Here is a 56,126-nt window from a genome sequence, read left to right on the forward strand (position 1 = left end):
ATAGGAAAGCTGAGGTAGCTCCCCTCTCGCCGGGCCTCCGCGAGCCGCAGCGCGCCGTCCTGCCAGACGGCCACGCACACCTCCCCCTTGGCGTCCGGGACCCGGACACGGACGGTATAACCGCCTTGGGGCTCCGCCTGCCCCCTGTCCTCCACCGAGAAGGTATATCCGGCCGCCAACCGATATCCCTCCAGAAGTTTGCCCGCTCCCGGCGTCCAGTCCTCCGCCTCCAGCCTGGCTCCGGGGGCAAACGCTCCCTCCAGCAGCAGCACGGGCTGTTCCTCTCCGGTGGAAATCGTGGTGATCCAATCGCTGTACACCGCCTCCACCGTCCGGCTGCGAGTGATATTCTCCTGGGAGAAATCCTCCCAGGCCCCATAGACGCCCTCCCTCCGCGGGACCTCCGGAATGGACTCCGGGTCCAGATCTCCACCGTAGGGGACCGCCAAGGTCTTGATGGCCGCTCCATCCACCAGAAACGTAATGCGGAAGCCCAGGAATTCCTCCGGCATACCGGGCACTGCGGCAAAGTCCTCATAGTCCATGGGTTCCGCCTTTCCCGCATAGTCCACGCCATCGATGCCCGCCAGGGATTCCCGAACAAAATAGTTTCGTTCCACCTCGCCGTCCGCCATGCCCGCCACGGCCCCGAACCGTTCTCCACCGCCGACGACAGACACCATGGTATAGCACTCCCGGATATCATGCCCCTCTCCGGCCACGCCGCCCACCTTGTCGTTTCCCGTAAGGGAACACAGGGCATAGCTCCGGCGGATGACCGTGCGGGAGAGTCCGGCCACTCCGCCGCACTGGCCTCCCGAGGTGGTCTCCACATCCCCGGTGTTCCGACAGTCCAGCACGGCGCCCACCTCGCCCCGGCCGATGATCCCTCCGGCGCAGTCGTTTTTCGCTGTGACCGCGCCGGCGTTGCGGCAGTCCCGTACCGTAGCTTTGATATAGGCAGTGGTGTCCGAGAGGAGCTTGTCGTTCTGGATGTCCAGGTCCTCTTCCGGGTCCAGGCCCAGCTCAGTGGCCAGAATACCGGCTACACCGCCCACGTTGGCGTCGCCGGTCACTTCACCGTGGTTAGCACAGGAGATGACCCTGCCCTGCTCCCCCTCCTGCTCCACGCTGTCGGACACATCATCCACCGTCTTTTCCGGCGTGGAACCCAGATCGGTGATGGCAGAGCGGACACTGTCCAGTTGGCTGAGGATATCCCCGGTGGTATCGTGGAGGTCCCGGTTGGCGGAGGCCGCGCCGTCGGTGAGCCGGTCCACCCGGTCTCCAATCAATTGGAGCTGCTCGTCGATCTGATCGGCCGCATTTCCACCCTTTCCGCTCAGCGCCCCCAGCCACTGCCGAAGCATATCCTCAATGGCATCCACGGCGCTGTTGACGGTGCGCAGCTCTCCAATGGCGGCGTCGCTGAACCCTTTGCAGGCGCTTTGGAGCCCGTCCGCCGCCCCCGACACCCGATCCAGGGCCGCGTCGGCCTCCTCCCACGTGTCGTCCGCCGCGTCGCCGAAGTCGTCCAGGGCGTCCCCCAGATTTTCCCGCAGTGCGGTCACATCCCCGCTGATCTCCCGGAGCGATGTCCCAATGGAGGTCAGCGCACGCTCCACATCGTGGCGCTTCAACTCCTCCACAGCGTCCTCCAGCGCCTCCAGTGTGCCGCCGTTCAGCAGACTTCCCGCGGCCCGCACCACCCCATCCAGGGCGTCAAAGTAGGCGCCGATCTCCTCGATGGCCGCGCTGATGCATCCGGCCTGAACTTCCATATCCCTGACCTGGGCATCCAGTGTGAGCCGCGCCTCATAGGCCGCGCTGTCCATAGCGGTAAAGCCCTTGTCCAGGCAGTCACGGAGCGCGTCCATGGCGTCGCCCAGCTCGGTGAGATTCCGGTCCGCCGCCGCGGCGAAGGTCTCCGTCTGGTCCAGAAGTGTCCCCAGCGCCCCGTTGATGATCTGAGCCGAGTCGTAGATCGCCTCTCCAGCCGCCTGGGCGTCCTCCCTGCCGTCGGTCCCTGCGGTATGGGCGGTCTCCCGAATGGCGTCCATGGCGCCGCTGACGGCCTTCAGGTCGTCCACGGCGTCCCCGCTGTAGCCGCTGATCTGGTCGGTGAGGCGGGTCATGAGGCCGGAGAGCCGGGAGAGCTCGTCGTCCAGTCTCTGCATGGGGTCCTCCCCATAGGTCAGGACAGTATAGGGCTCGAACTGTCCCACGATACCGCCCACGTCCTTGCGCCCCCAAATGGAGCCGTAATTCTCACAGCCCACCACACTGCCGTTCTGCCGCCCGGCGATACCGCCCACATTGTAGCCGGTGTGAGGATAGCCGATCTCCCCGTGATTGACCGAGCCGGTGATGGTACCGGAAGAGCGGCCCGCAATGCCGCCTGTGTCCTGGGCATCGTCATTGGCGTCCGGATCAATCGCGCCCCGGTTGATGCAGGCTTCGATGGTCCCCTCATTGCGCCCTGCAATGCCGCCGGTGTGGGTCACACCGGTGATCTGAGCCTGATTTTCACACTGCCGCAGCACGCCGGTGGCCTCGTTGACCCCCACCAGACCGCCCACATCCTCCTCGCCGGAGACCGTACCGGAGACGGTCACTCCGGTCACCGTGCCCTCGTTCCGCCCGCACAGCAGGCCCAGCCCGCTCTTGGTGCCCTCCGGCAGGATCTCCCCTTCCAGCTCCAGATTCCGGACCACCGCCCCCTCTTTGAGGTAGCGGAACAGGCCCTGGTCGGACCCCTTGCCCGTGACCCGCAGGCCGCTGATGCGGTGTCCGTTCCCCTCAAAGACGCCGCAAAAGATGGGAATGGGCCGGAATGCGGCGTTTCCCAGGTCGATGTCCGCCGTGAGCTCTACGGTGAGCCCCTGGCTCCAGGTGTCCAGCGTGCAGCTTTCAGACAGTGCGATCAGCTCCCGCGCCGTACCTACGGAGACCGTCCGCCCCTCCGCGGCGGAGGCGGGGCACAGTCCCAACGTCAGGCAAAGCGCCGTCAGGAGGGAAATGATCCGTTTACTTTTCCGCATGCCTGCTCTCCTCCTCGTCTTCCAGCTCCAGCTCCTGATACTTGCTCTCGATCAGGGCGTCCACACTGCCCCGCAGGACGCCCTTGAACTCCCCGTCCACGAAGCCGGAGACATGTCCCCGGAGGTGTCCGTCCACCCGCATGACGCCGTTGTGGAATCGCTGCTTCCGGTTGCGGTTGAGGGTAATGGCGGTCTTTTCGATGATCACATCGCCCAGCATCAGCATCTGGGGCAGCACCGTCATGACCAGAATGATGGAGGTCACGGTGCCCCGGCCCAGAGCCAGCCCCACGGAGCCGATGGTGGCGTCGGTGGAGATCTCGGCAATGAGAAACCCCGCCACCGACATGACGCTGCCCGAGGTGAGAATGGTGGGAAAACTCTGGCTCAGCGCCTCTACAGCCGCCTGTTTTCGGTCCTTATAGTAATTTTTCAATTCCATATAACGATTTGTTATTACAATAGCGTAGTCAATGGTGGCGCCCATCTGGATGGAGGAGACCACAAGGTAACTCAGGAAGAACAGGTTGGTCCCTGTGAGATAGGGAAAGGAGAAGTTGATCCAGATAGAGCCCTGGATGGTGAGCACCAGCAGCACAGGGAGCCCAGCGGACTTGAAGGTGAACAGCAGGATCACCATGACGAAGAGGGCTGTGAGGACACTGATCTTCAAATTGTCCTGCCCGAAGGATTCCGACAGGTCCCGGGCGTTGGTGGAGTTGCCCACCAGCACCACATCATCTCCGTAGTAGCTGCCTGCGATGGCGCGGATCTGGTCCAGCAGGGCATAGGTCTCCTCCCCCTCCTCGGGCACATCGGCGGTAAAGACCAGCCGGGACCAGTGCTCGCCCCGGAGCTGCTCCAGGCCCTGGTCCAGGGTCTCCTGGAGATCGTCCACCTTCTCCTCCTGGTCGTCGGTGAGCTTTACCACGCCTTTGTCCTTCTGCTCACAGAGGAACTCAAATACATCCACCAGAGGCACGGCGTAGTCGTCCGGGTCCTGAAAGACGGCGCCGTACTCCTCGTTGGAAAGGCCATAAGCCTGGAAGAGGAGCCTGGAGAGCTCCACATCCACTCCGGCCAGTTCCGCGAACTGCCTGGGCGTCATCCTGTCCGTGAGATAGCGCCCGTCCTCCACCTCGATGTTGGCAAGGCCGGTGGCGGCGGTGACATTGTCCAGATCCTCCACCCTGCGGAGGACCTTCCCCTCCTTATCATAGTCTCCCCTGGGGACCAGCACGGCGATGGTGTTCTTGTCCCCAAAGGTATCATGGACCTTCTCGTCGGCGATCTGCCAATCCGGCTTGTTGTCAAAATCCGCGGAGTCGGCCGAACAGACATATTCACACCGGTTGGAAAAGAACACACAAGCGATCACCACCGCCAGAAAGACCGGCGGGAGTACATACCGGAGCTTCACCACCGCCCGGCCCCAGAAGTCGATCTTGGGCACCAGATTCCGGTGGCGGGTACGCTCAATGGGCCGGTTGAAGAGCATCAGCAGGCCAGGCATCAGGAGAAATACAGAGATCATGGAAAATATGATGCCCTTGGCCAGAACGATACCCATATCAAAGCCAATCCGCAGCTGCATGAGCATCAGGGCCACCAGTCCGGATATGGTGGTGAGGCTGGAGGAGGAGATCTCTACAATGGCCTTGGAGAGGGCGGTGATATCGGCTTCCCGCGCCTCCAGGCCGTTGTCCCGCTCCTCCATGTAGCGGTGACAGAAGATGATGGCATAGTCGATGGCCAGGGCCAGTTGGAGTACCACGGCGATGGCGTTTGTGATGAAGGAGATGGTGCCGAACCAGTAGTTGGTGCCCATGTTGAGGATGGCGGCCACCACAAAAACGATGAGGTAGACCGGTACCTCCATATAGCTCTTGGAGGTGAAGAGGAGGACCACCACAATGACTACGGCGGCGATCATGAGGATGATGCCCATCTCCCGCTGGAGATCGGCGGAGGTGTCCCGTCCCACCTCGGTGGAGAGGTAGGCGTCATAGTCCGCCAGTATCGTCCGGATCTTTTCGACGGCCTCCTCCGCCGCCGGATCGTCGGCCTCCCCGTCGAAGGTGACGGAGAAGAGGGCGGCCGCGCCCCGATAATGGTCGCTGGTATCGTCAAAAGCCACCTCGGAGACGCCCGGAATATCCGCCAGCTTCCCCGAGAGCGCCTCCGCCCGCTGGTATGTAATGTTGTCCACCATGACGTCGGCGCTTGCCAGCGTGATGAATTCCTGCTCCATCAGGTCAAGGCCCCGGCGGGTCTCGGTCTCGGCCGGAAGATAGGAGGTAATGTCGTCGTTTACCTCTACCTTGTCGATAGAGCCGACGCAGAACACCGACGCCACCAGGAACACCATGAAAAACGCTTTCCGCTTGTCGACGATGAAACGCGACAGCCTCGTCATCACATTTTCCGATCTCTTCTCTTGCATGGAACTCCCCCCTCTTCAGGCAAAAAACGCTCCAGGCACTCCGCCAGGCAGCTCTCATCCACTGGATCGTCCTGCACCGCCCACCAGCGCACCATGGACAGGATCCCACCGGCACAGAAGCGGGCGGAGAGCTCGTCCTGTACCGAGGCTCCCCTACTTCCCATCGTCCGCACCCGGCCGCACATCTTCTCCACCACCGCGTCCTCCAGCAATTGTAGCGCGGCTCCGCCCCCCGTGATGCCGGAGAGGTAGAGTTTCCGGTGGTCCCTGAGGAAGGTGAGCGCGTTGCGGAATACCGCCAGGAAGTAGTCCCGCTCGCCGGTACAGCGGCCCTCCTGCTCCTCCGTCATCTCAAATTCCTGCTGGAGCTCTCCGATGGCATAGCGCAGGAGGGCATACTTATCCTCAAAGTGGGCGTAAAAGGTCGTGCGGTGGACCATGGCCCGCTCACAGATATCCACCACCGACAGCTCCTGGAACGGCCGCTCCTCCATCAGCGCCAGCAGTGCGTGCACCAAAAACTGTTTGGTCCTCCGCTGCCGCAGGTCCTCCCGCTCCGCCGTCCGTTCCCTTTCCCGTTTCACACGCCCGCTCCCCTTCCCCGTTTGATAAGGGCATGATACACCTGTGCAGAACGTCTGTCAAGATAACAGACATATGTATATTATCTATTCCAGTATTGGCCCCATCACCTCTGTCTCCTTCTGTGCAGAACGCCCGCGACCCCCATGAGCGTCCCGCCGCCGCGGCCTGTCTGCTCCGCAGCCGCGCTCCGGGCGGCCCTATGTCGCTTTTTCGGCGGGTCTCCAGGCATCAGGGTATGGAAATCCGGCGCAGAATGTGGTATAAAAAAGAAAACCAAATCAGAAAAGGGGCAGGCATATGGGAGATTACCGCATAGAACGGGACAGCATGGGGGAGATGAAGGTGCCGGCAGACCGGTACTGGGGGGCCCAGACCCAGCGAAGCTACCAGAACTTCAAGATCGGGACGGAGCGGATGCCGCTGGAGATCATTCACGCCTTCGGTGTTTTGAAAAGGGCCGCCGCTATGGCCAATCACCGGCTGGGACGGCTGGATGACGCCAGATTTCAGGCTGTCTGCGCCGCCTGCGACGAGGTGACCGCCCACAAGCTGGACGACCACTTTCCCCTGGTGGTGTGGCAGACCGGCTCCGGCACCCAGAGCAACATGAACGTCAACGAGGTGGTGGCCAACCGCGGCAACGAGCTGGCAGGAGAACGGCTGCTCCACCCCAACGACCACGTAAACATGTCCCAGAGTTCCAACGACACCTTTCCCACCGCCATGCACATCGCGGCGGCGGTAGAGATCGAGGACCGGCTCTTCCCCGCGCTGGACGCCCTGACCGCCACGCTGCGGCGGCTGGAGGCGGAGAATGCCGACGTGGTGAAATCGGGGCGCACCCATCTCCAGGACGCGGTGCCCATCACACTGGGCCAGGAGGTGAGCGGCTGGCGCGCCTCCCTGGAGCGGGACCGGACCATGCTGGAGGCGGCACTGCCCGGGCTCCATGAGCTGGCCCTGGGCGGCACTGCGGTAGGGACGGGCCTCAACGCCCCCGCCGGCTTTGCCGAGGAGGTGGCCCGGGCGGTGAGCGAGCTCACTGGAAAGGACTTCGTGACCGCCCCCAACAAATTCCACGCGCTCACCAGCAAGGATGAGCTGGTATTTGCCCACGGGGGGCTCAAGGCCCTGGCCGCCGACCTCATGAAGATCGCCAACGACGTGCGCTGGCTTGCCTCCGGCCCCCGGTGCGGCCTGGGTGAGATCCGTATTCCGGAAAACGAGCCCGGCTCTTCCATCATGCCGGGCAAGGTGAACCCCACCCAGTGCGAGGCGGTGACCATGGTCGCCGTCCAGGTCATGGCCAACGACACGGCCGTGGGTATGGCGGCCAGCCAGGGCAACTTCGAGCTCAATGTGTTCATGCCCGTGTGCATCTATAATTTTCTCCAGTCCGTGCGCCTGCTGGCCGACTGTATGGACTCGTTCAACGACAACTGTGCCGCCGGCATCACCGCCGACCGGGAGAAGTGCCGCCACAACCTTCACAACTCCCTCATGCTGGTGACCGCCCTCAATCCTTATATCGGCTACGACAACGCGGCCAAAACCGCCAAGCTGGCCCACAGAGAGAACATCTCCCTAAAGGATGCCTGCGTGAAGCTGGGCTTCCTGACCCCTGAAAAATTTGACGAGGTCTTCCATCCGGAAGAGATGGTGTGACCGGAAAGGACGGTATTCCCATGGATGAAATCAGCCAAAAGTCCCTGGAGCTGCATTACGCCCTCCGGGGCAAGATCGAGGTGGTCTCCCGCAGGCATGTGGAGAGCCGGGAGGACCTGTCCCTTCTGTACACACCCGGCGTGGCCCAGCCCTGCCGGGAGATCCAGGCCGACTACAACAAATCCTTTGACCTGACCCGCCGGAGCAATCTGGTGGCCGTCATCACCGACGGCTCCGCCGTGCTGGGTCTGGGCGACATAGGTCCGGCCGCCGGCATGCCGGTGATGGAGGGCAAGTGCGCCCTTTTCAAGGAGTTCGGCGGCGTGGACGCCTTTCCCATCTGCGTGGATACCCAAGACGTGGACAAGCTGGTGGACACCATCGCCCTCATCTCCAAGAGCTTCGGCGGCATCAACCTGGAGGACATCGCCGCCCCCCGCTGCTTTGAGGTGGAGAGGCGGCTGAAGGAGCGCTGCGACATCCCCGTGTTCCACGACGATCAGCACGGCACCGCCATCGTGGTGGCAGCCGCCCTGCTCAACGCCATCAAGGTCACCGGGAAGGAGATGGGCAAGGTCAAGATCGTCATCAACGGCGCCGGCGCCGCAGGCATCGCCATCGGAAAGCTGCTCATCCGGATGGGCTTCGGCAACGTGGTGATGTGCGACATCAATGGCGTCATCTGCGCGGGGGACCCGGGACTCAACCCCGGCCAGGAGGAAATCTCCCACATCTCCAATCTGGCGCATGAGCACGGCACCCTGGCTGACGCCCTCAGGGGCGCCGACGCCTTCATCGGCGTGTCCCGGCCCGGTCTGGTCACCGCGGAGATGGTGCGTACCATGCGCTGCGGCATCGTGTTCCCCATGGCCAACCCCGTACCGGAAATCATGCCGGAGGAGGCCCGCAGGGGCGGCGCGGCGGTCATCGGCACCGGACGGAGCGACTTCCCCAACCAGATCAACAACGTGCTGGTGTTCCCCGGCATCTTCAAGGGGGCCCTCATGGTGCGGGCCACCGACATCACCGAGGGCATGAAGGTCCGGGCCGCCCGCGCCCTGGCCGCCCTTATCCCGGAGGAGCAGCTCTCTCCGGACTACATCATTCCCTCGGTCCTGGACAAGTCCGTCGCCGACGCCGTGGCCAAGGCGGTGGCCGACGAGGCCAGGGAGCAGGGCATCGCCAGAATCGGATAAAGCAGAAGAGAGCGGAGGTCATTCCTATGGATATGGTAACGCTGGGCAGGACCGGCATCACCGTCAACAAAAACGGCTTCGGGGCGCTGCCCATCCAGCGCGTCTCCCGGGAGGAGGCCGCCCGGCTTCTCCGCATGGCGCTGGATGCGGGCATCACCTTCTTCGACACCGCCCGGTTCTATACCGACAGCGAGGAGAAGATCGGCTACGCCCTCTCGGACCGTCGGGACGCGTTCTATCTCGCCACCAAAACGGCGGCCACCACGGCGGAGGGCTTCTGGTCTGACCTGGAGACCAGCCTGCGGAATCTGAAGACCGACTATATCGACATCTATCAGTTCCACAACCCCGCCTTCTGCCCCAAGCCTGGGGACGGCTCCGGGCTCTATGAGGCCATGCTGGAGGCCAGGCGGCAGGGCAAGATCCGCTTCATCTCCATCACCAATCACCGCATGACCCTGGCCCATGAGGCCATCCGCTCCGGGCTCTACGACACCCTTCAGTTCCCCTTCTGCTACCTGGCCACGGACAAGGACATCGCGGTGGCGGAGGCCTGCCGGGAGGCGGGCATGGGCTTCATCGCCATGAAGGGGCTCTCCGGCGGGCTCATCAACAACTCCGCCGCCGCCTATGCCTGGCTGGCCCAATATGAGCACGTGCTGCCCATCTGGGGCGTCCAGCGGGAGCGCGAACTGCGGGAGTTCCTCTCCTATATCCACAACCCTCCCACCCTCACGGCGGCGCTCGCCGCCGTGGTGGAGCGGGACCGGGCCCAACTCCAGGGGAATTTCTGCCGGGGCTGCGGCTACTGCATGCCCTGCCCCGCAGGGATCGAGATCAATAACTGTGCCCGGATGTCCCTTATGATCCGTCGGGCCCCCAGAGAGGCCCAGCTCACCCCCGAGATGCAGGAGAAAATGGCCCGTATCGAGCAGTGCCTCCACTGCAATCAGTGCGCCCGAAAGTGCCCCTACGGTCTGGACACCCCCAAGCTTCTGGAGGACAACTATCGGGACTACCGGGAGATCCTGGCGGGCAAGGCGCTGTAGCGCAGCTTTTCCGCCAAAATCAGCGCCGCAAAGGCTGGCGAGGCTCCGGGTTTCATTCCATTTACAGTCCCGATCATCTTTTAGGAGGAATATACCTATGGAAAAATTTCACTCCAGAATACTAGGCATACTTCTGTCCTTGGCCCTGATGTTCTCCCTTACCCCGGCAGCATATGCTGCCGGGGTAAGGGATTTGCGCCTTCAGACAGCTTTGGCAGCTCAGTTGAAGGAACTAGATCTCTTCCTTGGCGTAGGGGTGCTGGAAGATGGCTCTACTGATTTTGACCTGGACCGGGCCCCCAGCCGCGTGGAGGCAGTGACCATGCTGGTACGTTCCTTGGGTAAGGGGGTACAGGCAGAGCTGCAGCCCAAAACCCATCCTTTTACGGATGTCCCCGCCTGGGCCGATGGATATGTGTCCTATGCCTATGACCAAGGCCTCACCAAAGGGACCGCGGATACCGCCTTCGGCACCGAAGACACCGCCACCGGTGCTATGTATGTGACTTTCATGCTCCGTGCCCTGGGCTATGCCGACGGCGCCGACTTTACCTGGGATTCCCCCTGGTCCCTGGCAGAAGACTGCGGTATCCTGCCTGAAATTGTGGACCGGAATAACTTTCTTCGGGCTGATGCCGTTGCTGTAACCTGTGCTGCTCTTTTCGCAGAGCAAAAGGACAGCAATGATACGCTGGCACAGAAACTCGTAGATAGGGGCGCATTTTCTCAGGCAGAATTTGAGACAGCATTCCCCAGAAATCCCTTCCTGGATGCGGTGCCGGAGGAGCCGGAGGCTCCCTCCGACGCAACAGAGGAGGAACAGGCCTCCTATGACGCCGCCATCGACGCCCTGATCAAGGGCGAGATGAATGTCACCGTGGAAGCCCGCCTGGAGGCCGGCACCTGTACCGTACTCAGCACCAGAACGGATGGGTGGGCCCACGGTCCCGTGTTTGTCCTCGCCTTGGTCTACAAGCCGGGCTCTGCCCAGGGCGCCGGTGAGACGGTCTTGCTGCCGCTGCCCCCGCGCAACGGCCTTGGTATGCGAGCCGCTCCAGAAGAACCGGTCCTCAGCGCCGATGGACGTACCCTAACCTATACCTGTACCATTCCGGAGACAGTGATCGTCAACCCGGGGCATCCCGAAGAGGCCGTCCTCTCTGAGGCCGGCCTGTACCAGTACACCGTAGACCTCTCCACAGGAGAATCCACTCTGGAGATCGTTGCTTTGGCATGATAAATCCGTTGTTTCTGGTGTCTATCGCAACGCCTGTCATCGCCCGAACCTATCCTGCGAGCCCTTGTATTTTATCCGGGACGGCGGCCTTTCATTGAGCGGGAAGCCACGGACAGCGCTTCTGGGCCGTGGCCTCACAGCTTTTCCTCCAAAATCAGCGCCGGAATACCACGGTCAGGTGTAGAACCTGACCGTGGTATTTTTTCTTTTCTTATGGTATACTTTTCTTAGAAAATTCTTTCTTTCCGTCCTACGACAAGGAGGTAGTAGTTATGGCGCATACCGTTCTCACCATCGGCCGCCAGTTCGGCTCCGGCGGGCGCATTGTGGCCCAGCGGGTGGCTGAGGCCCTGCACATCCCTTTCTACGACAAGGCCGTCATCGATCTGGCCGCCAAGGAGACCGGCCTCTCTGAGGAGTTCATCCGTCAGGCTGAGCAGAAAAAGACCAGCAGCTTTCTCTACAATCTCTACATGAGCACACAAAACCTGCCGGTGAGCGACCAAGTGTTCATCGCCGAGTCCGATGTGATCCGGAAGGTGGCCGCCCAGGGGCCCTGCGTCATCGTGGGACGCTGCGCCGACTATGTGCTGCGCAACCAGGAAGACGTGCTCAATGTCTTTATCCACGCGCCGCTGGACGAGCGCATCTTCCGGGCCAAGGAGGAGTACCATGTGGATGCTCCGGATGTCCGCTCCTATGTCCTCAAGCACGACAAGAGCCGCGCGGCCTACTACGAGCACTTCTCCGACCGGGTATGGGGCAAGGCCCAGAACTATCATCTCGCCGTCAGCAGCACCATCGGACTGGACAACGTGGTAGACCTCATTTTGACTTTGGCCAGGGAACGGGGGCTCGGCGCGTGACACAGCAGCCCCAAGAAAACAAGATGGGCGTCATGCCCGTCAACCGCCTCCTCCTCACCATGTCCCTGCCCATGATGATCTCTATGCTGGTACAGGCTCTTTACAACGTGGTGGACAGCGTGTTCGTCTCCTATATCAGCGAGGACGCTCTGGCCGCCGTGGGTCTGGCCTTTCCCGCCCAGAACCTCATGATCTCAGTGGCCGTGGGCACCGGCGTGGGCATCAACGCCCTGCTCTCCAAGAGCTTGGGAGAGAAAAATTTTGAGACCGCCAACCAAGCTGCCGTCAACGGCGTGTTCCTGGCCTTCTGCTCCTGGGCCGTCTTCGCCGTGCTGGGCGGCTTCTTCTCCCGCACCTTCATGACGCTCCAGACCCAGGTGGACTCCATCATCAGCTACGGCACCACCTATCTCTCCATCGTATCGGTGGTCTGCGTGGGTATGATGTTCCAGATCTGCTTTGAACGGCTCCTCCAATCCACCGGCAAGACCATCTTCACCATGATCTCCCAGGCCACCGGCGCGGTGATCAATCTGATCCTGGACCCCCTGCTCATCTTCGGCCTCGGTCCCTTCCCCGAGATGGGCATCGCCGGAGCCGCCTGGGCCACGGTGCTGGGCCAGATTGTGGGCGCCCTGCTGGGCCTCTACTGCAATCTGCGGCTCAACCCGGAGATCAGCCTGAATTTTCGGGGGTTCCGCCCCTCGGGTGCCATCATTCGGAAGATTTACGCTGTGGGCGTGCCGTCCATCATCATGTCCTCCATCGGCTCGGTGATGACCTTCGGCATGAACAAGATCCTGGGGGCCTTCAACTCCACCGCCGTGGCGGTCTTTTCCGCCTACTTCAAGCTGGAGTCCTTCATCTTCATGCCGGTGTTCGGCCTCAATAACGGCATCGTCCCCATCATCGCCTACAACTACGGCGCGCGGAAACCGGACCGGATGGTCCGCACCGCCAAGCTGGGCGTTCTGTACGCCCTGGGCATCATGCTGGCGGGGGTGGCCCTTTTCTGGATCGTTCCCCGGCAGCTTCTGGGGATCTTCAACGCCTCGGACTATATGCTGGAGATCGGGATTCCCGCCCTGCGGCTCATCAGCCTGAGCTTCCCCTTCGCCGCCTTCGGCATCGTCACCTCCTCCGTGTGTCAGGCTTTGGGCCACGGCGTTCTGAGTCTGATCGTCTCCGTCCTGCGGCAGTTGGTGCTCATTCTCCCCTCCGCTTGGCTTCTGGGACATTTCGTGGGCCTCGCCGCCACCTGGCTGGCCTTCCCCTTCGCGGAGATCTTCTCTTTCTCCCTGAGCTGTTTCTTCATGTTCTATATGTACCGCACCGTTATTCAGCCGCTGGAGCACCCGGCGGCTGAATAACCCGAAGGGCCGGCCCCTCTTCAGGGGCCGGCCCTCTGATTTCATCCGGGCAGCCGCAGGACCTGGCCGGGATAGATGAGATCCGGGTTCCGGATCCCATTGAGCCCCGCCAGCTCGGCCACGGTGGTCCCATACCGCCGGGAGATGCCCCACAAGGTATCTCCTGCGCGCACGGTATAGGTCCTCTCCTGGGCCCGCCCCGGGAGCTTCAGCTCCTCCCCCACATAGATAAGATTGGGGTCGGCCAGAGCATTGAGCCGGGCAATGGCTCCCACGGTGGTGCCGTACCGGCGGGCAAGAGCCCAGAGGGTGTCCCCCGGTCGGACCTGATAGCGCCAGACCTCCTCCGGTACCGGCCGCTCCTCCTCCCGGAGGAGGACGCCGTCGGTAAACCGGTCCAGATCCACACGGCCGGACACACCGCTCACCCGTCCCTCGTCGGTGTACTGCCAGCCGGTCCAGGCCGTCCAGTTGGCGGACACATCGGGTTCGTCCGCCCCGTAGTCCGCCACCCACAGGGGATAGCCGCTCATGCTATCGTCCATGCGGTATCCGGCGGCATAGGCGTCGGAGTACACCATGGGCCGCTGGCCGAGGGTCTCCTCCACCGCCTCCAGAAAGGCAAGGCCCACAGCCCCGGCCTCCTCCCGGTCCATCCCGCCGAAGGTCTCAAAGTCCATCACCGGACGGCAGTCCGCCGGAAGATCCCGGATGAGGGCGGCAAAGTGCGCGGCCTGCCGTCTGGCCCCCTCCTCGGTAACGGCGTCCATATAGTGATAAAAGCCCACCTTCAGTCCGGCGGCGGAGGCCCCCTCGTAGTGTTGGCGATAATATGCGTCCACCCCGGTCTCTCCGTAGCCGGCACGGATATACACCGTCTCGATCCCGTCCGCTTTCGCAGCCGCAAAATCCACATTCCCCTGATACACGCTTACGTCCATGCCCCGCATCTGCTCCCCGGACACAGGGCCGATGGCCAGCGCGGGCGCACATAGCAGAAGGCCGCACAGCAGTGCGGCCCAGATTCGTCTGCCCATACCGTTTCACCTCTCCTCAGAATCGGGACACAGCGTCCCCTTGGATTCTATGCAGAAAATGGAACCGGGGTTCTTGTGTTTTTTCCCGCGACCGCATATAATGAAACAGATCAAAACAGCTCAAGGAGGTCCAAAACCATGGAAAAAATCAAAATGACCACCCCTCTGGTGGAGATGGACGGGGATGAGATGACCCGCATCCTGTGGAGCGACATCAAAGAGCTCCTTCTCACGCCCTATATCGACCTGAACACCGTCTACTTCGATCTGGGTCTCCCTGAGCGGGAGCGCACCCATGACCAGGTGACGGTGGACTCCGCCGAGGCGACCAAAGCGTACGGCGTGGCGGTAAAGTGCGCCACCATCACCCCCAACGCCCAGCGTGTGGAGGAGTATCGGCTCTCTCAGATGTGGAAATCCCCCAACGGCACCATCCGCGCCATTCTGGACGGCACCGTGTTCCGCGCTCCCATCATGGTCAAGGGGATCTCTCCGGTGGTGAAGAACTGGAAGAAGCCCATCACCATCGCCCGCCACGCCTTCGGCGACGTCTACAAGAACACCGAGTACAAGGTGCCCGGCCCCGGAAAGGCGGAGCTTCTCTTTACCGGCGCGGACGGCGCCGAGCACCGCCAGACCATCTATGACTTCCAGGGTCCCGGCGTGCTCCAGGGGCAGTTCAACACCGCCGCCTCCATCACCTCCTTCGCCCACGCCTGCTTCCAGTTCGCCCTGGATACCAGGCAGGACCTGTGGTTCGCCACCAAGGATACCATCTCCAAGCAGTACGACCACACCTTCAAGGACATCTTCCAGGAGATCTACGACGCCCAGTATGCCAAGAAATTCAAGAAGCTGGGAATCGAATACTTCTACACCCTCATCGACGACGCGGTGGCGCGGGTCATCCGCAGCGAGGGCGGTTTCATCTGGGCCTGCAAGAACTATGACGGCGACGTGATGAGCGATATGGTCTCCACCGCCTTTGGGTCCCTGGCCATGATGACCTCCGTTCTGGTCTCCCCCGACGGGAAGTATGAGTACGAGGCCGCCCACGGCACCGTCACCCGCCACTACTACCAGCACCTCCAGGGCAAGGAGACCTCCACCAATCCCATCGCCACCCTCTTCGCCTGGACCGGGGCCCTGCGGAAACGGGGCGAGCTGGACGGCATCGCCGCCCTCCAGGCCTTTGCGGACAAGCTGGAGCAGGCCTCCATCGCCGTCATCGAAGGCGGCACCATGACCAAGGATCTGGCCGGTCTGTGGGAGGGCAATACCCCCGCCGTCACTGTGACCAGCCGGGACTTCCTTCTGGCCATCCGGGATGAGCTGGAGAGGCGTCTATAAGAAACGTTCTGTTCGGGAGCCGGTTTGTGAAAACCGGCTCCCGATTTTTGTCCCCAGGCCAAGGAGGAGGAAGCGCGGCGGCTTTTCATCAAAATATCAAAAAATGGGAACTTTTTCTTTTCCATTCCGTCTATCCATATATCACGCAGCCCGGGCTGTTATCTGATTTGGAATGGAGGCTCTCACATGAAAGCACACCGGTATCTGTCTCTTGCACTGACAGGGGCCCTTCTGCTCGCCGCCGGAGGCTGCGGCGCGGGGGGAAATTCCAGCGGCGCAGCGCCCGCCGCCGACATGGCCGCGCCTGCCGCGGGTTCGGCGGTATATGCCAGCGCGGGCGCCCCGGCCGAGGCCCAGGAGGGTCTGCCGGAATTTTACACCGAGGAGTACCGCTATCTCGCGGAAAACGGCTTCCACGCGGTATCCACCGCCCCGCTGTCCACCTTCGCCGCCGATGTGGACACCGCCTCCTACGCCAACCTCCGCCGGATGCTCCTCTCCGGGCAGGAGGTGCCCGCCGACGCAGTGCGCATCGAGGAGCTCATCAACTATTTCCACTACGACTACCCCACGCCGGAGGACGGCGCACCCTTCTCCGTCTCGGCCGAGATCGCCCCCTGCCCCTGGAACGGCGACACCCTCCTTCTGCGGCTGGGGCTCCAGGCGCCGCAGCCGGATTGGGAGGCCATGCCCCGCTCCAACCTGGTTTTTCTCATCGACGTGTCCGGCTCTATGGAGAGCTATGACAAGCTTCCCCTGGTCAAGCAGGCCTTTCTTCTGCTGACCGAGCACCTGCGTCCCGATGACGTGATCTCCATCGTCACCTATGCCTCCAGCGACCAGGTGGTGCTGGACGGCTGCACCGGCGACGAGGCGGAGACCATCCAGGCCGCCATTGAGGATCTGGCCGCCGGCGGAAGCACCGCCGGAAGCCGCGGGATCACAACAGCCTACGCATTGGCGGAGGAGCACTTCATCCCCGGCGGCAATAACCGGGTGATCCTGGCCACCGACGGGGACCTGAACGTGGGCGTGACCAGCGAGGGAGAGCTTGTCCGGCTCATCGAGGAAAAAAAGGAGAGCGGCGTGTTTCTCTCGGTGATGGGCTTTGGCACTGGAAACCTGAAAGACAACAAAATGGAGGCGCTGGCCGACCACGGTGACGGCAACTACTCCTACATCGACAGCGCGCTGGAGGCCAAGCGGGTACTGGTGGAGGAGATGGGCGGTACCCTCTTTACCGTGGCCAAGGACGTGAAGCTCCAGGTGGAATTCAATCCCGTCGTCTTGAAGGGCTACCGGCTGATCGGCTATGAGAACCGCCTTTTGGACGCGGAGGATTTCGCCGACGACGCCAAAGACGGTGGGGAGATCGGTGCCGGCCACCGGGTCACCGCACTTTACGAGCTGGTGCCCGCCGACTCCCCTATGGAGGTCCCCGGCGCGGACCTCAAGTACCAAACCGCTGCAGACACCGGCAGCGATGAGTGGTTGACGGTTAGCATACGCTACAAGGCGCCGGACGGCGCGGACAGCTCCCTGTTGGAGTACCCCGTCGGACAGGAGGCGCAGGTGGCCGCGGCCTCAAAGGACACCGCCTTTGCCGCCTGTGTGGCCCAGTTCGGCATGCTGCTGCGGGATTCCGCTTACGCCGGAAGCGCCACCTATGCCGGCGTGGCGGAGCAGTTGGAGTCGCTTCCAGGACTGGAGGACGACGCGTATCAGGAAGAATTTCTCTATCTGGTAAAACAGTTGGCACGAAAGGGTTAATTTTCCGCCTCCAGGACATAATACGCTTACTTCAAAAAACAAGGAGTGAGCGTACATGTCCATTGCGTTTGAAAAGAGTGAGACCCACCGCAACCTGCTGCGGGCCTTTGCCGGCGAGAGCCAGGCCCGGAACCGCTATACGTTTGCCGCTGGTCTGGCCAAAAAGCAGAATTTACAGGTCATCGAGCAGGTCTTTCTCTTCACCGCCGACCAGGAGCGGGCCCACGCCAAAGTCTTTTATAACTACCTTCAGTCCCTCTCCGGACAGAACATCACCATTGACGGCGCCTATCCCATCGACCTCTATCCCACGACCCTGGAGCACCTGCGCGCCGCCCAGCACAACGAATACCAGGAGTGGGAGCACGACTATGCCGGTTTTGCCAAGATTGCCATGGAGGAGGGCTTCGCCGAGATTGGCAAGACCTTTGAGATGATCGCCGCCGTGGAAAAAACGCACGGGGACCGCTTCGGCCGCTTTGCCGATCTGGTGGAAAACGACGGGCTCTTCCGGTCTGAGGCAGGCGTCAAGTGGATGTGCCTCAACTGCGGACAGATCATCGACTCCACCCTGGCCCCCGCCACCTGTCCCATCTGCAAGCACCCCCAGGGGTTCTTCATCCGCCTGGGTATGGCGCCGTTTCAGCCCTGACCGGGTATAGACCCGAGCGCGCAAAAAGGGCCTGTTGCAAAATAGAATTCCGAGAAAAACATGATGACAAAAAGTTCTGAAGAATTGCCGTATTAAGCAATTCTCCAGAACTTTTTTAATAGGTCAATTTTCAATTTTGGCCTCTAAAACGTATTTTGCAACAGGCCCTATTTCAGCCACCTATTTTCCTTTGGGCTTTCCATGCCCAAATAGGATAATTACTAAAGCCGAAGATAAAAAGCAACCCAAAAGGCCGAATACATTGGATGAATCAAACAACTGTGCAAATGACGCAACGCTTGAAAAAATGTTCGCCCCGTGTTTAATTTTTTCTGATACGGCATACCCCATAATGTAGGAGATGGTCTGTATCAACAGCAATAGCCCCAAAATCTGCCATAATCTTTTATATTTGTTCATCTGTCATGTTTAAGTTCCATCATACAGGAAAATGATCAGTGGCATACACGTCGGAATAAACTAAATTTGTTCTGGCAGAATCCGAGTATAGGTATATCGCAATTCTCATTTTTGATCCATAACGCCCGCCAATCACAGTTCCATATCCGGTATTCCCAAATACTTCATAATACTCAGAGACTGCATCGGCGGCATAGGAAGAAATAAATGCACCTACCGCACCTCCGCCGATAGAGGCACCCGCACCTCCGCCAAACAGGGCCCCTAACGCGGAGGTTGCGGCAGTGATGGCAGCGCTCGTCAATGCCTTCTCCATTTTTTCCGCGCTCCTGGCGTCAAAGGAAAAATCGGAATAGCTCCTTTGCCATTGATTGAACTCAAAGGGCTGTAAACTTCCCTGCAACGTAACAGTTGCGGGTTGACTCGTGTCTGTTTCCACGGCACTAGCTGGGAATACACACACACCGAAAATCAGCGCGCTAGCCAATGTTATGCTCAAAATCTTTTTAATGCCTTTCATGTTAAACTCCTTTCTCCACAAAGTTTTTCCATTTCTTCACCTGCTCAACCTCTCTATCTATTTTAGCACTTTTACCATATATGTCAACTGTTTTTAGCCTCTTTTGTTTAATCAAGACATCCTATCAGACCGTTTCTCAAAAGTTCATCCTCCCCCGAAGCTGCGCTCGTCTGACGACGAGAGGGAACAAATTATCACCGCCCTTAAGCTCAACAACGGTCACCGGGAAAATACCACCCGGTATTTGGGTATCTCCCGTCGGACGCTGCAATATAAGCTGAAAAGATACGGTTTGAAGTGATTCTGCCTCCCGGCCCTTGGCTTGTGTGAAAAGAACAGCGGGATCGCACCCTGTTCCGGCATACAATAAAAAATGGGCCTGTTGCAAAATAGAATTCCGAGAAAATCGTGATGACAAAAAGTTCTGGAGAATTGCTTGATACGGCAATTCTCCAGAACTTTTTTAATAGGTCAATTTTCAATTTTGGCTTCTAAAAGGTATTTTGCAACAGGCCCTTTTCGTAAACGTAGCTTATTCCTTGGTCTCTGCCTTGGGGGCGGCAGGCGCCGTTGCGGCAGCGCCGCCGACCGGGGCCGCCGGCTTGGGCGCCGCGGGCTTCACCACAGGCACCTTGCCGTCTACGGTGATCAGCTTGCGGGGGCACTTCTGGGCACAGATGCCGCAGCCGATACACTTGTCGTAGTCGATGTGGGCCAGATTGTCCACCATGGTGATGGCTTCCTTGGGGCAGGACTTGGCACACAGGGAGCAGCCGATACAGCCGTTGGAGCAGACCTTGGTGACGGCAGGGCCCTTGTCCTTGGAGGAACAGGGGATAGTGACGTGCTTCTTGGTCTTGTAGGGCTCCAGGGCGATGATGTGGCGGGGGCAGATGTCCACGCACTGGTTACAGGCCTTGCACTTGTCCTCGTCCACCTTGGCCACGCCGTCCACCACATGGATGGCGTCGAAGGGGCAGACAGACTCGCAGGTCCCCATGCCCAAGCAGCCGTACTGACAGCTCAGGGGGCCGCCGCCGGGCAGGCGGGCGGCGGCCAGGCAGTCGTGCACGCCGATATAGGCGTACTTCTGCTTGTCGGCGCCGCAGCCGGTGCAGTGCACCTGGGCCACCATCTTCACGGAGTCCCCGGCAGCCACGCCCATGATCTCAGCGATCTGGGCGGCCACTGATTCACCACCAGCAGCGCATTTGTTGACCGGGGCCTCGCCCTTCACCACGGCGGCGGCATAGCCGCCGCAGCCGGCATAGCCGCAGCCGCCGCAGTTGGCGCCGGGCAGGCAGCCCGCAATGGCCTCCTCACGGGGGTCCTTCTCCACGGCAAACACCTTGGAGGCATAGGCCAGAATCAGTCCAAATATCGCAGCGATAACGCCCAGGACCACAACGGCCATAATTACAGTATTCATACCAGTTTGCCTCCTCCCTTAAACAACTTTCAGGCCGGAGAAGCCCATGAAGGCCAGCGCCAGCAGGCCGGCGGTGATCAGGGCGATGGGGAATCCCTCAAAGGCCTTCGGACACTCCATCGTCACATCCAGGCGCTCCCGCACACTGGCAAAGAGCACGATAGCAATGAGGAACCCAATACCACCGGTGATGCCGTAAACTACGCTGGTGATAAAGTCATAGCTGTTCTGGGTATTCTGCAACACCACACCCAGCACGGCGCAGTTGGTGGTGATCAGGGGCAGATAGACGCCCAGCGCCTGATACAGAGTAGGCACAGCCTTCTGCAGGAACATCTCCACGAACTGTACCAGGGAGGCTATGACCAAAATATAGGTCACGGTCTGCATGAATACCAGCTTGTTGGGAATCAGAATGTAATTATTGATTGGCCAACACACGGCGGAGGCCACGCCCATGACAAAGATAACGGCCACGCCCATGCCCAGAGCGGTGTCCACCTTTTTGGACACGCCCATAAACGGGCAGATGCCCAGGAACTGGGCAAAAATAAAGTTATTGACCAGGATGGCCCCCAGAGAGACGCTGAAGAGTGTGGTAAGAAGCTCCATTATTTGGCCACCTCCTCTTTCTTCTCGGTCTTCTTGGGCTTGCTGAGGAAGTACTGCATGGCGGCAATGACGCAGGCCAGCGTCAGGAAACCGCCCACGGGGAGGATCATGCCCAGTGCGGGGATGCTCTCGGGCAGGATACGGACGCCCTCTCCGCCATTGAGAATGCCGCCGCCAAAGGTACCGTTGCCCAGGAACTCACGGATAATACACATGATCACCAGCACCATAGTATAGCCCAGGCCCTGGAACACGCCATCCAGCGCGGAGGCTGCCACGCCATTCTTGGAGGAAAATCCTTCAGCGCGGCCCAGAATGATGCAGTTGACGACAATCAGCGGGATAAAGAGTCCCAGAGACTCGGAGAGCGCGGGGACAAATGCCTTCAGGAACAGATCCACCATGGTAACGAAGCCTGCGATCACCACGATGTAGCAGGCAATACGCACCTTGCTGGGGATGATATTCCGCAACAGAGAAATAAAGATATTCGACAGGGTGAGGATCACCAGCACACTCAGGCCCATGCCGATGCCGTTAAAGAGTGTAGTGGTGATGGCCAGCACCGAGCACATGCCCAGCAACTGGACAGTAACAGGGTTCTGGGTGATAAGCCCTTCCTTCAATTGCTGTTTCACATTCATTTCGGCCTACCTCCTTAACCCATGCTTCCGGCGGCTTCCAGCGCGGCGGTCACGCCTTCCGACACCGCACGGGAGGTAATGGTGGCGCCGGTAAGAGCCACGATATCTCCGCCGTCCTTCTCCACCGCCACGGTGCCGCTCTTGCCCACAAACTGGTCGCGGAAGGCGGGTTTGGTGGCGTTAGCACCCAGGCCAGAGGTCTCAGAGTGGGAAATGATGGATACACCGGTACAGGTGCCGTCAGTTCCCACGCCCACCATGATATCCAAGTTTCCGCCGAATCCGGAGGGAGCCACCTGGACCACATAACCCGCATCTCCGGCCTGATAGACTGCGGTGACCAAAGCGTTGCCGCCGGTATACTCCACCTGGGTGTAGCTGTCCGCAGGCAGTACAGCGGCCATAGCGTCGTCGGTCTTTTTCTGGTTGTTAATTGCAATTTGGGGCGCGGTGATCATATTCACCAGGCCCAGCAAAAGGGCGGTGATGGCGCTGATTGCAAAAAGCACGATCACGAGCTGCGCCATACCGGGTTCCTTTTTCTTTGTCACAGCAGCAGTCTCACTCATGACGCAGACGCCTCCTTTGCAGCTTTCTTGGCCGCCTTCTGCTTCTCCTTCATTTCCTTGGTGAGGCCGAAACGGGGGGGCTTGACCTTATCCAGCAGCCACACGCAGGCGTTCATGATAAGGATGGCATAGGAGACGCCCTCGGGGTAGCCGCCGAAGTAGCGGATGAACACGGTGAGCAGGCCGCAGCCGATGCCGAAGAGGATCTCGCCCACGGGGGTGGTGGGACTGGTGACATAGTCGGTGGCCATGAAGATGGCACCCAGCATCAGACCGCCGCCCAGGACCTCATAGAGCATCCAGGTGAGCCGGTCGTTGCCGCCCATGGGAAACAGGAAGGTGAGCACGGCCACGGTGCCGATAAAGGCCACGGGGACACGCAGTCGGATCACGCCGCGGACGACCAGATATACGCCGCCGCACAGCAGGAGCAGCGCGGAGATCTCGCCCATGCAGCCGCCGATGTTGCCGACGAACATGTTCTGGAGGCTCACGCCCTCCGGCAGAAGGCCCTGGTGCATAAAGTCGGCGGAGAGGGGAGTGGCGCCGGTCACGGCATCAGCGGCGGAGAGGAGGCCCACCCGCTGGCCCGGCGCGGCCCACGTGGTCATGGCCACAGGGTAGCTGAGCATCAGGAATGCGCGCCCCGCCAGGGCGGGGTTCACAAAGTTCTTGCCCAGACCGCCGAAGAGCTGCTTTACCACCACGATGGCGAAGAAATCGCCGATGATCAGCATCCAGTAGGGCAGCATCACAGGGCAGACAAAAGCCAGCAGCACGCCCGTGACGGCGGCGGACAGGTCCCCGTTGGTGTTGGTCTTATGTAACAGCTTGCGGTATCCCCACTCGAAGACCTCGCAGGCCGCCACGGAGATCGCGGTAGCGATGAGGGCCCGGAGGCCGAAGAAGAATACGGCTACGCACAGGGAGGGCACCAGCGCCACGAGCACGTCCAGCATCAGGGTGCGGGTCCCTATGGGAGAGGAGACGTGGGGGGAAGACGCCACCCCAAGAAGCTTGGTCTCGTTGTTCATGCCTTCGCCGCCTCCTTTGCTTTCTGTTTTGCCTGCAGGCCGCGGATCTCAAACTTGGCCATACGGAAGGTCTGGACCAGGTGGATGCGGGCGGGACAGATGTAGTTGCAGGAACCGCACTCCATGCAGTCCATCACATTGTACTCCTGGACCTTCTCCCAGTCCCGCTTCATGCTGTACATGCGCATGTAGAGGGGCATGAGGTGCATGGGGCAGACGTTGACGCACTTGCCGCAGCGGATGCATGTCTGCTCGGCGTCCTGTACGGCGGCCTCCTCGTCCGTGAGGGCCAGCAGGCAGTTGGTGCCCTTCATCATGGAGGCGGTGAGGTCGTACTGGGGGTTGCCCATCATGGGGCCTCCCATCAGCAGGCGCTGGGGCGGCGTTTTGAAGCCGCCGGCCATCTTGACGAGGTGCTCCAGCGGGGTCCCGATGGGAGCAAAGACGTTGAGGGGCCGGGTCATGGCGCCGCCGGTCAGGGTGACGTTACGGTGGGTGAGGGGCTTGCCCTCGGTCACAGCGTCATAGATGGCGGAGGCAGTAGCCACGTTGAACACGGTGCAGCCCACGTCAGCCGGCAGGCCGCCGGGAGGCACCTCCCGCCCGGTGACGCGCTGGATGAGCTGTTTCTCAGCGCCCTGGGGATAGCGGGTCTTCAGCGTCTCGATCTGGATGCCGCTGCCCGCCGGGAGCAGGCTCTTCAGGTGCTCCACGGCGTCGAGCTTGTTGCCCTCGATGCCGATGGTGGCCGTCTGGAGGCCCAGCGCCTTCATGATGAAGCTCACGCCGCCCAGGACCGCCTCTCCCCGCTCCAGCATGAGCCGGTGGTCGGCGGTGATGTAGGGCTCGCACTCCGCGCCGTTGATGAGAATGGTGTCGACCTTGCCCACCGCGCCGGAGAGCTTGACGTGGGTGGGGAATCCCGCGCCGCCCATGCCGGTGATGCCGGCCTCCTTCACAATGTCGATGATCTCCTGGGGAGTGAGCACATCCACATTGTCCCGGTGCCGGATTGTCTCGCAGGGGGTGTCCTTGAAGTCGTTCTCGATCACTACGGACATCATCTTGCCGCCGCCAGCATGGGGCCGGGGCTCCACGGCCACGACCTTGCCGGAGACGCTGGCGTGGATGGGCGCGCCAAGTCCGGCGATCTCGCCGATCTTCTGTCCGACGGTGACCTCGTCTCCCACGGCCACGATGGGCTTACAGGGCGCGCCCACATGCATGGACATAGGGATTACCACCTGGGCCGGAGCCTCTTCCAGCGGGATGACCGGCTTGCGCTCGGTCGCCTCTTTGTGCTCGGCGGGGTGGACGCCGCCATAAAACTTATGACTCATAGCATCACCTCTGTCATTACTTCAAACCTCTTCTTTAACCGTCTTTGGGACCGCTGAACAAGGAACCGAACGGCGCGTCGGTCCTTTGTTCAGCGGTCCTCCCTTTTCGATCAGCCCCGTGCTCACGCACGAAACCGGGGCAGTCCGGCGAACCGGGCTGCCTCTCCCCAGGATTCGACTCCCTACCATTATCACAAAGATGCGATAGGTACAATCAAATCTTTATTATAATAGTCCCACCAATCGAAAATGTCCAGTGTTTCCACGGAAAAAAACCGCAAAAATTAGAGTAAATAAATTTCCAATCCCCCGGCGGACAGGGCGGCCCTCCCTTTTGTGCAACCTTTCAAAATTTATTTTCCTCTCTTTCCCACTTCGTTGAGAAAAACAGAAAAAATCCGCCTCCTTTCTCCTTCCCGGTTGACAAACGGTCGGGGGCGTTGTATGATGCTGTTTAATATCAAATAGCGCCAAAAACAGCAATGACCGGGTAAGTATATCGGTCTCGAAAGCCCAGAGAGGGAGCGGCGGCGGACAACAGGCCCGCCATGGTGTGAGCTCCCGTGCAGGACCGGTAGAAAGTCGCTCGTGAGCTGCTCTGCTGAACGTCCATAGCCGGGTCAGTAGGCCGAGACGGTTCCCCTCCGTTAGCGGGGTCGAAAGCGCGCGGGCCCCGGCCCGCGAATTTAGGTGGTACCACGGAGCATGCCTTCGTCCTATAGGGGACGCAAGGCATGCTCTTTTGTTTGGTCCCCGCTTTTCCACATTATATTACCAAAGGAGGTCGCGCACATGAAGATGAAAAGCCCTCAGGTGCTCATGGAGTGCCTGCTGGAGCAGGGAGTCGACACCGTTTTCGGCTATCCCGGCGGCACCATTCTGAACATCTACGACGAGTTTGAGCGCAGTGGTTACAAGGAGAAGATCCGCCACATTCTCACCGCCCATGAGCAGGGGGCGTCCCACGCGGCCGACGGCTACGCCCGTTCCACCGGCAAGGTGGGCGTCTGCTTCGCCACCTCCGGCCCCGGGGCCACCAACCTTACCACCGGTATCGCCACCGCCTATATGGACTCCTCCCCCGTGGTCTTCATCACCGTCAATGTGGGGGAAAATCTCATCGGTAAGGACTCCTTTCAGGAGGTGGACATCACCGGGATCACTATGCCCATCACCAAGTGCAACTACCTGGTGCGCCGGGCCGAGGACCTGGCCGACGTCATCCGGGAGGCCTTTGCCATCGCCCGGTCCGGCCGCCCGGGCCCGGTGCTCATCGATATCCTGAAAAACGTCACCTATGAAGAGGTGGATTACCGCCCCCTTCCCGTGGAGCAGCACGCCGCACACGGCCGCCTGGCCGCCATGCTCCGCCGCGCCTCCCACGACCTCAAGACCCCCGAGCCCGACCACGGCGACATCCAGAAGCTGCTGGATATGATCGCGGCCTCCCAAAAGCCCCTGGTGCTGGTGGGCGGCGGCGTGATCCGCTCCAAGGGCGCCGTACCGGAATTCCGGAAGTTTTTCGAGACGCTGAACGCCCCGGTGACCTCCACTATCATGGGCGGCGGCGCCTGTCCCGGCAGCCACCGGCTGTTCACCGGCATGATCGGGATGCACGGCTCTCACGCCTCCAATTTCGCCGTGGATCAGTGCGATCTGCTCATTGCCATCGGCTGCCGTTTCTCCGACCGGGTGGCCCTGGACCCCGCCACCTTCGCCCGGAACGCCAAGATCGTCCACATCGACATCGACCGCTCCGAGATCGACAAGAACGTCAAGACCGATCACCACATCATCGGGGACGCCCGCCGGGTGCTGGAGCTCCTCAACCAGGGCATGCCCCCCCACGACTACCCCGAATGGAAGGAGTGGGTCTTTTCCCACAAGGAGGTCCCCCTCAAGAAGGACGACATCCTCCATCCCCACGAGGTGCTGGAGACCATCCAGGCCGTCACCGGCGGGGATGCCATCATCACCACCGACGTGGGACAGCATCAGATGTGGTCGGCCCAGTACTACCACTTCTCCCGCCCGGGACAGCTCATCACCTCCGGCGGCTTCGGCACCATGGGCTTCGGGCTGGGGGCCGCCATGGGCGCCAAAATGGGCAATCCCGACAAGCCCGTGGTCCTCTGCACCGGCGACGGCTGCTTCCGCATGAACTGCCATGAACTGGCCACCGTGGAGCATTACCACATCCCGGTCATCACCGTGATCTTCAACAACCAGACGCTGGGCATGGTCCGCCAGTGGCAGCATCTCATCTACGGGGAGCGCTATTCCCAGACCGACCTGGACCGGGGCCCCGACTTTGTGAAGCTGGCCAATGCCTATGGGATCGGCGGCGCCCGCTGCGCCACGCAGGCGGAGTTCGAGGCCGCGCTGAAGAAGGCCGTGGCCTCGGGGGAGCCCTGGGTCATCGAGTGCGCCATCGACAAGGACGCCATGGTCCACCCCATGGTCCCCGGCGGCGCCCCCGTCACCGATTTTCTGTTGGATTAAGGAGGGCCGAGAGGATGAAAGCACACACCGACATCACCCGCCACACGCTGTCCGTCCTGGTGGAGAACGCCGCCGGCGTCCTCTCCCAGGTGTCGCGCCTCTTCTCCCGCAAGGGGTATAACATCGAGTCCCTGGCGGTGGGCACCACCGACGATCCCACCGTCTCCCGCATCACCATCGAGGTCATGGCCGACGCCGCCATGATCGAGCAGATCATGAACCAGCTGCGCAAGCAGTTCCCCGTCTACTCGGTCCAGGAGCTGCTGCCTGAGCGGAGCATCCGCCGGGAGCTGGTGATGTTCAAGGTGAAGGCTGAAAACGCCGATACCCGCAACGAGGTCATCCAGATCGCCAACATTTTCCGGGCCTCCATCATCGACGTGTCGGTGGCCTCCCTCACGCTGGCCCTCATCGGCGACGAGTCCAAGGCCGACGCCATGCAGAAGCTGCTGGAGTCCTTCGGCATCCTGGAGCTGGTCCGCACCGGCATGGTGGCCCTGGAGCGGGGCGCCTACACCATCAGCGACGAAAACAAGGAAAAGGCGGAGTTCAACCTAGGCAAAGCCACACTGTAAGCCGCCTTTTCCCACCGCGCATCGCGCGGTGCGCCGCGGTCCGCCGCGTCCAAGCGTCGAGCCGGGGCGAGACCTTGCCGCAGGGGCAATTTACTTGCCCCGAGGAGGTCCAATCCCAGGGGGTCCCCGCGGGATCCCCGATCCCGTGGGGCAAAGGCGGAGTTCAACCTGGGCAAAGCCACACTGTAAGCCGCCTTTTCCCACCGCGCATCGCGCGGTGCGCGGCGTACAAGGAATTTTTAAGATTGTATCACAGTTATCATTCTTTTGCCCGCCGCTGTGATATGATAGGTATCATCATTCTTCCGATTGCAGCATCCTACTTGATAAAGGAGTGTTTTATTATGGCAAAGATGTACTATGAAAAGGACTGTGAGCTCAGCTATCTCAACGGCAAGAAGATCGCCATCATCGGCTACGGCTCCCAGGGACATGCCCACGCCCTCAACCTGAAGGATTCCGGCTGCGACGTGTGCGTGGGACTCCGTCAGGGCTCCAAAAACTGGGCTAACGCCGAAAAGGCTGGCCTCACCGTCAAAACCGTGCCCGAGGCCGCCAAGTGGGCCGACATCGTCATGATCCTCATCAACGACGAGGTGCAGGCCGACGTCTACAAGAAGGACATCGCCCCCTATCTGGAGGAGGGCAACGCCCTGGCCTTTGCCCACGGCTTCAATATCCGCTACCAGCAGATCGTCCCTCCCGCCGGCGTGGATGTGTTCATGGCCGCCCCCAAGGGCCCCGGCCACACCGTCCGCAGCCAGTATGTCAACGGCAAGGGCGTCCCCTGCCTGGTGGCCGTGGAGCAGAACGCCACCGGCAACGCCATGAAGATCGCCCTGGCCTATATCGCCGGGATCGGCGGCGCCCGTGCCGGTGTGATGGAGACCACCTTCCACGATGAGACCGAGACCGACCTCTTCGGTGAGCAGGCCGTGCTGTGCGGCGGCGTGGTGGACCTGATGCGCTGCGGCTTCGAGACCCTGGTGGAGGCCGGCTACGAGCCCGAGAACGCCTATTTCGAGTGCATCCATGAGATGAAGCTCATCATCGACCTCATCAACAAGGGCGGCGTTGGCATGATGAACTACTCCATCTCCGACACCGCCGAGTACGGCGAGTATGTCTCCGGCCCCCGCGTCCTGCCCTACGAGGAGACCAAGAAGAACATGCGCAAGGTGCTCGACGACATCCAGGATGGCACCTTCGCTGGCAAGTGGATCGCCGAGAACAAGAACGGCCGCACCTTCTTCAACTCCAAGCGCGCCAACCTGGCCAAACACCAGATGGAGATCGTGGGCGCCGAGCTGCGCAAGAACATGCTCTGGGGCGACGATGCCGACCCCGATACCGCCTCCAACTGATCCCGCCATCGCACGCATGCAAAATCGCCGTCTCCCCTCCGGGAGACGGCGATTTTTTCATTCTTCCAGCCGCTGCGGATAGCGCCGGGATTCATTTGGCATCATCATTGGATCAGGCGCTCTGCCGGGGCCCCTTTACTCGTACCGCTTTCCCACGACATAGGCCGGGAGGAACATCCCCAGGCAGGCCAGAAGGCTCAAGCCCCCTTCCAGGCCCTGCAGGGTCCCCGGCCACAGGGTCCATATCCCCCACCAGAGGAGGGGAAATACCGCCGCCGTGCCCAACAGCCACCCCCGCAGGGCCGCCAGAATATGGGGCCAATTGCTGTTGTTGAGACGGAGCCCGGCCAAGTTCATGCGAAAAACCCCGTCGCCGTAAAAACTGATCCGGTTCTCATCGTAATAGCCCGGCAAACTTTCCCGGACGAAGAAGCACAGCCAGGCGCCGAAAAGCAGGCTCAGGCCCTCCACCAGCGCCACCGTCTCCGCCAGCGCCTCCCACCCAAAGCCCTGGGCCAGCAGCATCCCTGTTTCCACCAGCCCGGCCAGAGCGCAGAGCAGATAGGACAGCTTCCACCCCTTTTTCCTCCGGTCCAGCCAGAGCTCCTCCTCTCTGCCTAGATGGAGGGCTCCGCTGACCAGCGCGTCCACCTCTGCCGTCTCCAGGGGGCGCTCCGCCCGCTCCCCCCGCAGCAGCTCGGCAACACCCACGCCCAGCGCCTCGCTCAGCGGCGTCAGCAGCGCCACATCGGGCAGGCTCAGCCCCCGCTCCCATTTGCTCACCGCTTTATCCGAGACATACAGCCGGTCGGCCAGCGCCCGCTGGGTCAGCCCCTTCTCCTTCCGCAGGGCGGCCAGGAAGGCGCCGAATCGTTCCTTGTCAATGCCGTTCATCTGGCATCGCCTCCTTCCCCGCCATGGTACCCGCTCCCGCCCCCGGTGTCAATCGACCAGCGGTAGAGTCCTTCTCCCTCAGCGCCTTGCGCCTACTCTTCCAGCCCCATCACATCCATGCTGTGGTGCATATGGATGGCCATGGCGTGCTCACAGCCGCTCTCATCCCGCTTGCGGAGGAAGTCCATCAACAGGGCGTGATCCCGCAGCGTGTCCTCCGCAAGCTGCTCCGTATGGCCGCCGGAGGTGATGGCGGCCGCCACCGCCTCGCTGATGAGGGGCATCAGCCGCATCATGAACTCATTGTGGGTGCTTCGGACAATGGCGGCGTGGAACTCCCGGTCCGCCCGGGTGCGGTCCTCCCCCGCCCGGATGCACCGCTCCACCTCCGCGCCCCGGCGGAGGATCTCCTCCATCTCCCCCTCCGACGCTCTGTGGCAGGCCAGCCTGGCCACCTGCGGCTCAAAGACCCGCCTCAGTTCAAAGAGGTCCCGGAGCCGGCCCTTGACCTGATCCAGTCCGGAGAAGCCGAAATCTCCAATCTCCTCCACCTGCCCCGACACAAAGGTGCCCTTTCCCCTGCGGACCTCCAGCACGCCCCGGGCGGCCAGCGTACGGATCGCCTCCCGCAGCGTGGCGCGGCTCACCCGCAGCTCCGCCGACCACTCCAGCTCGTTGGGCAGCTTGTCCCCCGGCCCAAACCGCCGCTCCACCACGATCATGGTGTAAAGCCGCTCTGCCGTCTGCTGGGACAGGCTCTTTTTTTCCATAGACTCACCTCATCGCACTTGACATCTTTTCTTTTATCCTATAATATATCGTCAGACAATGCAAGTGTAATCATACAACTCTTACATAGAAAACAGAAAAACAGGAGGAACCACCCATGCGCAGCGACAATGTGACAAAGGGCGTGGAGCGCGCCCCCAACCGCTCCCTCTTCTATGCTCTGGGCTATACCAGGGAGGAGCTGGAGCGGCCTCTCATCGGCGTGGTGTGCTCCCAGAACGAGATCGTCCCGGGCCATATGAACCTGGACAAGATCGCCGAGGCGGTGAAGGCGGGCATCCGTCTGGCCGGAGGCACCCCCGTGGAGTTCCCCGCCATCGCCGTGTGCGACGGCATCGCCATGGGACACATCGGCATGAAGTATTCTCTGGTCACCCGGGAGCTCATCGCAGACTCCACCGAAGCCATGGCCCTGGCCCATCAGTTCGACGGCCTGGTGATGATCCCCAACTGCGACAAGAACGTGCCCGGACTGCTGATGGCCGCCGCCCGGCTCAACCTCCCCACCATCTTCTGCTCCGGCGGTCCCATGCTCTCCGGCCGTCTCCGGGACGGCCGCCGCTCCTGTCTGAGCCACATGTTCGAGGCCGTCGGCGCCTATAAGGCCGGCAAGCTGGACGAGGCCGGCGTGGAGGACTATGAGATCAACGCCTGCCCCACCTGCGGCTCCTGCTCCGGCATGTACACCGCCAACTCCATGAACTGCCTCACCGAGGGGATCGGCATGGCCCTGCGGGGGAACGGCACCATCCCCGCCGTCATGTCCGCCCGGCTGCGGCTGGCCAAGCACACCGGCATGCAGATCATGGAGCTGGTAAAGCGGGACATCCGCCCCCGGGATATCCTCACTGAGGCCGCCTTCCACAACGCCGAGACCCTGGACATGGCCCTGGGCTGCTCCACCAACTCCATGCTCCACCTTCCCGCCATCGCCCATGAATGCGGCATCGAGCTCTCTTTTGATATGGCCAATGAGATCTCCCGCAAGACCCCCAACCTCTGCCACCTGGCCCCCGCTGGGGACACCTATATCGAGGACCTGGACCGGGCGGGCGGCGTCTACGCCGTCATGAAGGAACTAACCAAAAAGGGACTGCTGGACACCTCTCTGCTGACCGTCACCGGCAGGACCGTGGCGGAAAATCTGGAGGGCGTGGAAAATCTGGACCACGCCATCATCCGCCCCATCGAGGACCCCTACTCCCCCTATGGCGGCATCGCCGTGCTCAAGGGCTCTCTGGCCCCCGAGGGCTGCGTGGTCAAGCAGTCCGCCGTGGACGAGGCCATGATGTCCCACACCGGCCCCGCCCGGGTCTTCGACTGTGAGGAGGACGCCATCGCCGCCATCTATGCCGGCAGGATCGTCGCCGGCGACGTGGTGGTGATCCGCTACGAGGGGCCCAAGGGGGGGCCCGGCATGCGCGAAATGCTCAACCCCACCTCCGCCATCTGTGGTATGGGCCTGGGCGAGAGCGTGGCCCTCATCACCGACGGGCGCTTCTCCGGTGCCACCCGCGGCGCTTCCATCGGCCATGTCTCCCCCGAGGCCGCGCTGGGAGGTCCCATCGCCTTTGTGGAGGAGGGGGACATCATCACCATTGATATTCCCAACTGCAGGATCGACGTATTGGTGGACGAGGCGGTGCTGGACGCCCGAAAAGCCAAATGGGTCTGTCCCGAGCCCCGGGTCAAGACCGGCTATCTCAACCGCTACGCCAAGCAGGTCACCAGCGCGGCGCGGGGCGCTGTGCTGGAATAAGCGTTTGATCGGGCGGAGGCCCAAAGCCTCCGCCCGATTTTTGATTGACATATATCGAATATCGTCATATACTGAAAGTAGCGATATTCGATATACTCAGAAGGGCGGTGACCCTCCGTGGCGCGGAAGAAGCTGGACACACTGACCGAGCAGATGTATTACGTCCTTCTCGCCCTTACAGAGGAGCGCCACGGGTACGGCATCATGCAGGACACCGCTGCGCTCACCGGCGGACGGGTGATCATCGGGGCGGGCACCCTGTACGCCCTGCTGTCCCGTTTTGAGGCGGACGGCCTCATCCGACTCTCCGCCGAGCGGGACAACCGGAAATACTACCGCCTGACCGAGGAGGGCCGCAGGGTCCTGGAGGAAGAGCTGCGCCGCCTCCAGCGCCAGGCCGCGGACGGGGAGCGCGTGCTGCGGGGCGGCGGGGGCGCATGAGCGCGACATGGAGACGGGTCTGCTCCGGACGCCCGGCGCAGGCCCGAAGGGTGGGCCGGGCCTCCCCGGGGATGAGCCCCGCCCCGGCGGTCCTACTGATCCGCCCTGGAATGGGAGGTGTCGTCAAATGAAACATAGTAAACTCCGCCTTTTTCGGTACCTGGCCCCCGACGCGAAGGCCATGGAGGCCGAGCTCGACCGTATGGCCCGCTTGGGTTGGGCGCTGCGGTGGCTCCACTGCGGACTGGCCTGCTTCCGCAGGACGCAGCGCCGGGACCTCTCCTACTGCGTGGAGCTGTGCCCCGCCAACCGCGCCGGGGAGGAGGATGCCGGCTATCTCCGCCTCTGCGCCGACGCTGGCTGGGAGCTCCGCGCCCAGTCCGCCGGCTTCCGCGTTTTCGCCTCCTCTCCCGGCGCCTGCCCCGCCCCCCTCCAGACAGACCCCGCCCTGGATTTCGAGGTCAATTGGAAGACGGTCCTCCGGCAGGCCCAGTGGAACTTTCTCCATCTCCCCTTTGTGCTGGCCTTCAACCTCCTCCTGGACCTCTTCACCGCCGCCCGCCCCATCCACTGGTGGGGGGTCTTCCTCTCCCTTCCCCACCTGCTGCTCCTGCCCTGTCTGCTGCTGGTCCTGCTGTGGGACACGGCCAGCTTTCTCTGGCTGGGCGCCTTCCGGAGGCGCTGCCGTGGGGCCGCGGGGTCCGGCGCGCCGCTTCCCGTCCCTTCCCGCAGGGCCGCACGGGGGCGTATGCTCTGCTCCACCCTCGCCTCCCTGTTGCTGCTCCTGTCCCTGCTTCTGACCTTCTGGCCGTCTCCGGGGCGTATCAACGACCTGGTCTATCCGGCGGACCTCTACCCTGTGGTCCGCTCCGGCGACCTGAGCGGCGGCGCGGAGGACACTGGGAGTGGCTACCTGCTGTGGGAGGGCTCCCCCCTGCTCTGTCACGCCCAGTCCCTCACCTTTCTTGCGCATACTCCCGTCCGCACCGACTACTATCTCTGCCGCTGGGGCTGGCTGGCCGACGCGGTGCGGGATTCTCTCCTGGCCGAGGAGCAGAGTGAAAACGCCCCGCATTTTCATGCTGCCCCCATCCATCCGGAGCCGATAGAGCTGGGTTTCGACCGGTCCTGGCTGTACATCGGTCCGGACGGCTGGCAGTCCCTCCTACTGGTGGAAGGAAACGTGGTCGCCTCCGTGGAGGGTCCCGCCGATTTTACCGATCCGGCGGTCCTGGACATGGTCCGGGCCCGTCTGGAGCTGGAAAAAAGCCCAGACCCTGCGCCGGAGGCCCGGCCGGTCGGGATGTCCGCCCCGGTAAAACAGGCGCAAGGAGTGGAGGGATTCCATGCATAAGACGGAACGATGGGTGCTCTTCCCCTATCTCGCTATGGACTATAAAGCCGCTGAGGACTGGCTCAATCAGCAGGCCCGCGCCGGCTGGCGGGTCGCCTCCTTCGACTTGAGGGGCTGGACGGTCTACCTGCTCCCCGCGGACCGGCCGGACATCCGCTACTGCGTGGATCTCTCCGGAGAGAAGGCCCGAAACCAGGAGAGCTACCTGGCCCTCTGCCACGAGGCGGGCTGGGGACTGGTGGAAACAGTGCGCTCCATGAACGTTTTCTGCACGCTGCCCGGCGCGGACCCCGCCCCCATTCAGACCGACCCCGGCCTGGAGCGGGACCGGTTCGAGCGGATCTACTTCTGGAAGAGCTGGCTGCTCCTTCTCTTCATGCTGTTGTTCCCTCCCCTGCTGCTGAGCCTCCTGTGGCTCCTCCTTGAGGGGGGCGACCCTGCCTTCTGGTACAGCTTTCCCCTCTTCCTCCTCTCCAGCCCGGAGGGCGTCTTCTCCGCGCTGTTCTGCTCCCTGGTCGCGGCGGTGGTGCTCTGGCAGCTCGGCTCCATGCTGCGCTATTTCCTCCGCTGCCGGGCCGCCGTCCGCTCAGGCGGCGAGATGCCCGTCCCCAGCGCCCGCCAGGCCCGCCTGCGGGGAACAGGTGAGTTTCTGCTGCTCATCGCCTATGTACTGCTGTTGGTCCTCCGGCTGGTGGACATGTCCGCTCCCAGCTACCCCGTCACCTATTTCCCGGAAGAGCGGGACAGTCTGCGCTCCAGGCCGGTCATCATGGCGGAGGATGTGGGGCTGCCTCCCGGCGAAGTGCTGGGGAGGCTGGAGGAGACCGGCTCCCCCCTTCTGCAGCATATCAGCTATCTGGACTACGCCGGTCAGGGCATCGCGACCGACTCCTATCTCTCCTGCCTGGAACCCCTGGCACGCTGGACGGCCCTGGCCCTGCGCCGCACCTCTGAACTTCCGCTGGCGCCTGTGGAGTTGGGCTTTGACGAGAGCTGGAGCTACACCGGGGAGGACGGCTTCCACATCCTTCTCCTTCGCCAGGGCAAGACGGTGTCACGGCTCTCCGGCGCCGTGGACTGGACCGCCCCCGCGCTGCGGGAGGTCCTGCGGACGCGGCTGACGTCAACATGAGCGGTCCCTCTGGTAGAAACGCCCATTCCGGTGTATACTAGAGTTTGCTTCCCATATGGGAGCATTTGCTGCTATGGAGGGATCTGCTATGTCTGAACTGCTTTTTGTCAACGCCTGCGTTCGGGGCGCGCGCTCCCGCACTCTGGCCCTGGCGCGGCATTTTCTCACGGAATATGAAAAAAGCCACCCGGGGGACCGGGTGACGGAGCTCAATCTGATGGAGGAGCGGCTGGAGCCCCAGTACCCCGAGGTACTGGCGGAGCGGGATACGCTGTGGAACGCCGGTCGGCTGGAGGAGCCCATGTTTGCCCCCGCCCGGCAGTTCGCCGGAGCGGACCGCATCGTCATCGCCGCTCCATTCTGGGACCTCTCCTATCCCGCCATCCTGAAAATTTACCTGGAGCGCATCTCTGTGACCAACCTCACCTTCGGCTATGACGACGCCGGGAACAGCGTCGGCCTCTGCCGGGCGAAGCGGCTCCTCCTCATCACCACCCGCGGCGGAAACTTCTCCCTCCCGGAGACCGCGTGGATGGAGTCCGGGGCCCGCCACCTGCAAGCCCTGTGCGCCATGTACGGCATCCCCGACTTCCAGCTGCTCTGCGCGGAGGGGCTGGACGACGTGCGCAACGACAAAGCCGCCCTGCTGGCCGGGGCCATGGCGCAGGCGGAGGCGCTGGCGCCCAACTTTTAACCGGGCGCCAGTGCCTCCATTCCGGGTAGGTTCCGCAGCACGCCGAAAACCAGCAGGAAGGCCGCCATGGCCCAGATGACGGCCTGCTCCGCCCGGGTGGGGCGGGTGCGCCCCTGCCGTACATAGGCCCCGGCCAGCCGCGCCAGTAGTATGCCCAAGGGCGCCGCCAGCACCATCAGGGCCGGGTTCCACCTCCAGGCCGCGGGCAGATCCAGGCGCAGCAGAGCCATACACATCCGGGACACCCCACAGCCCGGGCACCAGAGTCCGGTCACGGCATGGAAAGGACATGGCAGGTACCAGCCCGTAAGGCCGCAGAAAAGCGCATAGGCGAGCCCGATCCCCAGGACCAGGCCCGCCCGCCGCAGGAGTTCGTTTCTTCTAGAAGGCATCGCCGGTGCCGGGGGTATAGTGGTTGACCTCATTCTGCATCAGGGCCCAGGCTACGATATCCAGCCCGAAAATGGAGAGTACCAGATACAGGATGGACAGGCTACCCGTAGGCGTACCCTGTTCCGCCCGGGCCGCGTCCAGCTTTTCGCCCATCTTGTAGCACCAGTAGATGCTGTAGATGCCGCAGCTGAGCAGTGTAAACAGAATGACCATGCCGCCGCTGGTGCCGGGCCGCCCCGTGACCTCGTTGATGTCCTCGTTCAGGCAGTAATACCAATAGATACCGTAGATCCCACAGGTGATGATGCTGAGCACCACACACATACCAACGCTGCGATACTTCATGTTTGTAACCTCGCTTTCTCTTTCTCTATACGTAGTATACCTGTTCATTGGAGGAGAATCAAGTGAAACATATTCTTTTGCTTACCACCGGGGGGACCATCGCCTCCCGGCCCACGGAGGAGGGACTGGCTCCCGGCATGGACGGGGACGCGCTGACCCGCCATTTTCCCCTGCTCTCCGAGAATTACGCACTCACAGTCCGCGATATCCTGCACCTGGACTCCTCCAACATCCAGCCGGAGGAGTGGCAGCTCATCGCCCGCGCTGTCCACGATCAGCGCGCCGCATATGACGGCGTGGTGATCACCCACGGCACCGACACCATGGCCTACACCGCGTCGGTGCTCAGCTTCATGCTCCGCGGCATTCCTATCCCCGTGGTGCTCACCGGCTCCCAGCTCCCCATCGAACACCCGCTCACCGACGCGCTGGAGAACCTGCGCATCGCCTTCGCCATGGCCGCCTCCGGCACACCCGGCGTCTTTGTGGCCTTTGACCGCAAGGTGATCCTGGGATGCCGGGCGGTCAAGACCCGCACCAAGGGCTTTGACGCCTTTGAAAGTGTCAACTGGCCTCCTGCCGCCCTGGTGGACGGCGGTGGGCTGCATATCGATCCCGCCGCGCTGCCCCCCGCCGCCGGGGATCGCTGCACGCTCCGGGACGAGCTGTGCAGGGACGTCTTTCTCATCAAGCTGACCCCCGGTCTCAATCCGGAGATCTTCGACATGCTGCTGCAAATGCATTATCGCGGGGTGGTGATCGAGGCCTTCGGCGCCGGGGGACTCCACTTCATCCGCCGGGACCTCATCTCCAAGCTCCACAAAGCGGCTCAGGCGGGCATGTCCGTTGTGGTCTGCTCCCAGTGCCTCTACGAGAGCAGCGACTTCACCCTCTATCAGGCCGGACAGCGCGCGCTGTCCCAGGGCGTGATCCAGGGCTATGATATGACCACAGAGGCGGCGGTTACAAAATTGATGTGGGTGTTAGGCCAGACGGAAGATCCGGTCCAGGTGAAAGCCTATTTTGCAAAGAGCCTGGCAGGCGAGGTATCCCTGCCGCAGTGACTGTCTTGCATGTTTAGTGGGTATCTTAACCGGTGCCCACTCATTTTTTGCATTTTTGCCCGAATGCAGGTTGACAAGCGTATCTCTGCGCAGTATGATAGGTGCAAGCGATAGTATTTTGTTAAGGATGGTGTTATCATGGCTGCCAACCTCGCTTTGAAAGAGCTCCGTGAACGCCAGGGGCTGACCCAGTCCGGACTTGCCCGCAGGCTCGGTATCAGCCGCGGCACGGTATCGCAGTGGGAATCCGGCGCCTCCAAGATCAGCTCCGCCAGGCTGGAGCAACTATCCGACATTTTCAATGTGGACATCAGCCGCCTGACGCAGTCCACGGCGTCCGCTCCGGCCTCCGCCGGCGTGGGGGAATGTCCGGACGCCGCCGCTCCTGTACCCGTTCCGCCCGCCTGCGAAGGCGCCGCCGCCGTTCTGGAGAAATTTTGCAGTCTTGCCGCCCAGATGCGCTCTCTGCGCAACCAGTTCGACCTGTCGGAGCTGGAGCAGGCGGTCCAGGAGGCCCAGAGCCTGATCGACGCCTTTGAGATCCCTATCCTGAGCCTGACCACCGAGCAGTTCACCGCCGGCGCCTCCTCTCTCTCGGAGGAGGCCCTGTTGGCCCGCTACAGCCGTCTGCTGAAAAAGCGGGTCTCTTCCCCCAGGGAAGACCAGTGACACAAAAAAGGGGGCTCCGCTGCTGGCACAGCGGAACCCCTGGAGAAAACGCGGCCCACGGCCGGCGCAGTCCGTTTTTATTGTATCGAAATGCCGGCCAAAAGTCAATGTTTTCTCTTTTTGTGTGCGGTTCTCCATACCATCACACAAAAGGAGGAGGTGTACATACCCCCATGGACCACAGAGCAGATCTCTACGTGCTGCCCCACCCCAAAGGCGGCTGGCAGGTCCGCCGCCATGCCGCCGCCAAGGCCATCCGGCGGGTGGCGTCCTACCAGGAAGCCCTGGAGATCGCAGCGCGGATGGCTGCAAACGAGCAGTTATCTCTCCTGGCCCGGTATCGTCCGGCCGGGGAACCTTCCGCCTGAGCCGTCGGGCTCTGCCAAAACACGGGGGCGCGTCCTAGTCGGACGCGCCCCCGTGTTTTACATCTCTCTCCGCCCTTCCAGCGCCCGCATCAGCGTGGCGTCGTCGGCATACTCCAGGTGGCCTCCCACCGGGACCCCATAGGCCAGCCGGGTGATCCTCACGCCAAAGGGCCGCAGGAGACGGGCCAGATACATGGCCGTGGCCTCCCCCTCCGTGTCCGGGTTGGTGGCCATGATGACCTCCTGCACCTCGCCCGAGGCCACCCGCTCCAGCAGTTCCTTGATGTGAAGATCATCGGGACCCACATGGTTCATGGGAGAAATGACCCCGTGGAGCACATGGTAGCGCCCCTGATACTCCCGGGACCGCTCCATGGCGATGACATCCTTGGGATCGGCCACCACACATACCGTTCCGCCGTCCCGCTTGTCGCTGCGGCAGATGGCACAGGGCCCCTCGCCCTCCGTCAGGTTCTGGCACACCGGACACAGAGAGATGGCCCGCTTGGCGGTCACGATGGCGTCGGCAAACGCCTGTGCGTCCTCGTCGGGAAGGGACAGCACAAAAAAGGCCAGCCGCTGGGCGCTCTTGTTGCCGATGCCGGGCAGCCGTGCAAACTGCTCCGTCAGCTTTTCCAGGGCCGGGGGAAAATACTGCATAGGATATTACCTCCAACGATTGGTCTGTGCATTTTTTCCGATGACGGGCCCAGAGAGGTTACCCTCTCAGGGCCGCGATGGCAACCGCCGGGTCCGGCGCACCGTACACCGAGGAACCGGCCACCAACACGTTGGCTCCGGCGGATACCGCCTGACGTGCGGTGTCAGGATCGATCCCTCCATCCACCTCCAGATTGCAGTCCGGCTGATAGCGGTCGATATACCGGCGGATCGCCTCCAGCTTGGGAAGCTGATCGGCCATGAACTTCTGTCCGCCGAAGCCGGGCTCCACTGTCATCACCAGCACCAGCTCCACACCCAGCTCCAGGTAGGGGAGCACCGCTTCGGCCGAGGTGATGGGCCGCAGGACGATCCCCCGCTTCACCCCGCGCTCCTCCATGCGCCGGAGGGCCTCCCGGATGCGGAGCGGCATATCGGCCTCCAGGTGGACCGAGAGCAGATCGGCGCCGGCGTCGGCAAAGGCATCCACATAGCGCCCCGGCTTTTCCACCATCAGATGGACGTCCAGAAACATCTCCGTGTGCCTGCGGATGGACGACACCACCGGCACGCCGATGGAGATGTTGGGCACGAACATGCCGTCCATCACGTCCACATGGAGCCAGTCGGCGGAATCCACCCGCCGGATCTCCCGCTCCAGATTGCAAAAATCCGCTGAAAGGATGGAAGGAGCAATTTTAATCATCTTTTCATCTCTCCTTATGGAAAATAAAATCCTTTTGCGGTATGCTCTTCCCATACCCGGTCCCGCAGAGGGGCACCGAGGCGTCGCCGCCGGCATAGGATACGACAAGCGGCAGGCGGCTCGCAAAGGCGGGCCGCAGGCGCCCCGGGACAGCCGCCGGCCTCCCACGGCAGCGCGCGGAAGCGTGCCGGCCTGGCGGCCCCACGCCGTCTCCCGGTCCGGCGGCGACGACCCGGCGGCCCACCGCACGAAGATAGCCGCCCCCCGGAGGTCCGCCTCCGGGGGGCGGCAACAGATATTCAAGGGGCTACACGCTGGTGGTCATGACCTCGCGGACGTCGTAGCCCCCGTCCTTCACCGCCTTGATGATCTCCTGCTTGTGGACATGCCCAAAGGCCTCCAGCGTCACGCGCAGTTCCACGCCGCTCTGGCGGTTGATGTTGACGAACTGGTTGTGCTCCAGGCGAATGATGTTGCCGTTCTGCTCCGCCACGATCTCCGCCACCCGCACCAGCTCGCCCGGCCGGTCAGGCAGCTGCACCGAGAAGGTGAATACCCGTCCCCGGCTCACCAGGCCGTGCTGGACCAGGGAGGAGACGGTGATGACATCCATGTTGCCGCCGGAGAGCACGCTCACCACATTCTTGCCTGTGCAGTCCAGATGGGCCAGGGCGGCTATGGACAGCAGCCCGGCGTTCTCCACGATCATTTTGTGCTTTTCCATCATATCCAGGAAGGCATCCACCAGCTCCCGGTCCTCGATGGTGAGGATGCCGTCCAGATTCTGCTGCACATATGGGAAAATCTTGTCCCCAGGGGTCTTGACGGCCACGCCGTCCGCGATGGTCTCCACCCTGTCCAGGCTGACCACATGGCCCGCCTCCAGGCTGGCCTTCATGGAGGCCGCGCCAGTGGGCTCTACGCCGATGACCTTTACATTGGGGTTGAGGAGCTTGGCCAAGCTGGCCACCCCCGCGGCAAGGCCGCCGCCGCCCACGGGCACCAGAATGATGTCCACCTCCGGCAGATCGGAAAATATCTCATAGGCGATGGTCCCCTGTCCGGTGGCCAGAATGGGATCGTTGAACGGGTGGATGTACGTATAGCCCTCCGCCTCCGCCAGTTGGGAGGCCAGCTCCGCGGCGTCGTCAAAGACGGCGCCGTGCAGGATGACGTTGGCCCCGTAGTCCTTGGTGTTGTTCACCTTCACCAGGGGCGTGGTGGTGGGCATGACCACCGTTGCCTTCACGCCGGCGGCCTGGGCGGCGTAGGCCACCCCCTGGGCGTGGTTGCCAGCGGAAGCGGTAATGAGGCCCCGCGCCTTCTCCTCCGGGGTGAGGGTGCTGATCTTATAGTAGGCGCCCCGGATCTTGTAGGCGCCGGTCACCTGCATGTTTTCCGGTTTGATATAGACATGGTTCCCCGTGGCTTTAGAAAAAGCCACGGAGTGGACCAGATGGGTGTCCGCGATCACGCCCGCAAGCACACTGCGGGCGGCCTTGAAATCCTCCAGCGTCATCATTGACCATCGCTCTCCCTCTTCGTTTACAGCTATAACTATATATAATAATAAGTTTTCCACCCCCTGTCAACCATCCTGTCCACGGTTCCCTTCCGCTTTTGCAAGGGCATCCCGCGTCCTAAGACAGGCAAAGTAAAACGGAATCCCATTGACACCCTTCCCACGGAAGGGTACAATAATTTTGTATCTTCTCTAAGGAGGCAGTTATGGCTAAGGTAGTAAAAAAATCTGTGGTCCCCATCTATGCGGTGGCCGTGGTGTGGCTGATCTTCGGGCTGTTCCTGCCCCTGTACCGGCCCCTCCATTATGCGGCGGCGGCGGGTGCCTCCCTGGCGGTCTTTCTCATCGCCAAGGCCATCTGGCCGGATCGCAGCTTCGAGACCCCGGAGACCGCGAAGGACTCCGATCCCCAGGCGGAGGTGCCCCCCAAGGCGGAGGAGAAAAAGGCCCCTTCCACCGGCAATCCCGAGCTGGACGCCCTGATCCAGGACCGGGACCGGGCCGTCTCTGAAATGCGTCGTCTCAACGACGCCATCGAGGACCCCACCCTCTCCGCCCAGATCGACCATCTGGAGGAGATCACCAAGAAGATCATCGCCTATGTGGTGGAGCACCCTCAAAAGCTCTCCCAGATCCGCAAATTCATGAACTACTATCTCCCCACCACCCTCAAGCTCCTCAATGCCTATGACAGGATGGGCTCCGCTGGCGTGTCCGGCACCAACATCGACGGCACCATGGGAAAGATCGAGACGATGATGGACACGGTCACCAAAGCCTTCGACAAGCAGCTCGACGCCCTCTTCGGCGACGAGGCCCTGGATATCTCCACCGACATCACCGTGATGGAAAACCTGTTGGCCCAGGAAGGACTGACGGGCGAGCAACTCCGCAGCGAGTCCTGACGGGCCTGCGGCGCAACTAGAAAGGATGGTTCAATATGGCCGACAACACCGATTTCACCCCTGAACTGACGCTGACCCCCGATATGGGTGCGGCGGCCGCCGCCGAGGCCCCCAAGGCCCCCGACGCGCCCAGCCTGACCCTGAATCCCACCGTGGCTCCTGAGGACGCCGCCGAGGCCCAAAAGGTCCGGGACGCTAACGCGGTCAAGCTGGATGAGAGCCAGCTCACCGAGGCGGAGCGCAAGATGGTCAACGAGTTCGCCCAGAAGATCGATATCAAGGACTCCAACGTGGTCCTGCAGTACGGCGCCGCCGCGCAGAAGAATATCGCCTCCTTCTCTGAAAACACCCTCAATTCCGTCCGCACCAAGGACCTGGGCGAGATCGGCCAGTCCCTGGCCGGTCTGGTAGGAGAGCTGCAAAACTTCGGCCAGGAGGAGAAGAGCGGTCTCTTCGGCTTCTTCCAGAAAAAGAAAAACGATCTGGAGTCCATGAAAGCCCAGTACGCCAAGGCCGAGACCAACGTGAACAAGATCGTGGCCGTGCTGGAGGGCCATCAGGTGACCCTGATGAAGGACATCGCCATGCTGGACCAGATGTACGATCTCAACACCAAGTACTACAAGGAGCTCACCATGTATATTCTGGCGGGCAAGAAGCGCCTGGAGCAGGTCCGCGCCGGCGAGCTGGAGGAGCTGCGGAAAAAGGCCGCCCAGAGCGGGACCCAGGAGGATGCCCAGGCCTACAACGACCTGGCCAACATGTGCTCCCGCTTTGAAAAGAAGATCCACGACCTGGAGCTCACCCGTATGATCTCCATCCAGATGGGCCCCCAGACCCGGCTCATCCAGAACAACGACGCCCTGATGCTGGAGAAGATCCAGTCCTCCCTGGTGAACACCATTCCGCTGTGGAAGAGCCAGATGGTCCTGTCGCTGGGTCTGGAGCACTCCCGGCAGGCCACGGCGGCCCAGAGCGCCGTCACCAACATGACCAACGAGCTCTTGCAGAAGAACGCCGATATGCTCAAGATGGGCACCATCGAGACCGCCAAGGAGGCCGAGCGTAGCGTGGTGGATATCCAGACCCTGCAGCACACCAATCAGCAGCTCATCTCCACCCTGGACGAGGTCATGAAGATCCAGCAGGACGGCGCCCAAAAGCGCCGGGAGGCCGAGCTGGAGCTGGGACGGATCGAGGGCGAGCTCAAGCAGAAGCTGCTGGAGCTGCGCGGTTGAGCCGGACGCCTTTTGTACCTGTGGGATACGAAAATAAGGAGTGCCTATGAAGTTCTTTCAAAAACGCAGCGTAGCGGTGGTCCTCACCCTTCTGATCATCCTGGCCTCCATCGGCCTGGGTCAGGTCCGGCGTCCCGTACAGTCCTCCCCCGCGCCGGAGCCCGCCGATCCCTCAGCGCTGGACACCAGCCTGAACACCTCCGGCTACACAGACTGGCTGTGGGACGAGGCCGGTGTGCTCTCCGATGCCACAGAGGAGACGTTGTGCCTCTATAACGCCAACTGGGACGCCCGTTACGGTATGATCATGGCGGTGGCCGCAGTGTCCGACACCGACGGCATGGCCATCGACACCTACACCTATCAGCTCGGCAACGACATTGGTCTCGGCTCCCAGGACCTGCTGCTGGTAATGGACGTGGGTGGGCAGGACGCCTTCCTGATCCCGGGCGACAGCGTGACCTCCGCCCTGAGCGACTCCGTGATCACCCAGTACATGGACCAGCACTACGACGCATTCATGGCCAGGGATTACGACACCTTCGCCCTGGGGGTGTTCTCCTCCTTCCAGACGTTCTTCGCCTCCCATCTGAACGCCGCACAGAGTACGCCGGCGCCCGGCTATGCCGAGGGTTACGCCCGGGATGTGAGCTGGGTGGTCCAGATCTTTTTCCTCATCCTTCTGATCCTCATCGTATTCTCCATCATCGACAGCACCCGATACACCGCCTACCGCAGAAGATATTACGGTATGGGGGTCCCCCCGGTGGTCTTTCGCCCCCTTCTCTTCTGGCACGGGCCTGGCTACGGCTGGTATCGGCGGCGCTGGCGCCAGCCTCCTCCTCCGCCCGGAAGGGGTCCACGTCCCCCCAGAGGGCCGGGAGGCGGACCCACGCCCCCGCGGGGCGGCGGTTTCAGCTCCGGTCCCAAGGGCGGCGGCTTCAGCTCCGGCTCCAGAGGCGGCGGCTTCGGCGGCGGTTCCAGGGGCGGCGGCTTCGGCTCCGGCTCCAGAGGCGGCGGCTTCGGCTCCGGCTCCAGGGGCGGCGGCTTCAGCTCCGGCTCCAGAGGTGGCGGCTTCAGCTCCGGCTCCAGAGGTGGCGGCTTCAGCTCCGGCTCCAGAGGCGGCGGCTTCGGCGGCGGTTCCAGGGGCGGCGGCTTCGGCGGCGGTTCCAGGGGCGGCGGCTTCGGCGGCGGTTCCAGGGGCGGCGGCTTCGGCGGTCGCCGGTAATTCGCGTCCCTCCATACCTGACGGGTATCCAGGCTGTCGGAAAAGCTCAAAATGGCTTTTCCGACAGCCTTTTGATCGTTTCAACGGGAGACACACCGGGGGCTGCCGCCCCTTTTCGCACGACTCCCCCGATTCTTATCCCGGGTAGCCCCCTTCCTTCGGCAAGCCGCATATTTTCCAATCCGACACAACTCCAACACATTTTTTTGGTATCCTGCGTATCGAGGAGGGGATCGACAATGGCTGACCGGATCCTGATTGTGGAAGATGAGCCCCGCATGCGGGATATCCTCCGGGACTATTTCCATGCCCACGGGGTGGAGGCCGACCTGGCCGCAGACGGCGCGGCGGGTCTGGACCGCTTCCGGGAGCGTGACTACGACGCGGTACTGCTGGACGTGATGATGCCGGGCCTGGACGGCTACGGCGTGTGCCGTGCCATCCGCCGGAAGAGCCGGGTCCCCATCCTCTTCCTCACGGCCCTGGGCGGGGAAACCCATGCGCTGGAGGGCTACGGGCTGGGCGCGGACGACTATGTGATCAAACCCTTCTCCCTGGCCATTCTCCTGGCCAAGACCACAGCCCTGATCCGCCGCAGCCGCGGCACCTCCGACGGCACGCTGATCTGTGGGGAAATTCGGCTGGATACCGGTCGCATGGCCTGTACAGTATGTAATACTGCTGTCAAATTATCCCCTCGGGAGTACGACCTGCTCCTCTGCCTCCTGCGCAACCGCGGCAGGGTCCTCTCCCGTGAGCAGCTGCTCACCCGTGTATGGGGCTGGGATTTTGAGGGGGAGCTCCGGGCGGTGGACGTCCAAATCAAAAACCTTCGCGCCGCGCTGGGGCCCGCGGGCGGACAGATCAAGACCGTGGTCAAGGCGGGCTACAAGCTGGAGGAGGCGTGAACGATGCGCAAGCTGTTCTGGACCGTTTTTCTGCGGACGGCGGCGGTTTTTCTGGCCTTTTGGGCACTGATGGCGGGTGTGATCTCCTTCCGCAGTCTGGACGCCCGGGAGGCCTCTCTGCGTGCAGAGATCCGCGAGACCCTGGACTGGAACCTCATGAACTGCCAGCTGGTGCTGGAGGGGACGGCGGCGGCTGTGGAAAAGCCCGCCCTGCTCGCCGACCGGATGCCCGCCTGCTCCCCCGTCGCCGGCTCTATGGGCGTCTTTCGCATCTACGATTTGGATGGGACGGAGCTTGCCCGCAGCCCCCTTACCTCCGGCTATTTCTCCCTGCCCGGCACCGGAGTCTACGACTACTTCCTCCATTTTGATCCGGTCCTCACCGATGACGAACAGCTCGCCCTGGCCCGCCTGCTCCGCGCCGATAAGGACCTCTGCGCCTTTTATGGGGCGGAGGGCGGCCTCTATGGAGAGGGCGATGTGGACAGACCGGGGCTCTATGGCGAGGTCACCGGCGTGGTGGAGCACAATGTGGTCTACCCACAAAAGCTGGTGTACTACTTTGCCGACGGCCCTCTCACCCTTCTCGACACCGACAGCGCCTATTTTGAAGGCAAGACCCTCACCACCCTTGCCTTTGACGCCGCCCGGCTGCAGTCCCCCCTCATCTGGAGCGATGATCCGCCGGAGCTGGCTCTGCAACTCTTCCGGCAGGCTCAGGCCCGTGTGGACAGTCTGGTGGGCAGCCGCGGGCCGTCCGCCAGCTGGGTCGGCGCCGTGGAAGGCGGCGCAGGCTACGCCCACTGCGGTATAGTGGCCCCCTACGACAATCTGATTTCCGCCTACGGCGCGGCCTACCCTCCCCTGCGTCTGGCCACCCACGGCCTCGGACTGCTCTATGGGAGCACCTTCTTCTTTGCCCTGCTCCTGGCTGTTCTGGTGGCCCGGTCTCAGTCCCGCTCCCTCCAGCGGGAGCGGGACCTCACCAACGCCGTGGCTCACGAACTCAAGACCCCGCTGGCCCTGGTGCGCTCCTATGCCGAGGGGCTCAGCGAGGACATCGCCCCGGAAAAGCGGGAGGAATATCTCTCCGTCATCGTGGAGGAGTCGGACCGGATGGCCGCCCTGGTGGGCTCCCTCCTGGACCTCTCCCGGCTGGAGTCGGGGCGTGCCCGGTTCCAGCCCGTTCCGGTGGCGCTGGACCAGGTGGTGCGGGACGTGCTCCGTCCTCTGGAGCACCCAGCCCGTAAAAAGGGGATCACCCTCTCCCTGACGCTGGAGCCCTGCACCCTGTCCGGGGACCGGGAACAGCTCACCCGGCTGGTCGGCAACCTGGCCTCCAACGCCCTGCGCCACTGCGCTCCCGGGGGCGAGGTGCGCTTCCTGCTCCGTGTGGAAAAGGGCAGCGCCCTTCTCCGGGTGGAAAACGACGGAGACCCCATTCCCCCAGAGGTCCTGCCCCGGCTCTTCGAGCCCTTTTACAAGGCGGACCCTGCCCGGACCCGGACCCAAGGCGGCACCGGGCTGGGGCTTGCCCTGGTGCAGGAGATCACCGCTCTTCACGGCGGGCGGTGCGGCGCGGACTCCCTTGCCTCCGGTGCGGCCTTCTGGTGCACGTTTCCCATTTGCCAAGCGCCCGATTCCATGGTATGATATCTCTATCAGAAGGAGGTAGATCCCGTGGAATACGACCGCGTTCGCATTAAGCTGGCGGCCAAGGCCGCCGTCCGCCAGGGCTCTCCCCGCCCCTGGCTGGTCACGCTGATCTATCTGCTCCTTACACAGGCCCTGGTCTCCGCAGTTTCCACGGCCGCCACGCTTCCGGTCACCCTTGCCGCCGGGGCCAATCTTGCCATACGGGGCCATGGCGGCCACATCAGCCGCGGGGCTACGTCCGCCGCCTCCGGGCTCTTCCTGGCGGTGATGGTCTTCCTCTACCTCCTGGCTATGCTGTTCACCCTGGTCATGCAGACCGGCTATCTCCACTACACCATGCGGCTCTGGAGGGGCCGCCGCACCGAGATCAAGGACCTCTTTTTCGGCTTTCACCTGGCCGGGCGGATCATCTGCCTGTCCCTGCTGCTCTTTCTGCTCAGTTTTTTGTGGACCGTGGTCTCTCTGGCGGTTCTGGTCCCATTTTCCCTGCTGGCCGTCTGGCTGGACAGCCAGCTTCTTGCGCTCCTCCTCCTCCCGGCCACTGTACTGAGCATGGCCCTCCTCTATAACCGTCTGCTGCGGTACGCCCTCTCCTACTATCTCCTGCTGGACCATCCCGATTGGAGGGCCCTGGACTGCATCCATGAGAGCAAGCGCCTAATGACGGGCCGCCGCTGGTCCCTTCTTCTTCTGTCTCTGTCTTTTTTGGGCTGGGCCCTGCTGGTGGCCGCCATCATCCTGGCGGTTTACCTGTTGGGCGGCTTTGCCATCTTCTTTTTCTTCCAGGTGAGCCGTGGGGGCTTTGCCGCCCTTCCGGTGCGTGTCTTCGGCATGTTCCTCCCCCTGCTCCTGGCCGCGGCCGCCCTGCTGTGCAGCGCCCCGCTGCTCCTGTGGCTCACCGCCTACATGGGCACGGCCTTTGCCGGTTTCTACGACTGCGCCGCCGGCACTTCTCCCGCCCCCGTGGATGAGTCCGCTCCGCCGGCGCCTGTCGAGACCTACTGCCGGGTGGGCGGGCCCGACAAGGCATCCGTCCCTCACTACTACTATTCCGGCGCCCCGGCCGGGGAACCGCCCCGCCGGGTCCCCGGCCCGCCTCCGTCTCCCCATGAGCCGGAACTTCCCCCCGGCTTCTACACCGGTTTTCTCCATAAGGACCCCCCGGAAGACGGAGCGCCTTAAAATAAGCGGATAGGGGGCCCGCTCAGATCACCTGGGCGGGCCCCCTTTGCTTCAGGGTTATAAAAAACGGTGCGGCTCTTCCGGGCTGTCTGCCTATTCCGATATGCAGACAAGTCCTAGCGGTCCATCTGTCGGAGCACCAGGGGCAGGACCAGCTCGGCTACCCGCTGTTCCGCCGCGGCGGAGAGGTGGCGCTTCGGGGTCGTCCGCTCGTTGAACCAGCGCTCCGGGTCGCCCAGGAAGGGCGTATAGAGGTCTACGAAGGGGATCCTCAACTGATCGCAGAGGCTGGCGAGCGACTCGTTCCAAATGGGTAGCCGGGCCTGCACATCCCGCCCGGCCACCTCCTCTGAGAACCAGGGGATTCCCAGCAGAATGAGGGGTATACCGGCTTCCCCCGCCTGGTCCAGCACGTCGGAGACCTCGGAGAGGAATTCGCCCAGAGGGACCTCCAGCTTCTTGGCGTCGTTGGTGCCGAAGCCCAGCACGCACAGGTCAGCGCCCTTGGTGGCGGCGTCGAAGTGTTCCATGGCGAAATCCGCCTGGATGCCGGGGTGTCCCTCGTTTTTCACCGCCACGTCCCTGCCCCGATCCCGCAGAAGTGCCTCCAGGCGGGCAGGCCAGGCGTCCTCCAAGGGGCCCGCCGTGCCGGTGTCCCCCAGATAATACCTCGTGTTGGAATCTCCAAAGGCTACGATCTGATACGACATTTCTCCTTCTCCTCTCTTTTGCTCACCCGTCGCACTCCGGGCAGAATCCGTAGATGGGGACACCTTTCTTCTGTCGGGCCCACTGGCGGTCTCCATAGGAATAGTGCCACCACTCACAGCCGTAGTTGACAAAGCCTGCCGCCTCCATCACATGGAACAAGAGCCGCCGCTGGTCCCGCACCGTCTCCCTCCCACCGTCCGTCCGTTCAAACCAGTCGGTGTGAGCCTGACTGGTGAGGTTGTCAAACCCGGTACCCATATCCATGGGCGTTCCATCCAGACACAGCGTCAGATCCACCGCGCCGCCGGTGGTATGGGGCGCGGGCCGGTCCAGCCGCTTGACCGGCCTGGCCACATAGTCCTCCAGTATGAGCTCCAGTTCCGCCACTGAGATGCCCGGGCGTTCCTCCTGAATGACCGCTTTGAACTGGTCATAGATGGCCCGCTGTACCCGCAGGGGGCGCAGCCCATCAAAAATCAACAGGGAGTATCGCTTCGGCAGCATCGCAAGCACGCGCCGGAGCCGCTCCCACACCCCCTGCCGCACCCAGCAGCGGTCCAGCGCGCCGTCCAAGCCTTGGCTCAGATAAGACGCCCCGTAGAGGATTCGGGGCGTCCGCTCGGTAATATCTACCAGAGGCTCGCCGCACTCCTCGATGGGGGGCACCAAATCCCACCCCCGGTCATCATAGGGCGGGATCGGCTTCCAAAAATGTTCCAGCTCATCCATGCTTCACGGTCACCTCGAACCATTTGGAATATGCCCGTTCCTCTGCAAAGCCGCTCTCGCGGTAGAGGCGGAGTGCCGGCGTGTTGGAGCTGGCTACCTGCAGAAAACAGCTCTGAAAGCCCAGTTCGGCCAGCCGGTCCATAGCGGAGAGCAAGAGCTCCCGGCCCAGCCCATGGCCCCGGAAGCCCGGCCGAAGGGCAATGCCCTCGATCTCCGGCTCATGTCCGGCCAACGCCAGCTCATAGACGCCCACCGCCTTGCCCTCAAAGAGAAAAAAACCGCAGTCATGATCTTCGTCCAGACAGGTTTCCAGCTCCTCCGGACCATAGGTCGCGGAATTGGGCACATCAAAAAATCCCTCGTTATAGATTTTGAGCCATGCTTCGCCCTCTGCGGGGAGGAGCGGTTCCAGCACAGCCAATCCTACAGGCCTGGGCCGCATTTCTCCCAGCCCCCGGCGCAGGAGCAGCATATCGTGTACATGGGTCAGCCTGCACCGCCCCAGTTTCCCCTCATGCAGGGGTGCGCCTGGATCAGTGGAGGCAACATAGACCCGACGGGCCCCTGCGGAAAACAGCGCACCGGCCTCCCGTTCCAGCACATAGGCCAACTCGTCCGGCGGGCATCTGCGAACGGCAAGATACCCCTTGCCCTTGGGTGCGATCTCCGTAGCGAAGCGCACTACCTCTACATCCCCACCGGGTTGCTTCATCTTCTCTCAGTCCTTTCGTGCGTCTTATTTTATCACAGCACGGTCTCCTGCGCAATGGGAGGGCGGAGGTCATATGACCTCCGCCCTCCCATCAGCAGACTGTTTAGTCCCCTTGGAGCGCATCGTAGCCTTCCTCCCCGGTGCGGACCTTGACTACGCTCTCCACATCATAAATAAAGATCTTTCCGTCTCCAATATGTCCCGTAAACAGCGCCCGTTTGGCTGCAGAGATCACTTCACTCACTGGAACCTTGGAAACCACAATATCGACCTGCACTTTGGGCAATAGATTCATGGACATTTCTACGCCGCGATAGTATTCAGTCTTTCCTTTTTGTATGCCACAGCCCAAGACCTGAGTAACGGTCATACCCGTCACACCGATATCATTCATGGCGCTCTTTAGTTCTTCAAAACGGGCCTGATTACAGATGATGGTGACTTTCGAAAGCTTTACATCAGAGGCGGATATCTCCGCCTTCGCATCGGATACCACCTGGACCGGAATAGCCTTGTCCATTTCTGCGGCTCCGGATCCGGCAGGTGCTGGAATGCCATTCGTACCCGAGATACCATTCACGCTGGTGGCCGGCATAAAGTCGGCATAGGCGGAGACCAGACCGTGTTCCTGGATGTCCAATCCCTCAATCTCCTCCTGAGCAGAGGCGCGCAGCCCAATGGTATGTTTGATGACTTGGAACACGATCGTCATAGTGACCACCACCCAGGCAATGACGAAAAAGACACCCAGACATTGGGTCATCAGGAAGGCCGTGCCGCCCCCATAGAGCAGGCCACCGTTCAGAGCGAAAAATCCGGTGAGTATAGTGCCCATCGCCCCGCATACGCCGTGGACCGAGATTGCGCCCACAGGATCGTCGATTTTGGCCACCTTGTCAAAAAATCCGATGGCCAGCGGCATTACGATACCGGCACAGATGCCGATCGCCGCCGCCCCGCTGATCGAGACCATATCGCACCCTGCGGTAATGGCCACCAGTCCGCCCAGGGCCGCGTTGAAGGTCATGGATACGTCAGGCTTCCCATAGCGCAGCCAAGTAAAGACCATGGTAGTGACGCAGGCTACCGCTGCTGCCATGTTGGTGGTGCAGAAGATAGATCCAGCCAAAAGCATGGTCTCATCCCCTTCCATCCCCACGGTGGAACAGCCGTTGAAGCCAAACCAGCAAAACCAGAGGATAAAGACTCCTAGGGCAGCTATGGAGAGGTTGTGTCCCAGAATGGCCCGGGGCTTGCCATCCTTACCGTACTTTCCGATCCGGGGCCCCAGGATCTTGGCGCCCACACAGGCGGCCACACCGCCCACCATATGGACGGCCGTAGACCCTGCAAAGTCGTGGAACCCAATCTGCGCCAGCCAGCCGCCGCCCCAGATCCAGTGGCCAGAGATCGGGTAAATCACCAGAGAGATCACTGCCGAGTAAATACAGTAGGAGATGAACTTCGTCCGTTCCGCCATAGCCCCGGAGACGATGGTGGCGGCAGTGGCGCAAAAGACTGTCTGAAAAATAAAGAACGCCAAGATCGGGACCCCTGCAGGAAGGATTGCTGTATAATCACCCCGTACCAATGGGTCGAAGCTCCCAATCAGAGCACCTGTGCCACCAAACATAATCCCAAACCCAACCAGCCAGAAAGCGGGGGTTCCGATACAGAAATCCATAAGATTCTTCATAAGGATATTACCGGTGTTTTTGCTACGGGTAAAGCCGGCCTCGCACATAGCGAATCCAGCCTGCATAAAAAAGACCATCGCTGCTCCGAGCAGCACCCAGATTGTCACGTAACAGAATCCGTGTCAAAGAGAGGGATGGAAAAAGTGAGACCGGGAAAGGCCGGGAAAGCCAGTCATATCAAGGGAAACAGCGAACGAGCATGAGAAGGCCGCCACGACGGGGCCGCGCACTTTCTTCGTCAACGAGGACGGCGGCGCGGGGCTCATCGGGCGGCTTTTTGTATTCATAACGCTTCGCAACGGCAGCGTTTAACGGCGGGCGTTATGGGCGTTATTTCGATGTTGCAAACGGCGGGAGGCATTGGAAACACTGGGTTTTCCGCGTCGGGCGCGAGCGAGCCGGCCACGGCAGTGCGGGGCGCAGAAATAACGCGGAGGTGCGCCGGGTGCGCCGGGGGGTGCGCCGAGGCTGGAAAAAGCCCGGAGCCCCTGCAAACACAGGGATTTTGGGCAAAACCAAGAGGGAGGGTCAGCCGCAACGACAGCGGCGGCCCTCCCCTTTTTATGCTCTTTTTTATGCAAAATAATGAATAACATTCATTTTTATTCATCGCGCCCGGGGAGCAGAACGAGGTGCGTTATCACGCCCGTTTCAAACCGCGTCCATCGGCGTGATCCGCGTCACCGGAGCCCTCCAATCTCTCGTAGATCTTACCCAGGATAATAGCCTGTCCTGGCTTATCAAGCTGATCCCAGAGGGCTCCGATCTCCAGGCCCTCATCGCTGATTCCGCAGACATCCCCTCGCGTGTCTTTTGAGGGGTCGTCCCCGGTGAGAAGGTATTCGGGAGAACACCCCAGAAATTCGCATATGCGCATTACAAATTTTGCGGGTGGGTCAGTATTTCTTTTCTTCCATGTAGTTACTGTGGTTGGCCCTATGCCAAGAAATGCCGCAAGTTCTTCTTGCTTGCCGCGCTGATCCCCTATTAAGGAAAACATCCGCTCACAAATTGTCATAGATAGCCTCCGCAAATTACGCATTTGCACTTGACAAATTCGCAAATGCAAACTATACTCAAACTGTCCCTAAATTATTACAGCGGGGACAAGCAGAGTATACCACAAGGGAAGTACCTAAAACAAGACAAAAAGAGCCGAAAGGAGGGCGAAGATGGTACGAGTACAGGAGCTGACGGTGGGAGAGGTGTACCGGAACCGGAATGGGTGGGACTACTTGTGCCTGGAGAACGCGGGACCAGGGGTGGTGGTGCTGGAGCGGGTGAGCGACGGCTGGACGCTGCTGGCGCACGGCATCTGCGTGTACGAGGACGGGAGCATCGAGTGGGACTGGTCCACTTGGGGCCACTGGCCCGATGGCAGGCCGAGAAAGAAGGAGAAGCACGATGTTTGAATTGCCAGAGTACTTCGGGAAGTTTTTGAGCGGTCTGAGCCTGGGCCTGGGTATTGCGAGCTTGATCTTCTCCTTCCTCCGGCGGAAGTAAACGGGCCTCATTTCTTCCTAAATGAACCAGCTAGCAATCCCGATTATGATGCCCACCACCGCAAGCCCGCGGCTGATCCAATTCTCGCGCTCTGTTGCTGACCGTGTATCCAGGTTATCTTGCCTGATCGCTTGAGTATCACTGGAGATACTGCTTAAAGCATCGCAAAAGGACTTTCGCATATCTTCCATCTGTTTCGTCAGGCTTTCCCGTTCCTCCGGTTTGAGGCTCTTAATCTCAGAGAGGTCAATCCTGGGAATGGCGCTGGACCAGTGATCAGAGGCGGAAGAAGCGCCAACCCCGTCCAGATAGGGCGCGGCCCCCTCCACATGAGGGCCAAGCCCATCTGTACGGGCACCTATTCCATCTACCTGGGCGCCGATCTTATTTTTCGAGCCGAACATCATCATCACCTCCCCTCTGGGGAGAGCATAGCACAAAGAAACAGCAAAAGGAAGGGGCCGGGAGATGGCGGGGAAAAAGCGGGGGCGGCCACGTAAGGCGCGGACGTATGCGGGGCGGCCGGCGGCGGTGTCGCTGTGCTGGTACTGCCGGAACGCGGTGCCGAGCCCGGAGACGGGGGCTGGGTGCAGCTGGAGCGAGCGGCCCCACGAGCCGGTGAGGGGGTGGGTAGCGGAGCGGCGGGACCTCCAGATCCAGAAGGAAGGCCGCAGGCACCAGACCTGCGGCGTGGAGAGCTACCGGGTGCTGGCGTGCCCGGAATTTGAAAAAGGATAAGGAGCGTAACACATGACCATTACATGTATCGTCATCATCATTATCGCAGCCCTCTTCGGGCTGGGTCTCGCGGCTTTTCTGTTCTATGTATGGATAGACCTTGAATCTACCGCGTTCTGTATCGCCGGGATCATCACTGCGGCGGTCACCATTGCCATCTGCTTCGGAATTGGCTGGTGGCAGTTGAATTCGGAGAGCGGGCGGCGTGCGCTGAAGGACCAGCAGGCCGAATTGAACGGCGGGATCGAGCGGACGGTATCGGTGTATGACATCAATGGTGATCTGATTGAGCAGTACACAGGCCGCTTTGACATCGAAACGGATCGGGAAAGCTACATTTTGTTCGATGACGAGGCCGGGAAGCGGCACATGATCTACTACACGACCGGGACCGTCATCATAGACGAAAATTAGCCCAGGCAGGGCAAGGCCCAGTCCCGTGCAAGCCGGGACCGCCCCTTCGGAAGAGGGGGCGCGGCGCTCATTCCTGCGGAAGGAGGCAGCAGTATGAAAGCAAAAAGTGAGTTTGGGCTGGAGGTATCGGTGTTCTGCGCACGGTACGGCCTGAGCCTGAAGGAGCTGGCGGCGGAGGCGGGGACACCCTATGACAGCCTGCGGGCGGCGTGCGAGGGCCGGCGGGCCGGGCACGTGACCAAGGCGGCGGTGCGGCCAGTGATGGAACGATATGAGGCGGCGGCCGGCAAGAAAGGCAGGGGCGCATGATGGAGGAGTACATCAGCACCGGCATGGTGTCCCAACTCACCGGCGAGGCACCACAGCGCATCCGTGAGAAAGCTGCCAATGGCACATATATCATCCAGCGCCAGCGGAGCGCCTTGGGCGGCGGCAACAGCGGGGA

General features: G+C 61.9%; 56 protein-coding genes and 1 other annotated feature (2 of these 57 cut by a window edge). Of the genes, 32 read left to right on the forward strand and 24 right to left on the reverse strand.

Annotated features, from left to right (window positions below; all coding sequences use genetic code 11):
* The 3 genes in view from ABUA09_RS06580 to ABUA09_RS06590 are tightly spaced (each overlapping or abutting the next) and all read right to left on the reverse strand, a layout consistent with a single transcriptional unit that may run on beyond the window.
* Positions 1-3,041, reverse strand: partial view of a peptidase gene (locus tag ABUA09_RS06580; RefSeq protein WP_279202948.1) — the 5' portion only. The gene continues 142 nt to the left of window position 1, outside the view; only the first 3,041 of its 3,183 coding nucleotides appear in the window; the start codon lies at positions 3,039-3,041; the stop codon falls past the left edge of the window.
* On the reverse strand, positions 3,028-5,484 hold the full coding sequence (locus tag ABUA09_RS06585) for an efflux RND transporter permease subunit (protein ID WP_349949223.1): 2,457 nt from the start codon (positions 5,482-5,484) through the stop codon (positions 3,028-3,030). Before ABUA09_RS06585 ends, ABUA09_RS06580 begins: the two co-directional genes overlap by 14 nt.
* A complete protein-coding gene (locus ABUA09_RS06590) occupies positions 5,457-6,068 on the reverse strand; it encodes a TetR/AcrR family transcriptional regulator (RefSeq protein ID WP_349949224.1) in 612 nt (203 codons plus the stop codon). The genes ABUA09_RS06585 and ABUA09_RS06590 overlap by 28 nt, the downstream gene beginning before the upstream one ends.
* A 298-nt stretch (positions 6,069-6,366) precedes the next feature.
* On the opposite strand from ABUA09_RS06590, the gene fumC reads away from it, so the two are divergent.
* The 6 genes from fumC (at position 6,367) to ABUA09_RS06620 (ending at position 13,452) form a co-directional block, all read left to right on the forward strand.
* Positions 6,367-7,734 (forward strand): class II fumarate hydratase, encoded by a 1,368-nt coding sequence (gene fumC, locus ABUA09_RS06595; protein WP_208319347.1) that lies wholly within the window; start codon positions 6,367-6,369, stop codon positions 7,732-7,734.
* 20 nt (positions 7,735-7,754) lie between these two features.
* Complete coding sequence (locus ABUA09_RS06600; RefSeq protein ID WP_033117497.1) at positions 7,755-8,930, forward strand: NAD(P)-dependent malic enzyme; 1,176 nt, start codon at positions 7,755-7,757, stop codon at positions 8,928-8,930.
* A gap of 26 nt (positions 8,931-8,956) precedes the next feature.
* Positions 8,957-9,979, forward strand: coding sequence for an aldo/keto reductase (locus tag ABUA09_RS06605; RefSeq protein ID WP_033117449.1), 1,023 nt, complete (start codon positions 8,957-8,959; stop codon positions 9,977-9,979).
* 97 nt (positions 9,980-10,076) lie between these two features.
* Positions 10,077-11,216, forward strand: a complete 1,140-nt coding sequence (locus ABUA09_RS06610) for an S-layer homology domain-containing protein (protein ID WP_058117104.1) — start codon at positions 10,077-10,079, stop codon at positions 11,214-11,216.
* A gap of 272 nt (positions 11,217-11,488) precedes the next feature.
* Positions 11,489-12,082, forward strand: a complete 594-nt coding sequence (locus tag ABUA09_RS06615) for a cytidylate kinase-like family protein (RefSeq protein WP_033117450.1) — start codon at positions 11,489-11,491, stop codon at positions 12,080-12,082.
* A complete protein-coding gene (locus ABUA09_RS06620; protein ID WP_462937289.1) occupies positions 12,079-13,452 on the forward strand; it encodes an MATE family efflux transporter in 1,374 nt (457 codons plus the stop codon). The genes ABUA09_RS06615 and ABUA09_RS06620 overlap by 4 nt, the downstream gene beginning before the upstream one ends.
* A 41-nt stretch (positions 13,453-13,493) precedes the next feature.
* Here the strand turns inward: ABUA09_RS06620 and ABUA09_RS06625 are convergent, their stop codons facing one another.
* A complete protein-coding gene (locus tag ABUA09_RS06625; protein ID WP_052082629.1) occupies positions 13,494-14,489 on the reverse strand; it encodes a GH25 family lysozyme in 996 nt (331 codons plus the stop codon).
* A gap of 138 nt (positions 14,490-14,627) precedes the next feature.
* Between ABUA09_RS06625 and ABUA09_RS06630 the strand changes: the two genes are divergently transcribed.
* From ABUA09_RS06630 to rbr, 3 genes are all read left to right on the forward strand, one after another.
* The gene (locus ABUA09_RS06630; RefSeq protein ID WP_349949225.1) at positions 14,628-15,839 is read left to right on the forward strand and encodes an NADP-dependent isocitrate dehydrogenase; all 1,212 of its coding nucleotides are present in this window, start codon (positions 14,628-14,630) and stop codon (positions 15,837-15,839) included.
* Positions 15,840-16,025: 186 nt separating this feature from the next.
* Positions 16,026-17,609 (forward strand): vWA domain-containing protein, encoded by a 1,584-nt coding sequence (locus ABUA09_RS06635; RefSeq protein WP_208319350.1) that lies wholly within the window; start codon positions 16,026-16,028, stop codon positions 17,607-17,609.
* 55 nt (positions 17,610-17,664) lie between these two features.
* Complete coding sequence (gene rbr / locus ABUA09_RS06640; RefSeq protein WP_116722214.1) at positions 17,665-18,261, forward strand: rubrerythrin; 597 nt, start codon at positions 17,665-17,667, stop codon at positions 18,259-18,261.
* Positions 18,262-18,700: 439 nt separating this feature from the next.
* Here the strand turns inward: rbr and ABUA09_RS06645 are convergent, their stop codons facing one another.
* The gene (locus tag ABUA09_RS06645; protein ID WP_116722213.1) at positions 18,701-19,201 is read right to left on the reverse strand and encodes a hypothetical protein; all 501 of its coding nucleotides are present in this window, start codon (positions 19,199-19,201) and stop codon (positions 18,701-18,703) included.
* Positions 19,202-19,304: 103 nt separating this feature from the next.
* On the opposite strand from ABUA09_RS06645, the gene ABUA09_RS06650 reads away from it, so the two are divergent.
* On the forward strand, positions 19,305-19,502 hold the full coding sequence (locus ABUA09_RS06650) for a helix-turn-helix domain-containing protein (RefSeq protein WP_207215997.1): 198 nt from the start codon (positions 19,305-19,307) through the stop codon (positions 19,500-19,502).
* Between the two features lie 231 nt (positions 19,503-19,733).
* Here the strand turns inward: ABUA09_RS06650 and rnfB are convergent, their stop codons facing one another.
* The 6 genes from rnfB to rsxC are packed head-to-tail and all read right to left on the reverse strand — an operon-like array spanning position 19,734 to position 24,829.
* The gene (gene rnfB / locus ABUA09_RS06655) at positions 19,734-20,630 is read right to left on the reverse strand and encodes an RnfABCDGE type electron transport complex subunit B (RefSeq protein WP_116722212.1); all 897 of its coding nucleotides are present in this window, start codon (positions 20,628-20,630) and stop codon (positions 19,734-19,736) included.
* Positions 20,631-20,648: 18 nt separating this feature from the next.
* Positions 20,649-21,242 (reverse strand): electron transport complex subunit RsxA, encoded by a 594-nt coding sequence (gene rsxA / locus ABUA09_RS06660; RefSeq protein ID WP_033117456.1) that lies wholly within the window; start codon positions 21,240-21,242, stop codon positions 20,649-20,651.
* A complete protein-coding gene (gene rsxE, locus ABUA09_RS06665; protein ID WP_033117457.1) occupies positions 21,242-21,886 on the reverse strand; it encodes an electron transport complex subunit RsxE in 645 nt (214 codons plus the stop codon). The genes rsxA and rsxE overlap by 1 nt, the downstream gene beginning before the upstream one ends.
* A 14-nt stretch (positions 21,887-21,900) precedes the next feature.
* Positions 21,901-22,455 carry an RnfABCDGE type electron transport complex subunit G gene (locus ABUA09_RS06670; protein WP_052082630.1) on the reverse strand — a complete coding sequence of 185 codons (555 nt, stop codon included), beginning with the start codon at positions 22,453-22,455 and terminating at the stop codon, positions 21,901-21,903.
* Complete coding sequence (locus ABUA09_RS06675) at positions 22,452-23,489, reverse strand: RnfABCDGE type electron transport complex subunit D (protein WP_349949226.1); 1,038 nt, start codon at positions 23,487-23,489, stop codon at positions 22,452-22,454. Before ABUA09_RS06675 ends, ABUA09_RS06670 begins: the two co-directional genes overlap by 4 nt.
* Positions 23,486-24,829: an electron transport complex subunit RsxC gene (gene rsxC, locus ABUA09_RS06680; protein WP_058117097.1), complete on the reverse strand. Its 1,344-nt coding sequence runs from the start codon at positions 24,827-24,829 to the stop codon at positions 23,486-23,488. The genes ABUA09_RS06675 and rsxC overlap by 4 nt, the downstream gene beginning before the upstream one ends.
* A gap of 473 nt (positions 24,830-25,302) precedes the next feature.
* Positions 25,303-25,551 (forward strand) — a binding site (T-box leader).
* A gap of 70 nt (positions 25,552-25,621) precedes the next feature.
* Between rsxC and ilvB the strand changes: the two genes are divergently transcribed.
* The 3 genes from ilvB to ilvC all read left to right on the forward strand — a co-directional run bounded on the left by ilvB (position 25,622) and on the right by ilvC (position 29,270).
* The gene (ilvB, locus tag ABUA09_RS06685) at positions 25,622-27,331 is read left to right on the forward strand and encodes a biosynthetic-type acetolactate synthase large subunit (protein WP_075705317.1); all 1,710 of its coding nucleotides are present in this window, start codon (positions 25,622-25,624) and stop codon (positions 27,329-27,331) included.
* 14 nt (positions 27,332-27,345) lie between these two features.
* The gene (gene ilvN / locus ABUA09_RS06690) at positions 27,346-27,906 is read left to right on the forward strand and encodes an acetolactate synthase small subunit (RefSeq protein ID WP_033117461.1); all 561 of its coding nucleotides are present in this window, start codon (positions 27,346-27,348) and stop codon (positions 27,904-27,906) included.
* Positions 27,907-28,250: 344 nt separating this feature from the next.
* Entirely contained in the window at positions 28,251-29,270 is a 1,020-nt protein-coding gene (gene ilvC, locus ABUA09_RS06695; RefSeq protein WP_033117462.1) for a ketol-acid reductoisomerase, read from the forward strand.
* 135 nt (positions 29,271-29,405) lie between these two features.
* Here the strand turns inward: ilvC and ABUA09_RS06700 are convergent, their stop codons facing one another.
* Positions 29,406-30,164 carry a helix-turn-helix domain-containing protein gene (locus ABUA09_RS06700; protein ID WP_195615299.1) on the reverse strand — a complete coding sequence of 253 codons (759 nt, stop codon included), beginning with the start codon at positions 30,162-30,164 and terminating at the stop codon, positions 29,406-29,408.
* A gap of 92 nt (positions 30,165-30,256) precedes the next feature.
* Positions 30,257-30,934: a FadR/GntR family transcriptional regulator gene (locus ABUA09_RS06705; RefSeq protein ID WP_279202931.1), complete on the reverse strand. Its 678-nt coding sequence runs from the start codon at positions 30,932-30,934 to the stop codon at positions 30,257-30,259.
* Between the two features lie 116 nt (positions 30,935-31,050).
* Between ABUA09_RS06705 and ilvD the strand changes: the two genes are divergently transcribed.
* The 5 genes from ilvD to ABUA09_RS06730 all read left to right on the forward strand — a co-directional run bounded on the left by ilvD (position 31,051) and on the right by ABUA09_RS06730 (position 36,333).
* Positions 31,051-32,712, forward strand: coding sequence for a dihydroxy-acid dehydratase (gene ilvD / locus ABUA09_RS06710; protein ID WP_033117465.1), 1,662 nt, complete (start codon positions 31,051-31,053; stop codon positions 32,710-32,712).
* Between the two features lie 117 nt (positions 32,713-32,829).
* Positions 32,830-33,153, forward strand: a complete 324-nt coding sequence (locus ABUA09_RS06715; RefSeq protein WP_033117466.1) for a PadR family transcriptional regulator — start codon at positions 32,830-32,832, stop codon at positions 33,151-33,153.
* A 127-nt stretch (positions 33,154-33,280) separates the two neighbouring features.
* On the forward strand, positions 33,281-34,507 hold the full coding sequence (locus ABUA09_RS06720) for a DUF2812 domain-containing protein (protein WP_279202927.1): 1,227 nt from the start codon (positions 33,281-33,283) through the stop codon (positions 34,505-34,507).
* Complete coding sequence (locus tag ABUA09_RS06725; RefSeq protein ID WP_279202926.1) at positions 34,500-35,639, forward strand: DUF2812 domain-containing protein; 1,140 nt, start codon at positions 34,500-34,502, stop codon at positions 35,637-35,639. Before ABUA09_RS06720 ends, ABUA09_RS06725 begins: the two co-directional genes overlap by 8 nt.
* Before the next feature lie 88 nt (positions 35,640-35,727).
* A complete protein-coding gene (locus tag ABUA09_RS06730) occupies positions 35,728-36,333 on the forward strand; it encodes an FMN-dependent NADH-azoreductase (RefSeq protein WP_279202924.1) in 606 nt (201 codons plus the stop codon).
* Here the strand turns inward: ABUA09_RS06730 and ABUA09_RS06735 are convergent.
* Complete coding sequence (locus ABUA09_RS06735) at positions 36,330-36,725, reverse strand: DUF2752 domain-containing protein (protein WP_058117089.1); 396 nt, start codon at positions 36,723-36,725, stop codon at positions 36,330-36,332. The genes ABUA09_RS06730 and ABUA09_RS06735 overlap by 4 nt on opposite strands.
* Positions 36,715-37,071: a DUF4234 domain-containing protein gene (locus tag ABUA09_RS06740; RefSeq protein ID WP_033117471.1), complete on the reverse strand. Its 357-nt coding sequence runs from the start codon at positions 37,069-37,071 to the stop codon at positions 36,715-36,717. Before ABUA09_RS06740 ends, ABUA09_RS06735 begins: the two co-directional genes overlap by 11 nt.
* A gap of 62 nt (positions 37,072-37,133) precedes the next feature.
* Between ABUA09_RS06740 and ABUA09_RS06745 the strand changes: the two genes are divergently transcribed.
* From ABUA09_RS06745 to ABUA09_RS06755, 3 genes are all read left to right on the forward strand, one after another.
* Complete coding sequence (locus tag ABUA09_RS06745; RefSeq protein ID WP_195608339.1) at positions 37,134-38,135, forward strand: asparaginase; 1,002 nt, start codon at positions 37,134-37,136, stop codon at positions 38,133-38,135.
* Between the two features lie 138 nt (positions 38,136-38,273).
* The gene (locus tag ABUA09_RS06750) at positions 38,274-38,804 is read left to right on the forward strand and encodes a helix-turn-helix domain-containing protein (RefSeq protein WP_195973773.1); all 531 of its coding nucleotides are present in this window, start codon (positions 38,274-38,276) and stop codon (positions 38,802-38,804) included.
* 173 nt (positions 38,805-38,977) lie between these two features.
* Complete coding sequence (locus ABUA09_RS06755) at positions 38,978-39,172, forward strand: DUF2188 domain-containing protein (RefSeq protein ID WP_058117086.1); 195 nt, start codon at positions 38,978-38,980, stop codon at positions 39,170-39,172.
* A gap of 57 nt (positions 39,173-39,229) precedes the next feature.
* Here the strand turns inward: ABUA09_RS06755 and recR are convergent, their stop codons facing one another.
* From recR to ilvA, 3 genes are all read right to left on the reverse strand, one after another.
* On the reverse strand, positions 39,230-39,832 hold the full coding sequence (recR, locus tag ABUA09_RS06760; protein WP_058117085.1) for a recombination mediator RecR: 603 nt from the start codon (positions 39,830-39,832) through the stop codon (positions 39,230-39,232).
* Positions 39,833-39,890: 58 nt separating this feature from the next.
* Complete coding sequence (gene rpe / locus ABUA09_RS06765) at positions 39,891-40,538, reverse strand: ribulose-phosphate 3-epimerase (RefSeq protein ID WP_033117476.1); 648 nt, start codon at positions 40,536-40,538, stop codon at positions 39,891-39,893.
* A gap of 307 nt (positions 40,539-40,845) precedes the next feature.
* Positions 40,846-42,060, reverse strand: a complete 1,215-nt coding sequence (ilvA, locus tag ABUA09_RS06770) for a threonine ammonia-lyase (protein WP_058117084.1) — start codon at positions 42,058-42,060, stop codon at positions 40,846-40,848.
* Between the two features lie 206 nt (positions 42,061-42,266).
* Here ilvA and ABUA09_RS06775 point away from each other — a divergent pair, with 206 nt between their 5' ends.
* From ABUA09_RS06775 to ABUA09_RS06800, 6 genes are all read left to right on the forward strand, one after another.
* Positions 42,267-42,965 (forward strand): 5-bromo-4-chloroindolyl phosphate hydrolysis family protein, encoded by a 699-nt coding sequence (locus tag ABUA09_RS06775; RefSeq protein WP_033117478.1) that lies wholly within the window; start codon positions 42,267-42,269, stop codon positions 42,963-42,965.
* A 35-nt stretch (positions 42,966-43,000) separates the two neighbouring features.
* Positions 43,001-44,203: a toxic anion resistance protein gene (locus tag ABUA09_RS06780; protein WP_058117083.1), complete on the forward strand. Its 1,203-nt coding sequence runs from the start codon at positions 43,001-43,003 to the stop codon at positions 44,201-44,203.
* Positions 44,204-44,249: 46 nt separating this feature from the next.
* Positions 44,250-45,431, forward strand: a complete 1,182-nt coding sequence (locus ABUA09_RS06785; RefSeq protein WP_349949227.1) for a TPM domain-containing protein — start codon at positions 44,250-44,252, stop codon at positions 45,429-45,431.
* Between the two features lie 239 nt (positions 45,432-45,670).
* Positions 45,671-46,339: a response regulator transcription factor gene (locus ABUA09_RS06790; RefSeq protein WP_195615291.1), complete on the forward strand. Its 669-nt coding sequence runs from the start codon at positions 45,671-45,673 to the stop codon at positions 46,337-46,339.
* A gap of 3 nt (positions 46,340-46,342) precedes the next feature.
* Entirely contained in the window at positions 46,343-47,992 is a 1,650-nt protein-coding gene (locus tag ABUA09_RS06795) for a sensor histidine kinase (RefSeq protein WP_279202830.1), read from the forward strand.
* Between the two features lie 27 nt (positions 47,993-48,019).
* Positions 48,020-49,177: a DUF975 family protein gene (locus tag ABUA09_RS06800; RefSeq protein ID WP_075705300.1), complete on the forward strand. Its 1,158-nt coding sequence runs from the start codon at positions 48,020-48,022 to the stop codon at positions 49,175-49,177.
* Between the two features lie 116 nt (positions 49,178-49,293).
* Here the strand turns inward: ABUA09_RS06800 and ABUA09_RS06805 are convergent, their stop codons facing one another.
* The 5 genes from ABUA09_RS06805 to ABUA09_RS06825 form a co-directional block, all read right to left on the reverse strand.
* Positions 49,294-49,887 carry an SGNH/GDSL hydrolase family protein gene (locus ABUA09_RS06805; protein WP_033117482.1) on the reverse strand — a complete coding sequence of 198 codons (594 nt, stop codon included), beginning with the start codon at positions 49,885-49,887 and terminating at the stop codon, positions 49,294-49,296.
* A 22-nt stretch (positions 49,888-49,909) separates the two neighbouring features.
* Entirely contained in the window at positions 49,910-50,617 is a 708-nt protein-coding gene (locus ABUA09_RS06810) for a M15 family metallopeptidase (RefSeq protein WP_195608347.1), read from the reverse strand.
* Positions 50,610-51,329 (reverse strand): GNAT family N-acetyltransferase, encoded by a 720-nt coding sequence (locus ABUA09_RS06815; protein ID WP_216522328.1) that lies wholly within the window; start codon positions 51,327-51,329, stop codon positions 50,610-50,612. The genes ABUA09_RS06810 and ABUA09_RS06815 overlap by 8 nt, the downstream gene beginning before the upstream one ends.
* A 103-nt stretch (positions 51,330-51,432) precedes the next feature.
* Positions 51,433-53,133 carry an ammonium transporter gene (locus tag ABUA09_RS06820; protein ID WP_349949228.1) on the reverse strand — a complete coding sequence of 567 codons (1,701 nt, stop codon included), beginning with the start codon at positions 53,131-53,133 and terminating at the stop codon, positions 51,433-51,435.
* A 533-nt stretch (positions 53,134-53,666) separates the two neighbouring features.
* A complete protein-coding gene (locus tag ABUA09_RS06825; protein WP_279202835.1) occupies positions 53,667-54,044 on the reverse strand; it encodes a helix-turn-helix domain-containing protein in 378 nt (125 codons plus the stop codon).
* Between the two features lie 154 nt (positions 54,045-54,198).
* On the opposite strand from ABUA09_RS06825, the gene ABUA09_RS06830 reads away from it, so the two are divergent.
* Positions 54,199-54,438, forward strand: coding sequence for a hypothetical protein (locus ABUA09_RS06830; RefSeq protein WP_279202836.1), 240 nt, complete (start codon positions 54,199-54,201; stop codon positions 54,436-54,438).
* 108 nt (positions 54,439-54,546) lie between these two features.
* Here the strand turns inward: ABUA09_RS06830 and ABUA09_RS06835 are convergent, their stop codons facing one another.
* Positions 54,547-54,933 (reverse strand): hypothetical protein, encoded by a 387-nt coding sequence (locus ABUA09_RS06835; RefSeq protein ID WP_349949229.1) that lies wholly within the window; start codon positions 54,931-54,933, stop codon positions 54,547-54,549.
* Between the two features lie 64 nt (positions 54,934-54,997).
* On the opposite strand from ABUA09_RS06835, the gene ABUA09_RS06840 reads away from it, so the two are divergent.
* From ABUA09_RS06840 to ABUA09_RS06855, 4 genes are all read left to right on the forward strand, one after another.
* Positions 54,998-55,267, forward strand: a complete 270-nt coding sequence (locus tag ABUA09_RS06840) for a hypothetical protein (RefSeq protein ID WP_279202838.1) — start codon at positions 54,998-55,000, stop codon at positions 55,265-55,267.
* A gap of 12 nt (positions 55,268-55,279) precedes the next feature.
* Positions 55,280-55,681: a hypothetical protein gene (locus ABUA09_RS06845; RefSeq protein ID WP_279202840.1), complete on the forward strand. Its 402-nt coding sequence runs from the start codon at positions 55,280-55,282 to the stop codon at positions 55,679-55,681.
* A 93-nt stretch (positions 55,682-55,774) separates the two neighbouring features.
* Positions 55,775-55,990 carry a hypothetical protein gene (locus tag ABUA09_RS06850; RefSeq protein WP_178625661.1) on the forward strand — a complete coding sequence of 72 codons (216 nt, stop codon included), beginning with the start codon at positions 55,775-55,777 and terminating at the stop codon, positions 55,988-55,990.
* On the forward strand, positions 55,987-56,126 hold the 5' end (the start) of the coding sequence (locus ABUA09_RS06855) for a TnsB C-terminal domain-containing protein (protein ID WP_349949230.1). The gene runs 1,888 nt beyond the window's last position; 140 of the gene's 2,028 nt are visible here — the first part of the coding sequence; its start codon is at positions 55,987-55,989; the stop codon falls past the right edge of the window. The genes ABUA09_RS06850 and ABUA09_RS06855 overlap by 4 nt, the downstream gene beginning before the upstream one ends.

Origin of the sequence: Intestinimonas sp. RTP31139st1_F5_RTP31139_211217 (assembly GCF_040226735.1) — a bacterium.
In the GTDB taxonomy this organism is placed as follows: domain Bacteria; phylum Bacillota; class Clostridia; order Oscillospirales; family Oscillospiraceae; genus Intestinimonas; species Intestinimonas butyriciproducens.

Coding starts and splice junctions, on each gene's coding strand:
- ABUA09_RS06585 (WP_349949223.1), bottom strand. CDS start 5,484: ATGCAAGAGAAGAGATCGGAAAATGTGATGACGAGGCTGTCGCGTTTC.
- fumC (WP_208319347.1), top strand. CDS start 6,367: ATGGGAGATTACCGCATAGAACGGGACAGCATGGGGGAGATGAAGGTG.
- ABUA09_RS06600 (WP_033117497.1), top strand. CDS start 7,755: ATGGATGAAATCAGCCAAAAGTCCCTGGAGCTGCATTACGCCCTCCGG.
- ABUA09_RS06605 (WP_033117449.1), top strand. CDS start 8,957: ATGGATATGGTAACGCTGGGCAGGACCGGCATCACCGTCAACAAAAAC.
- ABUA09_RS06610 (WP_058117104.1), top strand. CDS start 10,077: ATGGAAAAATTTCACTCCAGAATACTAGGCATACTTCTGTCCTTGGCC.
- ABUA09_RS06615 (WP_033117450.1), top strand. CDS start 11,489: ATGGCGCATACCGTTCTCACCATCGGCCGCCAGTTCGGCTCCGGCGGG.
- ABUA09_RS06625 (WP_052082629.1), bottom strand. CDS start 14,489: ATGGGCAGACGAATCTGGGCCGCACTGCTGTGCGGCCTTCTGCTATGT.
- ABUA09_RS06630 (WP_349949225.1), top strand. CDS start 14,628: ATGGAAAAAATCAAAATGACCACCCCTCTGGTGGAGATGGACGGGGAT.
- ABUA09_RS06635 (WP_208319350.1), top strand. CDS start 16,026: ATGAAAGCACACCGGTATCTGTCTCTTGCACTGACAGGGGCCCTTCTG.
- rbr (WP_116722214.1), top strand. CDS start 17,665: ATGTCCATTGCGTTTGAAAAGAGTGAGACCCACCGCAACCTGCTGCGG.
- ABUA09_RS06645 (WP_116722213.1), bottom strand. CDS start 19,201: ATGAAAGGCATTAAAAAGATTTTGAGCATAACATTGGCTAGCGCGCTG.
- rnfB (WP_116722212.1), bottom strand. CDS start 20,630: ATGAATACTGTAATTATGGCCGTTGTGGTCCTGGGCGTTATCGCTGCG.
- rsxA (WP_033117456.1), bottom strand. CDS start 21,242: ATGGAGCTTCTTACCACACTCTTCAGCGTCTCTCTGGGGGCCATCCTG.
- rsxE (WP_033117457.1), bottom strand. CDS start 21,886: ATGAATGTGAAACAGCAATTGAAGGAAGGGCTTATCACCCAGAACCCT.
- ABUA09_RS06670 (WP_052082630.1), bottom strand. CDS start 22,455: ATGAGTGAGACTGCTGCTGTGACAAAGAAAAAGGAACCCGGTATGGCG.
- ABUA09_RS06675 (WP_349949226.1), bottom strand. CDS start 23,489: ATGAACAACGAGACCAAGCTTCTTGGGGTGGCGTCTTCCCCCCACGTC.
- rsxC (WP_058117097.1), bottom strand. CDS start 24,829: ATGAGTCATAAGTTTTATGGCGGCGTCCACCCCGCCGAGCACAAAGAG.
- ilvB (WP_075705317.1), top strand. CDS start 25,622: ATGAAGATGAAAAGCCCTCAGGTGCTCATGGAGTGCCTGCTGGAGCAG.
- ilvN (WP_033117461.1), top strand. CDS start 27,346: ATGAAAGCACACACCGACATCACCCGCCACACGCTGTCCGTCCTGGTG.
- ilvC (WP_033117462.1), top strand. CDS start 28,251: ATGGCAAAGATGTACTATGAAAAGGACTGTGAGCTCAGCTATCTCAAC.
- ABUA09_RS06700 (WP_195615299.1), bottom strand. CDS start 30,164: ATGAACGGCATTGACAAGGAACGATTCGGCGCCTTCCTGGCCGCCCTG.
- ABUA09_RS06705 (WP_279202931.1), bottom strand. CDS start 30,934: ATGGAAAAAAAGAGCCTGTCCCAGCAGACGGCAGAGCGGCTTTACACC.
- ilvD (WP_033117465.1), top strand. CDS start 31,051: ATGCGCAGCGACAATGTGACAAAGGGCGTGGAGCGCGCCCCCAACCGC.
- ABUA09_RS06720 (WP_279202927.1), top strand. CDS start 33,281: ATGAAACATAGTAAACTCCGCCTTTTTCGGTACCTGGCCCCCGACGCG.
- ABUA09_RS06725 (WP_279202926.1), top strand. CDS start 34,500: ATGCATAAGACGGAACGATGGGTGCTCTTCCCCTATCTCGCTATGGAC.
- ABUA09_RS06730 (WP_279202924.1), top strand. CDS start 35,728: ATGTCTGAACTGCTTTTTGTCAACGCCTGCGTTCGGGGCGCGCGCTCC.
- ABUA09_RS06735 (WP_058117089.1), bottom strand. CDS start 36,725: ATGCCTTCTAGAAGAAACGAACTCCTGCGGCGGGCGGGCCTGGTCCTG.
- ABUA09_RS06740 (WP_033117471.1), bottom strand. CDS start 37,071: ATGAAGTATCGCAGCGTTGGTATGTGTGTGGTGCTCAGCATCATCACC.
- ABUA09_RS06750 (WP_195973773.1), top strand. CDS start 38,274: ATGGCTGCCAACCTCGCTTTGAAAGAGCTCCGTGAACGCCAGGGGCTG.
- ABUA09_RS06755 (WP_058117086.1), top strand. CDS start 38,978: ATGGACCACAGAGCAGATCTCTACGTGCTGCCCCACCCCAAAGGCGGC.
- recR (WP_058117085.1), bottom strand. CDS start 39,832: ATGCAGTATTTTCCCCCGGCCCTGGAAAAGCTGACGGAGCAGTTTGCA.
- rpe (WP_033117476.1), bottom strand. CDS start 40,538: ATGATTAAAATTGCTCCTTCCATCCTTTCAGCGGATTTTTGCAATCTG.
- ilvA (WP_058117084.1), bottom strand. CDS start 42,060: ATGATGACGCTGGAGGATTTCAAGGCCGCCCGCAGTGTGCTTGCGGGC.
- ABUA09_RS06775 (WP_033117478.1), top strand. CDS start 42,267: ATGGCTAAGGTAGTAAAAAAATCTGTGGTCCCCATCTATGCGGTGGCC.
- ABUA09_RS06780 (WP_058117083.1), top strand. CDS start 43,001: ATGGCCGACAACACCGATTTCACCCCTGAACTGACGCTGACCCCCGAT.
- ABUA09_RS06785 (WP_349949227.1), top strand. CDS start 44,250: ATGAAGTTCTTTCAAAAACGCAGCGTAGCGGTGGTCCTCACCCTTCTG.
- ABUA09_RS06790 (WP_195615291.1), top strand. CDS start 45,671: ATGGCTGACCGGATCCTGATTGTGGAAGATGAGCCCCGCATGCGGGAT.
- ABUA09_RS06795 (WP_279202830.1), top strand. CDS start 46,343: ATGCGCAAGCTGTTCTGGACCGTTTTTCTGCGGACGGCGGCGGTTTTT.
- ABUA09_RS06805 (WP_033117482.1), bottom strand. CDS start 49,887: ATGTCGTATCAGATCGTAGCCTTTGGAGATTCCAACACGAGGTATTAT.
- ABUA09_RS06810 (WP_195608347.1), bottom strand. CDS start 50,617: ATGGATGAGCTGGAACATTTTTGGAAGCCGATCCCGCCCTATGATGAC.
- ABUA09_RS06815 (WP_216522328.1), bottom strand. CDS start 51,329: ATGAAGCAACCCGGTGGGGATGTAGAGGTAGTGCGCTTCGCTACGGAG.
- ABUA09_RS06825 (WP_279202835.1), bottom strand. CDS start 54,044: ATGACAATTTGTGAGCGGATGTTTTCCTTAATAGGGGATCAGCGCGGC.
- ABUA09_RS06830 (WP_279202836.1), top strand. CDS start 54,199: ATGGTACGAGTACAGGAGCTGACGGTGGGAGAGGTGTACCGGAACCGG.
- ABUA09_RS06835 (WP_349949229.1), bottom strand. CDS start 54,933: ATGTTCGGCTCGAAAAATAAGATCGGCGCCCAGGTAGATGGAATAGGT.
- ABUA09_RS06840 (WP_279202838.1), top strand. CDS start 54,998: ATGGCGGGGAAAAAGCGGGGGCGGCCACGTAAGGCGCGGACGTATGCG.
- ABUA09_RS06845 (WP_279202840.1), top strand. CDS start 55,280: ATGACCATTACATGTATCGTCATCATCATTATCGCAGCCCTCTTCGGG.
- ABUA09_RS06850 (WP_178625661.1), top strand. CDS start 55,775: ATGAAAGCAAAAAGTGAGTTTGGGCTGGAGGTATCGGTGTTCTGCGCA.